Below are 56,907 nucleotides of genomic sequence, written 5' to 3'. Positions count from 1 at the left end.
CCTGGTTTACGTTCTGTTTCAAATCTTTACACGAAGTTCTTATTAATGACCAACAGTATGCATGAATTTCATCAGATCTTGCGTAATTTTCTCCTGCATATAGTATAATAAAAACAACAAATCAAGGTTAAAGGTGGGGTTAAAATGCTTAAAGTTGTGAAAAGAGATGGCAGGATCAGTGACTTTGCTCGTGACAGAATCAAGATCTCCGTTGCAAACAGCGCCAGAGATTCCCGGATTCAGGTAACAGAGAAAGAGCTTGAGCTGATTGCCGACTCCGTGGAAAAGACCATTGTCAGAGTACGTGGAGAAGAAGGCATCACATCAACCTATGAAATCCGAGGTGTGGTTGTGAGAGTCCTCAAAGAGATGGGGTACAGAAATATCGCAAAAGACTTCTATGAAGGTGAAAAAATCAGAAAAAGAGAAGAATAGAACTCCTGAACAGCGGGAGCTGAACAGGTCGGTGTAAAAATAATGGAGGTGTAAAGATGGAACTGCTTATTGTAACAGGAATGTCAGGGTCAGGTAAATCTGTAGCGATCAACGCTCTGGAAGATCTGGGCTTTTACTGTGTCGACAATCTGCCTCCTCAGTTTATATTGTCCTTTGCAAAACTGAGTATCGGGACAAAGGGTAAGGAAGACCGTCTGGCACTTGTGGTGGATGCCCGAAGCAAGAATGTGTTCAATGATCTTTATGAAGAGATCCGAATGCTTGATGAAAATAAAATCAGATATAAGCTCCTCTTTCTGGATGCATCTGATGATACTCTTCTTAACCGCTATAAGGAGACAAGAAGAAAACATCCCATGATGAGCAGCGACATCACGTCCCTTGATGTGGCCATCGATAAAGAAAGAAGCTCCTTTGAAACTATAAGGAGCCGTGCAGACTATATCCTTGATACCACATTTCTCAGCAGTGCAAATCTTAAAAAGGAAGTCATCAAGCTCTTCCAGCTTGAAGGCACACATAGCATGCAGATCAAGACAGTATCCTTCGGTTACAAGTATGGCATACCCAATGATGCCGATCTTGTCTTTGACCTGAGATATCTGCCCAATCCCTATTATGTACCTGAACTGAGAGAAAAGACGGGAGAAAATGATGAGGTCTTCAACTATGTCATGGAAACCGGACTTGCACAGACACTTTTCGATAAACTGATGGATCTCATCGAGTATCTGGTTCCCCTTTATATTGATGAAGGAAAAAGCCAGCTTGTGATTGCCTACGGATGTACAGGCGGAAAGCACCGCTCCGTTTCCTTTGCAAGAAGGACAGCGGATTTTCTGACATCAAAGAACTGCAGTGTTGTTACCCAGCATCGTGATATCGATAGGATTTAGAAATAATGAACGAAAGAAGTAGGGTTGTTCCATGAAGAGAAAACAGAGTATATCGGTCATTTTGTTCCTTTTCCTCTTTGTCATGAGTGTTGCAGGCTGCGGGTCCGATAAAAGAGAAGAGCTGAACCGGAAACTTGAGGAAGGTGAGGTTCTGCTTTCACAGGAGAAGTATGATGAAGCTGTGATTTTTTTTGAAGGTCTTTTCAATGCGCATCAGGACAGTATCAGCATCATGGAAAAACTGGACTATTCAAGAGTCATGTCCGCTTCAAGGCAGCATCTTGATGAGGCACTTCGGCTTCTTGAAGAAGAGCACTACCAGGAAGTCTATGAAGCTTTAAGCGGAGTGTCCAGCATCGATGAAAAGGGTCAGCTCGAGAAAGATAAAATATTTTCTGAAATACGATCGGTCTATGTGGATCGGGCAGAAAAACTGAGCGACGCACGGCTCTTTAAGACTGCCATGAAAGAGCTGGATGAATACCTCGCATTTGTAACGACGGATTTTGAAGTGGAAGAGATGAAGACAGATATCCTTGCGAAAAGTATGATTCCACTAGAACCTGTGGTTGAAGAAGTGAAGAAGATCATCGTCATAAACCCTGGACATCAGGCTGTGCAGGATAAGGAAAAGGAACCTCTGGGACCGGATTCCACAAAGCTCAAGAATCGTGTATCTTCAGGGACAAGAGGCGTAGCTTCAGGTGTCTATGAATATGTGCTGAATCTTCAGGTTTCACTTAAGCTGAGAGATGAGCTCGTAAAAGCCGGATATGAGGTCATCATGACAAGAACCACCCATGAGGTTTCCATCAGCAACAGAGAAAGAGCTGAGATGGCCAATGAAAAAGGTGCAGATCTCTTTATCTCCATTCATGCCAACGGCAGTGAAAACAGAAATAAAAAGGGGATCATGACCATCTATCCTTCAAAGGAAAATCCCTATGTCAGTCATCTGAGTGATGAGTTTCTGAAACTTTCGACTGTTCTCCATGAAGAGATGATTAAAGCCTCCGGTGCAGAGAGTGCCGGTGTCCAGGCTATGGATAACATGGTCACTTTAAACTGGTCTAAAGTTCCTGCGACCATCGTAGAGCTTGGCTATATGTCCAATAATGAGGAGGATCTACTCCTTAATACTGAAGAATATCAGGATAAGCTCGTCGTGGGCCTTGTCAATGGAATAAACAGATATCTGGATGAAAAAACACCATAATAGACAGAAACGATCATCTCATGAAGATGGTCGTTCATTTTTCCTGAAATCCGTAGGATTCTGGAAGCTCTCTTTCTGAAAATGCTGATCATCAAATGTAAACAATCAATATTATCCTATGTTATGGCGCGAAAAATCGGTATAATTTACCTAATATGATAAACAAAAAAAGAGAAATCATATATGAAGCTATGGTTTGAAACGAAAGAATGGTGAAGAAATGAAATTATGGGGCGATAAAAGTTATCATAGCTTGAACTACTTCCTGAGAGAGAAATTTCAGGACAAGGTCTATAAAATCAGCCTGGATGCGGGTTTTTCCTGCCCCAACCGGGATGGGACGAAAAATGGAACAGGGTGCATTTTCTGCAGTGAAAGAGGATCCGGAGATTTTGCAGGAAATCGGGATTTCAGCATACAGAAACAGTTTGACGACATCAGCTGCAAGATGGAAAAGAAATGGCACAGCGGGAAGTATATCGCATATTTCCAGGCGTATACCAATACTTATGCCGAGCCGGATGTCTTAAGGGGAAAATATGAGGAAGCGATTTCTCAGGAGGGTGTTGTGGCGCTTTCCATAGCAACAAGGCCAGACTGTCTTGGAGATGAAGTGCTTTCTGTCCTTTCCGAGTTCAGCGGCAGGGTATATACCTTCGTGGAGCTTGGCCTACAGACCGTAAGCGATTCAACCGGCAGGGCCATCAACAGAGGATATGATCTTCCGGTTTTTGAAAAAGCGGTGGAAGATCTTAGAAAACTCGGAATCGATGTGGTCGTTCATGTGATTTTCGGTCTGCCGGGTGAAGAAACGAAGGATATGCTCGATACCGTACGATATCTGGCTGGAATGGATGTCCAGGGTGTGAAGTTTCATCTCCTTCATCTCATGAAGGATACACCCATGGTTCACCTCTATGAAAGAGGAAAACTGAAGTTCATGGAAATGGACGAGTATGTTTCGCTCGTAGCTGAGTCAATCGCTCTACTGCCTGAGAACATCGTGATTCACAGGACCACGGGAGATGCACCAAGGGATCTTCTCATCGGACCCATGTGGTCTCTTAAAAAATGGGAGGTTCTCAATGCCATTGACGACTATTTCAGAAAGAACGATCTGTATCAGGGAAAGAATTGCAGTAGACAAAAGAAAAGTGACCATTACACTACACAAGGAGTAAATATAGAATGAAGATTGATATTATAACCGCGGGAAGCCAGGTGATACCGGAGCTTGTCAAGAATACCACAGTAATTGTAATCGATGTGCTAAGAGCCACATCAGTCATCATCACAGCCCTGAAAAACGGTGCAAAGAGCGTTGTGCCGGTCACATCGGTGGAGGAAGCTCTGGAGACCAGAAAGAAACTTGAAAACGTCGTTCTGGGTGGAGAAAGAAAGGCGCAGAAAATCGAAGGGTTCGATCTGTCCAATTCACCTGAAGAATACACAAGTACAGCTGTATACGACAAAAATGTCATCATCACTACAACCAACGGCACGCTGGCCATATCAAGAAGCGGTGCGGCATCGAAAGTCTATATCGGAGCACTTCTTAATGCAAAGGCAGTCTCGGCAAAAGCGGTGCAGGAGAATAATGACATCGTCATCGTGAATTCAGGAACAAACGGGCATTTTTCAATGGAGGATTTCATTGCATCAGGAGCCATCATAAAGGATATCCTGGATGCTGCGGAGTATGAACTGACCGATGTGGCCAAGACCGCTCTTCTCATCTACAGTAGTCATACTGATTTAAAGAGCTACGTCCATCAGGCGGAGCATTCGAAGGTCCTCATGAACCTGGGCCTTGAAAAGGATGTCCATTATTGTCTGCAGAAGGATCTCTTTGATATTGTTCCGGAGTACAAACACGGAATCATCAAACTGGAATTTTAATATAGAAGAAAGAAGGAAGCAGTGCATTCATGATGTTACACTGCTTCCTTCCTGATTATCGCTCTATTTTTTCCATATGATCGACCGGTACCCATCCTGCATCCGCTGTTCTTTCACTTACGCAGTATGCCCAGCTGTTCACTGTTTTTTTGACCTGAACGACTTCACCTACGGTGATTTCCAGTTCTCTGGAAGAATAGTCTTCAAGCAGGATGGATTCCTCATCCACATCCCTCAGATATTCTCTTGGAATCCAGCCTTCCTTCAGCGTGTCGCGTGCGATGCAGTAGACCCAGTTCTTCCAGATGGGATTGCCGATGTATTCTTCGAGGCGCAGGACACGGTCGTTTTTCTTCACTTCGATAAGATTGGCCTGGTTGACGATGTGGTTTCTGATGATCACATGTCTCATCTTCATATTCTCAGTGTTTCTGCAATATCTGAAATGATGAGATCCATCTCTTCAGATGTCAGATTCTCCCTGATTTCGTAATAGGGTGTCAGCATACAGTTTCGGTCGAACAGTCTGAAAAGCTCGATCATAATCGGACTGCTTTTCGGTTCTACGCGCTGTGACTCATCTGCTCCATAGGATAGTACACCGAGAAAGGTACTGCCTGCGCGAACCCTTTCCATAACTTCATTGACCAGCGGAACCAGATGGGACTTGATATACTGTGCATAGATGTCTTCTTTTAGACCGTCTGACTCCGATTTTTTCATCCGGTAAAGCGCATAATGCTTTTCGATGTTCGGCAGGGCAATGAGATTGATGTTAAGATCGATGAGATCCTTCACAACGGGTAAGGGTCCTTGAAATGTCTGTTTTTCCTGAGGCAGGACGCCCTGGTCCAGTATGCTGCTTGTGACAACAAGTATTTTGTCTACCATGGTAAGACCTCCTTGAAGTGAACTTAGTTTAATTATGACATTATTCTGAAAGAAACTCAATGAACGGATATGGAACAAGCGTTACAGTAAGGTGAACATTATATGATTTACTGTCAATACAAAGATGATTTAGGTATAATTCAAGGTAAGGAGTGATATTATGGACAATCAGATTGATCCCAGAATCATGGACAACATAACAAAAATCTGCATCTGCAGAGCCATACCCAGAAGCAAAATCAAGGATGCTATCCGAAAGGGTGCGGACAGTGTCATAAAAGTCAACGAAGTGACCGGATCAGGTTCGGGTGAATGCAGGGGAAGACGCTGCGGGCTCAAGATAAAAGGGCTCATCGACGGATACAGAAACGGAGAGTGGGAATAATGAAGAAAATATTCCGGAAAAGCCTGGGACTTCTTCTGCTTCTATCCGTTTTTTTCACCATTACAGGATGTGAAGTTCTGTCTGAGGACGATATGGGCACGGTTAATACCGAGGTGGAGTCTCCTATAGGAGAGCCGGATCAAGGCGAAGAATCATCCGCAGTAAAGAAAGACGGGTATTATACAGGAAAGGAAGAAGTTGCGGAATACATCCATATCTATGGGAGACTTCCGGATAACTACATCACTAAAAATGAAGCCATGGATCTTGGATGGGATGCAGATAGAGGAAATCTCTGGGACGTCACAGACGAGATGAGCATCGGCGGAGACAGATTCGGAAACAGAGAAGGGCTTCTGCCCGATGCATCAGGACGAAAATGGTATGAAGCGGATATCGACTATGATGGTGGAAGACGTAATGCTAAAAGGATAGTCTTTTCAAATGATGGACTGATCTACTATACGGATGACCACTATGAGTCCTTTGAACAGCTCTACTGACAGAGGGGGAGAAAGAATGAACAGGATCATACTGAACGGAAAAAGAATGATTACAAAGGAAGTCACCCATGCCTACCTTAAAAGAAAATTCTGTTTCCCGGATTACTACGGCAGAAACCTTGATGCGCTCTGGGACCTCTTAAGCACAAGAGCAAAAGATACAGAGATTGTCATAGTGAACGCCTCTGAGATTACCGCGCATCTCGGAAAGTATGGCAGGTCACTTCTAAGGGTATTTGATGATCTCAATGAGGAAGCGAGGCATGTCAGGGTGACCTACCTCAACTGAAAAATAAGGAAACAAAAAAATCACGGCATTAGTCGTGATTTTTTCTTGTATAGATTTATCTACTGTTAAGAGGATGATCTGTCTTTATCCGTTCTTCTTCTGAGTTTTTTCGATGGTTTCGTTACTTTCAGCAGTTTTACGGGTTTCGTCATTGAACGCTTTTCAGCGGTGAATATATAGTATCCTTCAGTTTCGGTGACACGGACCCCGCCAAAGACTGAAATTAGTCTGTTTTTATACCATTTCAGTCTTTTTGTGACCATGATCATTTTTCCGCCTATGCTCAGTTTCAGAAAACCTTCTTCGATGAAGCTTTTCGCTACCGAAAAATCGGTGTGATAGGGTGGGTTGGAAAGGATCAGCGTGAAATCGGAATCCGGAAGATTTCTGAAGCCATTACTTTGAATCACTCTGATTCCCGGCAATCCGTTTAAAGCGGCATTTTCCTGTGCAAGCTTTACAGCATCTTCAGAGATGTCGCACATGACAATCCGGTCTTCTCCGATCATCTTTCCGAGATATATTCCCGCTGCACCATATCCGCAGCCTAAATCAAGCACTTTATCTTTAGTGCATACAGATGTCTCTTTAAGCATGGCAATTGTTCCTCTGTCTATGAATTCCGGTGAGAACGTGCTGCTCGAGGTGTGGAACTGAAGTTTCTGGTCTATGATGGTCTCTTCTATCATATGTCTATTCCTCCCTCATTTGTAAGAGAACCAGTATACCACAGAAAGTCATGCATGTTTTCCCGCAGCAGAAGGGCTGAAAGAGAAGCCTTTTCATGAACGGGACACAGCAGGCACCTTGAGATGCTTTTGTTTCAGGATATTTTTCTTTGTATTCATAGAATGTTCGGCTTTGACTGGTTAAATAGGATATAATAGATAGAAGCGAGGCAGCGGATTACAGATGAAGATATGCCTCATAAGGAGAGAAATATGGAATATAAATATCTAAAGATGAGAGAAATTATCGAAAAATACGAAGAAGAAGAAATTCAGAACACTTTAGATCTCATGAATGCCGACTATGAAGAAGATGCGGAAAAGGAAGAGCTGATCAATCTTCTGGAAAAAGCGCTGACAGACTATGTCATTGAAGTCTACTACATGCTTTCCCATGAAGACCTTGTTCTCCTCAACAAAATGAAGGAAAATCACGGAGAATATACATTCCGGGACGATAATGATAATGAGGGGCCTGCAGCCGAGCTTGAATCTCTCAGCAGTCTTCTTGATTTGTGCCTCGTCCATCCGGACTTTGACATGGAGGATATCGGACAGATTCATGCTCATGTCAGCCAGGAGTTTATCGATCTTTTTGAAGTGTACCTTGTACCCGAGAGGCTCAGCATGGCAGCGTATCTTGATGAAGCGGCTAAGATCATAAAGGGTGCACTGTATTACTACGGTGCGGTTGAAATCGACAGGCTCTATGAAATTGTGAGCAGGAATCACGGCAATATGGACAGCAAGTTCTTTAACCGTGTTCTATCCTATAAATACTCCCTTCACGATGCTTACGCCTCCATTATGTATGAGGACAAGGAATATATCGTAGACATCGATTTTGAAATCTTCTATGATATCTCAGAAATCAGAAGATGGAACAAGGGGCAGGGATACAAGGCATATGAGCGATTGGATTTTCTGGATGCCTCAGATCCTTCATACATCGAGCAGGAAGAAGAGTACGAGAAGCTCTTTAGCTATTTCCAGGAGCACTTCACCCCTGATGAGGAGTTTATTACCCTATATCCTCATATCCCGGAAGAATTCTATTTCGGATTCTATCTGGACAGAACCATTGAGATCGCAAGAAAAACCCGTGAAACCGATGAGGTGATCAATGAGTTCCTGGCAGATATGAATTTCGACCAGGAAGAAGACATCAAGAGCGGGAAGAAAATGCTCAGGGATTATTTAAACCGCATCAGCAGATGGGACAATCTCGGCTTCGCAGATGACGAGATGCCGAAGCTGAAGCTGGACAGGAATGTGGTCCATATGAAGGCCTATGTGAGCAAAAAAGATAAGTAGCCGTCTTTCTCCTTACAGCAGTTTCAGGGCTATAGCGCTCTGTTTACTTGTTTGACAAGGGATTATGCATATAATATAATGATTAGGTCAAACACTGTGAAAAGGACAAGTACCTTCTGTAAAAGGCTTTCAGAGAGAGGTTGCATGCTGAAAAACCTTAGCCTCAAGAAGAGAAGATCACCTGGGAGTGGATATGCTGAAATGATTTAAGCATATACGTGATTTCGCGTTACGAAATAGGATATTAAGAAGAGTGTTCTTCGCGTATCTGAAATGAATTAATTAGGTGGTATAGCGAGACCTCGTCCTATTTTGGACGGGTCTTTTTTATATATTTTATTTTTGAAAATAAGGAGTTGTAGTGTGATGTATAAGAAAGTTGATGCGGGAAAATCCTTTGTATCAATGGAAGATGAGATCAGAGCGCTTTGGGCGGATAAAAACATCGTTGACAAGAGTTATAAACTGAACCAGGATGGGGAGGTTTTTACATTCTTTGATGGTCCTCCAACAGCCAACGGTATGCCTCACGTCGGACATGTTCTGACAAGAGTCATCAAGGACCTCATTCCAAGATACAAGGTTATGAAAGGCTATAAAGTGCTGAGAAAGGCCGGATGGGATACCCATGGACTTCCAGTTGAGCTTGAGATCGAAAAGAAACTAGGGATCAACGGAAAAGAAGGCATCGAAGAGTACGGCGTAGAGAACTTTATCAATGAGTGTAAGGAAAGTGTATTCAAGTACACCAGCATGTGGAAGGAAATGTCCGAGAAGATCGGTTTCTGGGTAGACATGGAAGATCCTTACATCACCTACAAGAATGATTATATCGAATCAGAATGGTGGGCACTGAAGACCATGTGGGAGTCTGATCTCCTTTATAAGGGCTTCAAGGTCATGCCTTACTGTCCACGCTGTGGAACAGGACTTTCCTCTCATGAAGTGGCTCAAGGATATAAGGATGTCACAGACAGCACAGCCATTGCAAAGTTCAAGGTTGCAGGTACAGAAAACAAGTATATCCTCGCCTGGACCACAACGCCATGGACACTTCCTTCCAATGCTGCTTTAGCGGTCAATCAAAACTTCACCTACGTGGAAGCGAAGGTCGGGGACGAGATTCTGATCCTTGCCAAGGAGCTTTGCGAGAAGGTTCTTAACGGACTGGAATATGAGATTGTACGTGAATTCAAGGGTCAGGAGCTGGTCAATACAGACTACGAGCAGCTGATGCCTTTCCATACCCCTGAAAAGAGAGCATTTTTTGTCATCCACGGAGACTTTGTCACCCTGTCCGATGGTACAGGAGTCGTTCATACAGCACCTGCCTATGGTGAGGATGACTACATGGTGGGTATGCAGAACAACATCCCGTTCATCCATCTGGTCAACGAAGAAGGTAAGTTCGTGGACGAAGTGGAACCTTTCAAGGGAATGGATGTCCGTAAAGCGGACAAGGCGATCCTAAGCTGGCTGGAAAACGAGAACAAGCTTTTCAGCACAGAGAAGTACATGCACTCCTATCCACACTGCTGGAGATGCGATACGCCACTGCTTTACTATCCAAAGGACAGCTGGTTCGTCAGAATGAGCTCACTGCGAGATGAACTTCTGGAAAACTCAAACAGCGTAAACTGGTATCCTGACAATGTAAGAACAGGCAGAATGGGTAAGTTCCTTGAAAATGTCATCGACTGGGGAATCTCAAGAGACAGATACTGGGGAACACCACTTCCGATCTGGGAATGTGAATGCGGTCACAGAGAGTGTATCGGATCCATTGCAGAGCTTAAGGAAAAGGGAATCGATGTTCCTGAGAACATCGAACTCCATAAACCATATATCGATAAGGTGCACCTGACCTGCGAAAAGTGCGGAAACACAATGACCAGAACAAACGAAGTGATCGATGCCTGGTTCGATTCAGGATCAATGCCTTTTGCACAGTGGCACTATCCATTTGAAAACAAGGAAATGTTTGAAGAGAACTTCCCTGCACAGTTCATTTCGGAAGCTGTTGACCAGACAAGAGGATGGTTCTATACCCTTCTTGCCATTTCAACTGCAATCTTCAAGAAGAGTCCGTTTGAAAATGTCATCGTTATGGGACATGTTCTGGATAAGAAGGGCATCAAGATGTCCAAGCATAAGGGCAACGTCGTTGAGCCGATGAAGGTCATCAACGAACAGGGAGCAGATGCTACAAGATGGCATTTCTATACTGCATCCATGCCATGGCTGCCAACCAGATTCTCCCAGGATGATGTGGCTGAAAGCCAGAGAAAGTTCCTTCTGACCCTATACAATGTCTACTCCTTCTATGTACTCTATGCTGAGATTGACCAGTTCAATCCTATGGACTACAAGGATCACAAGTCAGACAATGTCATGGACAAGTGGGTGCTTTCAAAGCTGAACAGTCTGGTGAAGAGAGTGACAGAAGATCTTGACGGATACAGAATCACTCAGGCGGCACTTGCCATTGAGGAGTTTACGGAGGATCTGTCCAACTGGTATGTCAGAAGAAACAGAGCAAGATTCTGGTCAGATGAACTGACAGAGGATAAGATCAGTGCCTACACGACACTTTACAATGTCCTTGTGACACTGGTGAAGACCGCTGCTCCATTTGTTCCATATCTTTCCGAGACCATCTACCAGAACCTCATTGTAGGGCTTAAGAATGATGAGAAGGAATCTGTACACTTCACGAAGTATCCTGAAGCGGATGAATCACTCATCAACACAAAGCTCGAGGAAGAGATGGGCCTTGCCTACAACCTGGTCACACTGGGAAGAAGCGCAAGAAATACATCCAACATGAAAAACAGACAGCCTCTTTCAAAGATGCTGATTTCCGAAAAAGAGCTTCCTGAGTATTATGGAGACATCATCAAGGAAGAGCTGAACATCAAGGAAGTTGTACTGGCTGCAGATCTTTCAAAATATGTCAATTATGAAATCAAACCTAACCTGCCTGTTCTAGGAAAAACCTACGGCAAAATGATTCCTAAGATCAAAGCTGCCATAGACGGAATGGACCAGATGGATCTTGCAAAGAAAGTCAACCGCGGAGATGACGTGACAGTATCTATAGATGGACAGGACATTATCCTGAATCAGGAGAATCTTCTGGTCACCATGCAGGGCCTTGCGGGATATGCTTTTGCCGGTGAAGGTGAACTCGGTGTCATCCTGGATACCAACGTCACGCCTGAGCTTAAGGAAGAAGGGGATGTGCGTGAGCTGATCTCCAAGATTCAGAACCTCAGAAAGGAAACTGGATTTGAAGTTGCCGATAAGATCATGCTTTATGTTTCCGGAAACGACAGACTGATGGACATCATGAGAAATCATGAGGATCATCTGAAGAAGGAAACCCTGACTGCGGATATCAGATATGGTGAAGACCATGCTGCCGAAGAGTTCAACATCAATGGTGAAAGCATAAACATCGGTGTCGAAGTCGTTAAGTAGGAGAAAGATAAGATCATGGAGAGGGAGAGCGCATCTGCTCAGTAAGCAGGTGCACTCTCCCTCTGTTTCTTTCTCACTGGACATAGAAAAAAACGACCATTTCCAATTTGAGGGGACTGGTCGTTTTTTCTTCACGTCTCTGACTGGAGTATCCCGTAATAGAGAAGATTCTCATAACGGCCATCCTTCATGATGTGATCACGAAGGAAACCTTCCTTTGTCATTCCGATTTTCTCCATGACTCTACCTGATGAAGGATTGGAACCGAAATGCCTTGCGTAGACTTTATTAAAATTCTTCTCCTTGAAAGCAAACGCCAAGAGGGCTTTCGCGGCCTCAGTCGCGAAGCCTTTCCCCCAGAATTCCTCTCCGATCCAGTATCCGAGTTCTCCGTTATGATGGCGGGAGTCATGGGTAAGACCGATGGCGCCATAAAGCTGTCCTGTGGCCCTATCTGTAATGGCAAACTCATAACCCTTATCTTCATCAAAGTGCTCCCGATGGTTCTTCATCCAGATGAGGGCATGTTCGATGGTGTAGGGATAGGGTATGAAGAGAGTATTCTTGTAGATGCTGTAGTTGTTGCACAGCGACTGAACCGTTTCTGCATCACTTTTCACGAAAAGTCTCAGCTTCAGTCTTTCTGTTGTGATCGTCTGGGTTGCCTGATCATAATTCATTGGGCCACCTTCTGTAATGAGCTCAAGTCATGCTGAGCTCATTATCCCCTTTCTGATTGTAATTGATTCATAATAGCTCAAAATAATGATTCTAGTATAATATATCTGTAATATAATCACAAGACATCTGACTGCCGGATCCAGCTACATTGTGATGAAGAGATAAACATTAATAATGAGCACCGATACCTTTTCGGACAGGATTTCATTGTGATACCTAAATATACAGAAAAAATACTATGAAACAATTTCATTTTGTGTCGGAAGGTGATATTATTAATAGAGAGATTAAAATGTAAAAGAGCGTATCACTTTACATTTTAATGAAAAGTTTAAACTATTTTCATGAAATATATATTACAATGGATATGATAAGGTTTTCTGAGAAATGTTCAGCAGTTTTTATCGGTGAATATTCGTGTATATAGTGATAGAATAATGCAAAATATTAAACAAAATAAATAATGAATAAATATGAGGAGTGGATACCATGGCAGCTTCAATCAAAGACGTTGCAAGAGAAGCGGGCGTATCAATCGCAACCGTATCTCGAGTATTAAACAATGTAGATGTAGTAAATGAGGATACAAAGAAAAAGGTTCAGGACGCGATCAAAAAGTTAAGCTATAGACCGAATATCGTGGCAAGAAGTCTTAAGACTCAGAGAACCAAGACGATAGGCATACTGGTTCCGGATATTTCCAATCAGTTCTATCCTGAAGTTGTAAGAGGCGCAGAGGATGTGGCTAATATCTATGATTACAACATCATTCTATGCAACTCTGATTCCGATCTGGAAAAAGAGAAAGAGTATATCCGCGTGCTGAAGGAAAAGATGGTAGACGGTATGCTTTATATGAGCTCATCCCTTGAAGGCGAGATCATTGATCTCATAGATGAACTTGAGCTGAAGACTGTTCTTGTGGAAACCAAGGTTTCAGGAGGCAGAATGCCAAGCGTGACCATCGACAACAAGAAAGCGGCTTATGATGCGACAAAGTATCTCCTTGATAAGGGGAACAAGAAGGTTGCCTATATCGGTCTCAAGAAAGACAGAAACAATGCGGTATCCAAGAGATACAACGGATATGAGAAGGCACTCAAAGATCATGGTATGGAAGTTGACCACAGTCTTCTGTATTTTGGAGATCTTAAAGCTGCTGATGGATATAACGGCATCAACGTTATTCTTGAAAATGCAGAGATCGATGCTGTATTCTGCGCATCTGACGAGGTTGCCATGGGTGCAATCAATGCGCTGAGAGACAAGGGCATCAGCTGTCCGGAAGATGTGGATGTCATGGGATTCAATGACAACAGCATGGCGGCAGTGTTCTATCCAAAAATCTCGACCGTTGCACAGCCGATGTATGACATGGGTTCTGTGGGTATGAGAATGCTCATCAAGATCGTGAACAACAAGCCTCTTGATGATGATCAGTATGTTCTGCAGTACTTCCTGGTTGAGAGAGATTCAGTCAAGAAATAAGGAGAATATTATGGCGTATAAGTATAATATGGATGAACTCCACAAGATGACCATCGAAACGCTGGAAAGAAGAGGCGTGACCCTTGATGATATCGCAGAACTTGTTATGATTCTGCAGCAGAAATATTTTGAAGGGCTTACCCATGAATACTGTGTGGAGAACATCATTGCGGTACTGAAAAAAAGAGAAATCATCCATGCGGTCCTTACCGGAATCGCCATAGATGAGATCGCAGAGAAGAAACTTCTACCTGAACCTCTACAGGAAATTGTAGAGAATGATGAAGGGCTGTATGGGATAGACGAGATTCTGCCCTTGTCAATCGTCAATGTTTATGGTAGTATTGGTCTGACCAACTTCGGTTATCTGGACAAGGAAAAAATTGGTATCATCAAAAAGTTAGACCAGGAAAAACATGGCATTCATGTCAATACATTCCTTGACGACATCGTTGCAGCTCTAGCAGCAGCAGCGGCTAGCCGAATAGCTCACTCAGATAGACCATAAAGATCCTAACGAAAGTAAATTCGAAGAAAGATGCACTGAATGTGTGTCTTTCTTTTTTGAGTGCAGTACAGATTTTTATGAAGGCGTTCTGCTTCGTCTATCCATTGCGTACACAATATGCTAATATATTCCTATTATTATGGATGCATTAAAACTGATGCGCAATGATTCAAGCTGATGTACAAAATAACATGACAATAAAAATTAAGGGATGTCCTAGAGGGACTTAGGAGGAATTGTTTTGGGAGATAGAGCAAAATTAATGAGGGAGGAGAATGTCTTCAAGTTATTCTTGAGATTCTCCATTCCGGCAATACTGGGTATGATCGTACAGTCGTTATACAATATCGTGGATAGAATATTCATCGGCAATATTCCGGGAACAGGAGGACTTGCCATCAGCGGGGTGGGCGTTATTCTGCCGATCACGTTCATCATCATGGGCTTTGCCATGCTTTTTGGTATCGGTTCAGGTGCGAATATTTCCATCAAGCTCGGACAGAACAAGAAAGATGATGCAGAGAGGATCTTCGGTTCAGGATTCTTCATGCTTGTCGCTGCAGGTATTCTGGTGACCATAATTGGTCTGCTTTTCCTTGACCAGATCGTCAATCTCTACGGAGCGGACGATGAGATAAGATCTTATGCTACCGGTTATTTCAGAATCATCCTTTACGGTAATGTATTCAACACCATCGCTTTTGGTCTGAACAACATCATCAGAGCGGAAGGCAATCCGAAAATAGCCATGTACACTATGCTTATCGGTGCCATCATCAATACGATCCTTGACCCGATTCTGATCTACGGATTCAACATGGGTGTTGAAGGAGCGGCGTATGCCACGATTTTTGCACAGTTTGTGAGCTTCTTGTGGAGCATGAGCTATTTCCTGTCCGGAAAGAGCATGCTCAAACTGAGAAAATCTTATGTCAGATTCAGCAGAGCTTTAGTGCTTGAAATCATGTCCATCGGTGCTTCACCTTTTGCCATGCAGGTTGCAGGAAGTGTCATCGGTATCTTCATGAATCAGAATCTCTCCACATATGGAGGGTCTCTTGCAATCGGCGCATATGCGGCCATAAACTCGGTTGTCACACTTTTCTTTATGCCGATATTCGGTATGAATCAGGGGCTTCAGCCAATCATAGGATTCAATTATGGTGCGAAGAACTATAAGAGAGTGAAGGAAGCACTTAAAGTAGGCATCATATCTGCAACTGTAGTCTGTATCATCGGGTTCATCCTGATTCAGACGATTCCACATGTGTTCATCAATTTCATCACAAAGGATCCGGATATCCGTGAAATGGGTACAGTGGGCATCAGACGATTCATGCTGATGATGCCGGTAATCGGTATGCAGATCATCAGTGCGAACTTCTTCCAGGCCATCGGACAGGCGAAGAAAGCCTTTATTCTCTCCATGCTGAGACAGGTCATTCTCCTCATTCCGCTGATCATCATCCTTCCTAAGATATATGGGCTCATCGGACTATGGACAGCAGTGCCGATAGCAGATGGTATGGCTACACTTCTTACGATTCTTGTACTTTATTATCAGATCAGAGCCCTCAATAAGGCTGAAGAAAACTACAGAGAAGAAAGAAAAGACGAGATCGAAGAGCACGTGGAAAGTAAACTGGGCATCAATATCTAAGTGTTTGATAAGACAGATCACATATAAATAATAAACTGCATGTTAAAAGGTGTATCAGGCGCTTAGCGCGCCGGATACACCTTTAATGTTTTTGTTTATGCTTCAAACTGTGAGTTATACAGCTTCTCATAGAAGCCCTTCTTCTTTATGAGCTCATCATGTGTTCCTGTTTCCACGATATCTCCTTCGTCCATGACGAGGATCATATCCGCATTGCGGATGGTGGACAGTCTGTGAGCGATGATGAAGCTTGTTCTGCCCTTCATCAGTTTCTCCATACTTTCCTGTATAAGGACTTCCGTTCTGGTGTCCACAGAGCTTGTGGCTTCATCCAGAATCAGTATGGAAGGATCTTTCAGAAAGACTCTTGCAATGGTCAGGAGCTGTTTCTGACCCTGACTGATGTTTGTGGCTTCTTCGTTGATTTCCATGTCATAGCCATGGGGAAGGGTCTTTACAAAGTGGTGTACATAGGATGCTTTTGATGCCTTTATCACTTCATCATCAGATGCGCTCAGTTTACCGTATCTGATATTGTCCATGATGCTGCCGTGGAAGAGCCAGGTGTCCTGAAGAACCATACCGATGGATTCGCGAAGATCTTTTCTGTTCATCTTCACGATATCTGTACCATCAACCATGATGCTTCCGTTATTCAGCTCATAGTATCTCATAAGAAGCTTCACAAGAGTCGTTTTACCGGCACCTGTTGGGCCTACAATGGCGATTCTTTGTCCGGGCTGAACATCCAGGCTGAAGTTCTTGATGATCAGCTCGTTATCATTATATCCGAACTGAACATTTTTGAATGTGACCTCGCCTTTTATGTCGGAAGGATTGACTCTTATGCCGCCTTCTTCGGTAATTTCGTCTTCTTCCAGGAACTCGAAGATTCTTTCTGATGCGGCGACGGTGGACTGAAGGACATTAGAGATCTGAGCCACCTGACCGATAGGCTGTGTGAATCTGCTGATGTACTGGATGAAAGCTAGAATATCTCCGACTGAAATGGCGTTTCTGATTGCCAGATAACCACCGAATATCGATACGAATACATAGCCAAGATTACCGACAAAGCCCATAAGCGGCTGAGTCAGTCCTGAGAAGAACTGCGATTTCCATGCTGAGCCTCTCAGGTTCTCGTTGATGACACTGAATTCCTCAACGGCTGCCTCTTCACGGTTGAAGGCTTTCATGATGACATGTCCGCCGAAGGCTTCCTCCACATAACCGTTGGCCTTTCCGAGGAATTCCTGCTGCTGCTTGAAGAACTTCTGCGAACGCTTGATGATGGTGATCATCAGTCCCATGCTGAGTGGGAGAATGAGGATCGCAATAAGGGTCATGGGCAGACTGATGGAAATCATCATGATCAGGATACCGATGATGGTGGTCACTGAAGTGATGATCTGCGATAGGGACTGGTTAAGACTCTGTGATACGGTATCCACATCGTTGGTCATTCTGGAAAGGACATCACCATGTGAATTTTTGTCGAAATACTTCAGTGGAAGTGCATTGATTTTCTCTGCGATCTGCGTCCTAAGGTTGTAGGAAACCTTCTGCGCGACACCTGCTACGATGTAGCTCTGGATGAATCCGAGAAGAGCCGATATTCCATAAAGGCCAAGGAGAAGCAGCAGTGTACGCTGTATGCTTTCAAAGTTGATTCCTTCACCTTTGCCTGAAATTTTCTCTACGAGACCCTTAAAGATCTCTGTGGTGACATTTCCGAGAATCTTTGGTCCTGCAATGGCAAAAATGGTGCTGCTGATGGCAAAGATGAGCACAAAGACAAGGGGAATAAGATATGGTTTCAGAAAATCTCTGAGTTTCTTGAATGTCTTTTTAAAGTTCTTAGGCTTATCGCCCATTGTAGCTGCGCCTGGATGGCCACCGCCGAAGCCAGGTCCGCCAGCTCTTCCGGTGCTTTTCGGTTTCTGTTCACTCATTATGCTAATTCCTCCTTTGAAAGCTGTGATGAGGCGATTTCTCTATACACAGAGCAGGTGTTCATGAGTTCCTCATGAGTTCCCTGACCTACGATTCTGCCTTCATCAAGAACGATGATCCGCTCAGCTGTCTTTATTGTACTGATTCTCTGGGCGACGATGATTACCGTGTTGTCCACTTCTTTTTTCAGTGTGGCTCTTAGAGCTGAATCCGTTTTATAGTCAAGTGCCGAGAAGCTGTCATCGAATATGATGGCTTCGGCATCTGTAGCAAGGGCTCTTGCAATGGAAAGTCTCTGCCTCTGACCACCGGATACGTTGCTTCCGCCCTGGGCGATACTGAAATCATACTTTGATTCCTTTTCTTCGATAAAGCCATCCGCCTGAGCGATTCTTGCGGCGCGTTTCATTTTCTCGTCGCTCATGTTCTCGTTCGCATACTTGATATTGCTTTCTGCTGTACCTGAGAAAAGAATTCCTTTCTGAGGCACATAGGCAATCCTTTTTCTGAGTTCCTGAAGAGGAAGATCTTTCACGTTCACTCCATTAAGAAGGATTTCGCCTTCGGTAACATCATAGAACCTTGGGATGAGATTGACTAAAGTGGACTTACCGGAACCTGTAGAACCGATGAATGCTGTTGTCTGACCTGTCAGTGCTTTGAAGGAGATGTCCGTAAGAACATTGTCTTCCGCACCGGGATATCTGAAGGAGACGTTTTTGAATTCAATTTCACCTTTGATGTTCTCTGGCAGTTTTTTCGGATTCTTCGGATCGGTAATGGTGATGTCCTTATCAAGGACCTCGGAAATTCTGTTCATGGAAACAGTCGCTCTAGGCAGAATGATGGAAACCATGGACAGCATGAGGAAGGACATCATGATCTGCATGGTGTACTGGATATAAGCCATCATATCGCCAACCTGAAGATTTCCTTTATTGACTTCATATGAGCCCACCCAGATGATGAGAATGGTAAGCCCATTCATGATCAGCATCATAATCGGCTGCATGAGTGACATCATTCTGGAGATGAAAAGATTGGTTTTTGTGAGGTCTTTATTCGCCTCATCGAACTTCGTCTCTTCATGCTTCTGTGTATTGAAGGCTCTGATGACCAGAAGACCCACAAGGGAATCTCTGACGACCATGTTGACCTTATCGACGAGTTTCTGGAGTGCCTTGAACTTCGGCATGGCGATACTGAACATGATGATCACGACGGTTAAAATCGCCATGACACCAACTGCGATGACCCATGCCATGGATTTATTGGTATTCAGGGCTTTGATGATACCGCCTATACCAAGGATCGGTGCAAAGAATACCATACGAAGGAGAAGAACCGTGAACATCTGCACCTGCTGGATGTCATTGGTACTTCTCGTAATGAGCGATGCGGTGGAAAATTCATTGTATTCCTCATTGCTGAAGGAAGACACTTTTCTGAACAGGGAAAGTCTCAGGTCGCTTCCCAGGAATGCGGAGACTCTGCTTGCGATAAAACTGACGGAAACGGCAACCAGCATAGCAAGAAGTGCGATACCGATCATCTGGAATCCGACTTTGAGAACGTAACTGGTCTGAATGTCGCCTAGATCCGCACCCAGTGCTTCATATTCACCTCGGGTATAGAGTGTAGCGGTCTGGACGATACTGCTTTTGGGCATGACCGAAAGCTGAGTCAGTACTTCATCGATGACCGCTCTTTTCTGCTCCTCGGGCATCATTGTAATGGCATCAAGAGGGGATACGCCTTCAGGAAGATCTGAGAAGTCTCCTTGAGGGACGACCTGAGTCGCTGTATCCTCTGTTCTCAGTCCATACATCATAAGAAGATAGGGATCGAGAAAATCCAAAGATGACAGTTCATCTTCTGTACTCTTCAGTACATAGGAAGATTCTTCCTCCGCTTTAGGATAGCGTTTCAGAAGATCCTGATCGCCTGATGTGTAAAGACTGTAGTGGGCGTCAAAAACAGCTATTTCCTCTTCCGTCATCAGGTTTTTGAGTATATTTACCTCACTTTCTCTAATGACCTTAGGATAAGGGCTGTCTATACCACCCTGCTGAATTCCGACATTTACGATCTTGGACATGTAGTCAGGAAGGGATAGTTCAAGTGATGCCTGCGCAAACAGCAGTACAATCACGATCAGGATATGCAGGGAATATTTTTTCAGAAATTTTATGATTTTAAGCATTTACTGGTCTCTCCTTTGCAGTTTTTCTTATGTTTGGTATTAATATCCTACTCATTATATTTTAGAGAAGGTTATAAGTCAATAATTATTATGAAATCATAAATAATTCTTGCAAGAAAAGAAAATCTTCTTTATAATGATGATGAGGAATTGTAATGATAGAACACTAGGAGGTTCATATTGAGTAACATAGATAAAATCCATGAGACAGGTGAGAATATTTTTCATGCCACCCTGGTTATGCATAATAAGATTGTGAACTTCCATACCATATCCAAAAACTGTGAAGTTCCGCAAAGCCACATGAGGGTACTCTTCCTGCTGAAGAAATATAAAGAAAAGACCATGTCGGATATGGCTAAGGAAATGGAAATTTCAAGACCTAATCTTACACCCATCATAGATCGTCTTCTTGAAGACGGATACCTTGAAAGAAAAGAAGGGCAGAAAGACAGAAGAAAACTTCTGATTTCACTTACGGCAAAGGGCTGGCAGTATCTTGGCGGGATGGAAGACCATGTCAAAGAACAGACCCGGCACAAGCTGGAGAGTCTGTCCGATGAAGAGCTCGATATCCTGAATGAGTCTTCTATGAGAATACTTGAGGTGCTGAAAAACCTCTAACATCATAAAAGTGATGTAAAAGAGAAGATGAATCCATATGCGGAATCATCTTCTCTTTAATTTCGATCATTTGTTTTTCGGTATTCAAAGCGGTATAGTAGCATTATGGATAACTTCAGTCTGATAGGGGAAATCAGATGCCCAGGGCATCAAGAAAAGGACCGATATCGATGAATCCCTGAAGATCGAGATAATAGGCCACAAAAGCCAGAATCAGAATGGTCAGCACAAATTTGAATGCTGATTTCATGATTTTCAGTACGATGATCACGGCTAAAAAGGCCAGAGCAATGATGATAAAATCCAAGGTGGGACCTCCTTTAAGAATGGTTTAACCATAAAATATTATAATCATTATAGCACAAGGTTAATGGATATCAGTAGATATTATAAAGCGTTGTGTCTGATTTTTTAGAGGTGAAATAAACGATGAAAATGCTGATAATAGAGGATGACAAGCTCCTTGCAGAATCCATTGCCGATTATCTTAAAGACAACTTCTCTGTGGACCTTGCCCGAGATGGGGAAGAAGGTCTTTATGAAGCGGAGAAGGATATTTACGATCTCATTCTTCTGGATATCATGATGCCTGAGATGAACGGATACGAAGTTCTTGAACATCTCCGTAAGCAAGGCATCACGACGCCTGTAATTATGATTACCGCAAAGGATGGTCTCGAGGACAAAATTAAAGGACTTAAACTGGGCGCTGACGACTATATCGTCAAGCCTTTTTTCAGGGAAGAACTTCTTGCGAGAATTGAGGCGGTCCTAAGAAGAAGCGGAAGACTCATGGATATCGCAACCATCAAGTACAAAGAACTCACCCTTGAACGTAAATCCAAGCGTGTTTTCCTGAGGGATAAAGAAATTTTTCTCCAGGGTAAACAGTATGATCTACTTGAATATCTCATATCCAATAAAGATACCATTCTCACAAAGGAACAGATTTTTGACAGGATCTGGGGATTCGATTCCGACACCATGGTGAGCGTTGTGGAAGTATATGTCTCAAATCTGAGAAAAGCGCTGAAGAATTACGGATACACGCTGCCCATAAAAACTGTACGAGGATTAGGATATATGTTCTCTGTGGAGGAAGAATCGGATGAAGAAGAAAAAGATTAGGATAATCATCAGTTATGCATCCATATTCTTTGTGATTATCTGTCTTTTCGCCGTGAGCATCTTCATGTTCGTCTCCACCAACCAGATGAAGAATGTCGACTCCGATCTGATGCTGTTTAAATCCGCTGTTCAGAGGGTCCACGACAGAGAACTTAAGGTTGCTCTGCCGCTGAATCCGAAAACAGTGACCATAGTGAAGAATGCCAACGGAACACTTGATCCTGATTTTCCGGTAACAGAATTCTATCGGGACAGTCTTTCTAAGTTCAATGATATTCCTCTGGAAGAGATCCGGACTGTAGCATTCAAAGGCGGATATTACCGGACCATAAAGTTCAATCATTTTCTGGAAGGGCAGCCTAAAGAAGTTCAGGTGCTCTACAACATCGACTCGGACATCCGTGTGATGAACAGTCTTAAAAAGATTCTCATCAATGGAACCATCCTCATCATCATTGCCTGCATCATGATCAGCTATGTACTGGCCAGTGCATCCATAAGACCGATGAAGGAATCCATAGAGAAGGAAAGAGCTTTTCTGCAGGATGCTTCCCATGAACTGAGGACTCCGATTGCAGTCATCCAGAGCAGACTTGAAGGGCTTCTTCGAAACCCTGAAGAGAAGATCATCGACAAATACGAGTATATCGAACCTGCACTTCGGGAGAGCAGAAGAATCTCCCGTATGGTGTCGAACCTCATGATTCTGACAAGAGCTGATGCAGGCGCAAGTCTCGATAAGCTGGAGAGCTTTGATCTTAGAAAGCTGGGAGACGATATTGCCATCATCTACGGTGAGTTTGCCATGATCCAGAACAAGAAGCTGGTCTATAATCCCACCGAAGAGGTGGTCATTGAAGGAAACTATGAAAAGCTCCATCAGCTGCTCATCATCCTTATGGACAATGCGCTGAAGTATACAAAAGATCAGGGGGTTATCGAACTTTCCATATGTTCATCCAAGGATAAGGGAATCATCAGGGTTTCCGATAACGGTGTGGGCATCAAGGAAGAGAACCTTGACAAGGTCTTTACAAGATTCTTCAGAGAGGATAAAGCCAGAAACAGGAACAACGGCGGCACAGGGCTTGGACTTTCCATAGCCAGATGGATCGCTGAGAGTCATGGCGGTACAATCACCGCGAAAAACAGAAAAGAAGGCGGAACGGTCATTGAAGTGCAGCTTCCAAAAGAGCATAAAAACAGGCCGTTGAAATCTCAGGAAATATAGAGCTTAAAAGTCCCATTAACCATGGGGCTTTTCTAATGTAAAGTTTTATGTGAATGAGAATGGAATTCATTGGCAATCTTTGGTAAAAAGGTTATAATATTAACGTTGCAAATTTTTAGAAAAGATAAAAATGAGTGTTTCCGGAAAAGTGCCGGATAAACGGGGAGATTGATTTTGGATAAATATAAGATTGGACTGGTAAGCCTTGGCTGTGACAAGAATCGCATCGATTCTGAAATCATGCTGGGCATGATGAAAAATAAATATGAACTGACCGATGATTCCAGAGAAGCGGATATGATCATCGTAAATACCTGCGGCTTTATTGAAAGCTCAAAGCAGGAATCCATTGATACGATTCTTGAAATGGCCGAATACAAGAAAAGTCATAAATGCAGACTGCTTATGGCTACAGGCTGCCTGACTCAGAGATATGGGGAAGAGCTGCTGACTCTAATGCCTGAACTGGATATCATTCTCGGGGTAAACAACTATGGTTTCCTGGACCAGTACGTGGAGAAATTCATCAGCACCAAGGAAAGAATCATGGCCCTTGATTACCTGGATGAAGGAATCAACGAAGGAGAAAGAATCATCACAACCGGTCTTGGCCAGACAGCTTATCTCAGAATATCCGAAGGATGCAGCAATCACTGCACCTACTGCATCATTCCGAAGATCCGTGGAAGCTACAGAAGCAGACAGATGGACCATATCCTTTCGGAAGCGAAGAAACTTGCGGATTCAGGCGTGACTGAAATCATCGTGGTTGCTCAGGACACAACGAGATACGGAACAGATATCTACGGAAAGAAAAGTCTTCCTGAGCTACTTCAGAGACTGAAGGAAATCGAAGGCATCAGATGGATCAGAGTGCTCTATCTTTATCCTGAGGAATTTGATGATGAGCTGATCCGTGAAATCAGAGACAACGAGAAGGTCGTCAAGTATCTGGATCTTCCCATCCAGCATATCAGTGACACTGTTCTCAAAAGAATGGCAAGAAGGACAAAGAAAGAAGACATTCTTTCACTTATCGAGAAGCTGAGAAAAGAAATTCCGGACATTGTCCTTAGAACATCACTCATCGTAGGCTTCCCGCAGGAAACCGAGGAAGAGTTTAATGAGCTCTATGATTTTGTCGGAGACATCAGATTTGATAAGCTTGGCGTGTTCACCTATTCAAAGGAAGAGGGGACAGCTGCAGCGCTCATGAAAGGGCAGGTCAAGAAAGCCGATAAGGATAAGAGACTGGACCTCATCATGACCCGTCAGCAGGAAGTAAGCAGAAACGTCAATGAAAAGAAGATCGGCAGAACTTATGAAGTGCTCGTTGAAGGGCTCGGAGAGGAAGGCTACTATGGCAGAAGCTATGAGATGGCACCTGAGATCGACGGACTTGTTTTCATCGATACAGACAAAGATCTTGTCGTGGGATCCTATGTCAACGTGAAAATCACTGAAGCTGCTGAATACGATCTTAAGGCGGAGCTTGCTTAAGCCGGCTGATCTTTAAGAATCAGATAATGAATGGTAAAGATGGCATCATGATGATGGTGATCTTCTGACAAGGGGCAATGACGTGCTTATGGGCATGGCATTGCCTCTTTTTGAAATTTCCACCATATCAAAAATGGGGTTGAAGGCAAAACAAAAGGGATTCGACTGAATCCCCGGTGCATGATTTGTGCTGAAAATGAACAGTTTTTACTAGATGATGTTCTCTCTTCTGGCTTCTTTGATTGCGTTTTTGACGCCTAAGATCCTCTGCCATTCTTGTCCTTCTTACCTGAACCTTGGCATTACTATGTTTCAGCTGTTTTGTTGTTTGTTGCATTTAAATTTGACATTAGGCGCTGGAAAAAAATAAAAAACCTCAAGAATCGATTTCTGAAGAAGTCAATAACGGAGATTTCGTAAAAACGACTATTCAAAGAGTAGTAGACGGAGATACTTTTGAATTAACGACAGGAGAGAAGGTGAGGATCATAGGAGTAAACACTCCAGAAGCCACAATCACAACAGAACTCTATGGAAAAGAAGCCAGCAACTATACAAAGGAGAAACTGACAGGAAAAACCATCTATTTGCAAAAGGATGTTTCCGATACCGATAAGTATGGAAGGCTACTTCGATATGCATGGCTGGAAGTACCAAATGAAATCACGAAGGAAACCATCGCTAAGCATATGTTCAATGCTCATCTGCTCCTGGAAGGTTATGGCCAGCCTTATACACTTCAACCGGACTCAAAGCATGCTGATATATTTGTGGAATTTGCCAGAGGGGCAAGGGAAGAAGAGAAGGGACTTTGGAAAATTAACCAGGAAGGGACAACAAAAGGAACTGATTTCTAAAAATACGCAAACATCCAAGAAGAACCTAAGGGTGCGAATCTTAGGTTCTTCTTTTGGAGGCTAATGGATATCATCTAAATTATTCTTTAAACTTAGTCAAGTATTTTCTTTCAGCCATTAATCATTATTATAAGGAAGTTTATGATTAAAATCTATCAATTCTCGACTTAATAGAGAATCTGATTTATCAGAAAATTCGCTGTAAATACGCTCTATTTGATCGTAGGCATAATCAGATTCTTCGGAGCTACGAGTCGTTTCATCTGGAAATAAATCACTAATTATTTGAATGTACTCGGATGCCAATTTTTTATTGAATTCTAATACTTTCTGTAGATATTCTTGTTCTTCGACGGAAATGCTTCCATCTGAATAGATGTAATCAAACTTTTCTTCTAGATTAGAGTAAATTTTTTCATACGCATGGACACTCTCCGAATCAATAATGAAACTAGAGAGTAATTTTGACTGTATAAAGTTCTGAAACGTTACCTGACTGAAGTCTATTAAAGCATTATGATGTGTTCCCACCTTAACACTTTCTTCTAATACTTCATCTAATAGAATTAATTGATCCCCAAAATCTTCAAAATCACGTAGTAATCGGGCCTTCATGCTCATTATATAATATCTGTCATTGGTAGTCATTTTATTTCTATTTATACTAGCAACACCCATGATTAGAACAAGAATAAATAAAATTATACATGTAATTTTATAATTTATTTTCACAATATTCCTCCAAAATAGATACAAAAATCTTATTTGTATAAATATAATTGCTTGTTAGGAACTCTGTAATTAACAACTGTCCCCTTATTCAACTTATTCGTAGTAATATTTGAAGGATTGTTATTAAGATATCTCGTTAAAGTTGGAAAATAATATTCCTGCCTTAAATTAAGCACATTATACTGGTTATCATTCATCTTAAATATCTGTTGGGTAAGATCTTCTATGACCACTGCACTTCCCCCTGCCCCAGCTAAACTAAAAGTAGTTGCTAGAACAAATGTCACCACTCCACTTCCAGGTACGATCAACCCCAAAACACTCAATGGTGTCGATAAAACCCACGCCGGCCAAGTACTAGGCATATTATTTTTTAGATTATTTCTAAAGGTTATTAACTGAGCTTTACTAAGGCAAAAAATGTTTTGCCTGATTTCGCTTACAGATGTAGCAGAAAAAGGTTCAATACTCGTCCTTGTTTCTTTGTTGCTGAACGTTAAATCACCATTATCTACTTTATTATTCAATTGTTTCAATACTTCTTCAATCTTTATTCGAGAACTAGTATTCGTTACTTTTTCTTTTAAAGCATTTTGATTAATATGGATATGTCCATTATCTATATACATATCCGCTTCCAAATTTTCTATTAGTTCTAACGTATCTTCATCCGCAATCCTAAAAGGATCAGCTACTAGTGAATTGCTTTCTTCAAAGGAACTTGCTAAAACAGAAATTCTTGAGAACGTAATTAAAATGATTAGAAATGAAATAGTTTTGAATAATTTTTTCAAATAATTCTCCTTTGGTCTTCAAAATTGATGTTGAATCACCCTAAAGAATACCATCTTTTACATCACAAATAGCTGCGGGATAAAACTGTGCCATAATGTCTAACGCAGTAAATCGCAAATAACTCCATGAACAAAACGAATAACTACTCCACATGCACCAAATAAGGAGAAAAACCCGATAAATCAGACGCATAAAATATAAATATATAATTGAAGATTAATTAACCAAATGATAACATAGGTATTATAAATTTTCAATTACTAAGTTGTATCTTGTAAAGAATATAAGTATAATTATTATATATCATTACTCAATTCAAATAAATGATGAATAAGGGAGTTATCGTATGAACAGGAAGGGAATTCTACTTTTGTCCGCTGCTGCTGGAATTTTGATTATGGGGCTTCTCTTCAGAGAATTCAAACCGGAATATATTATAGGAAATCCTGAGAAAGTGAGTCTTGAATGGTTTGTCTATGAAGGCGAGGAGATTGCTGCAGATGAAAAGAGGGTTCTTGAGATCGTAAAGAAGTATGAGGCCAGAAGATCCTTAAAGGATTTCTTTCCGACCAGGCCAGAAGATGCGAAAATCCAGATGATTCTGGAAGACGGCAGCAAAGTTAAACACATCATACTTGGAGATCCTGACATCTGGTATCAGGCGGAGGACAGAACGGGGTATGAAATTCAGAATGCTGATAAGCTTTTAAGTGAGCTGGAGTCCCTTTTCGAAAACTAGATGAGTGCCTAGGTCTGGTCATGAGCTTAACGGACGTGTATTGAAATAACATAAGAAAATTTATGAAGGAAAGTGTCTGTCTTCATATCAGCGAATAAGATAGTATCTTTAGGAGGAATTATCGATGTTTCAACCCCTATGGTTTTATATGGTCGTTTTTTTGTCCAATCCAGTCATAATCCTTTTACAGTTGTATGGTGATATAAAGCACGGAAGAAAGATTATGGACCGCTCTCCGGTTGTTGGAGTATTCTACTTCTGTTGGATCTATTATGAAATATCTACAGGAAGGCTTCCAAAGGAAGGACTCCTGAATATGATCATGATTATGGGGGGAATATATATGGCAACAGTCTTCATATACTTATACGTTGAGAAGCATTATGGCAGGAAAGAAAAAACTCCTGTAGAGAAGTAAGTCTCAGAGATCAGAAAAGAATATTTTAAAGATCCTCTATAGGATAAGACAATGAATGAGACTCTGCCTATTAAGTTGAGAAAGGAGTGATGGAAGATGAGTGATTTCTGGATATCCCCATATGCGATATTCTTCTTTATTACTCTTGCCACATCATTGAACCTTTATATTCTACAAGGGAAAGTGGAAAGAAAAACGTATATGCTGGTGAACAGTATCGCAATACTGCCGGTCATACCGGTTTTCTGGGCGATGACTGCTGACTTTGGCGGGATAGGGGATAGGTTCACGCTGATTTATGAGCCCTGGTTAATTACCTTGTTTTCCATTGCCATGCTTATAGTGAGAATTGTACAGTTCAGGAAAAAATAATGAACGTACTGTAAGATCATTTTCGAACATGATGCTTTGAGTGACTCCAGTCCCATAAAAACTCTCTCCCAGAATAGAATTTAAGGAACCGATATCGATTCGGAATAACTTCGGGATCGATATCGGTTCCTTTATTATTGATTTCTTCCTCTACCTAAACTAATATTTTCACCGAGGCGTAATTAAGATTGGTCACGCATTGCACGATATTTTAAAAGTAAATTCCCGAAGCTATATATTTAGATAATAAGTTCCCAGGTAGCGAACAAAGTTGATTTATGCACAAGATCTGAGAGAAGATGAGCATGAAGTCAATTTATTGGAATTGATCAACGCACGGGGTAATCAACATATCAAAACTTTAACATCAAAACATTAATTTGCTCAAAAAATTTTGGTAAAATCAAAATATAGGTATCAAAATAAAGTTTTGCTGATAATATTTTGTGGAGGTGATGATATGAAAAAAGAAAATATGACTGCAGACGAGAAGTTTCTCAGGAAGCTTTCAAATCATATGAATAATAGTGATGAATTAAGTCTCAAAATGATATATTCCTTATTCCCAGAAATGAATCGGAACACTATTTCATGGAGGCTTTATTCATTAGTTCAGCAGGGAAAGATTTATAGGACTGGGCATGGTATTTATTCTCGAAGTAGAAACAATGAGAATAATGTATCAGCCGGATATGAATATTTGCAAAGAAAATCTAAAGAAATCTATGACATTTTAACAGGGTATGGATATGATTTTTACATTACGGGACTGGATTCCTTGGTAGGAGAAATCCTACATATGCCAGAGAATTACCCAGTACTCATAATTATTGAAGAATCAGGCATAAAGGAAATTCAAGAAGTATTAAATGAGAAGGCTATGTTTGTTATTACAGAAAAAGATCGTGAGATATTTGAAAAAACAATTCTGAGAAATAAAGTAGATGTGATTTTGCTGAGAGGAAAAGATTTGTCTTTGGCAACGGATAATATATCACAGAAAGAAAAAGGCTTCATTGATTTGTATTACGCGGTTACAAGATTAGAGTATGGCATTTCCATACCTGAATTGTCTCGAATATATCAGAACTTGCAAAGAAATAACTCTATTGCAAAGGCAAAAATGAAAGCAGCAGCTAAAGACAGAGGCATATCTATCGAGATAAACTGGCTTCTTGAAATGAACAAAGCATCGGAAAAAACTATAGAATTTATGAGTTATCTGCTAAGGAGGTAAGATGGAGTTAATTAACAAAGATCATATAATTCTAGAAAAAGAGGTCTTCTTAAGAAGCAAAATTGAAAAAAACATGACTCATGGTGGGTTTAACTCCCTATCTAAATTTGAACTTTTCATATGGGATTTAGAGATGTTCCTACAATTACAAAAGAAACTTGGTGATAAAATCATCTTGAAAGGTGGAGCTGCGACACAGTTTTATGTACCAGTAACGTCGCAAAGAACTAGTATTGATATAGATATGATATGTTTGGCAACTCCTGAAGAAGTACATCAAATAATTTCGGAAATTGAAAATGAATTAGCTGGAGTTGAGGATTATTGTAAATTTAGATTATATGCTCCGAAAAATCCTAAGCTCGGCTTAGATGCTTTAGAGACATATTTTCGACAGTTCCAAGTATATGCAATGAGCAAGAACTGTTTGCAACTAAAGGAAGACAGGAAGTAAAAATTGAATTTATTTTTTCAGAAGATGAGTATGAAATAAATAAGATAAAACAGCCAGAGCTATTTGCGTTAGAAACCGAGAGAGAATTCAATATATTAGCATTTGAAAGCTTATTTGGTGATAAGTTGACCACACTTGGTCCAAATACAATAGGGATTTCTGACGAACGATCTGATGAACAAGTGAAGCAAATCTATGATGTCATTACATTTTTTCCTTCCAATCTGGATCAGATACTAAAGAACAAACAGCTAATCAAAGAAAATTACGAAAAAGTAGCACATCTTGAATGTCGGATTCACAATATAAGATATGACAAGGACTTACTTTTAGAAGATATGAAAGCATTGATTCGTAGATTGAAGAATATTGAAAGTGATGGGAAGCTTCTTCAAAGAGCGAATGATTTTCAAGCATTATATTTAAGAAAATCTGTAAATCGAGATAAAGCCGAATGGGCAATAGTAGGATATCAACTTGAATTATTAATAGATTATATTTTTACAGATGACTTGAGAATTGTTCGATATAGAGAAATTGAAGAGTATATTGGCAAGCTTAAATTTGAAGATATTAGAGGTCCTGAACGAGGAAAACTTAATAGAGAAATACGATCCATATTAGAAGCGAGCTTCGGGACTATCGCTGGGTTGAGTGTAGACCTCTTCAAAAAAAGAATTGATCGAATAATATGGGAGTTGGTCACATTTGTTGATTTAGAAAAGATACAAGGTGTACTCAGCGGAATAGTATAAGAAGATCAATGAGTAAAACTCGTAGATCAAGGGGTGGATGAATTTAAGTTAAACGTTGAATTTCATAATAAATCCAACCAGGTGGTATCTAACTTATTGAGGACAGCAGGAAACTATCTATATACAGACATAAACTCATGTTTAATCAAGCCAGATTATAGGTTTTACCATAGACCTGATAAAATAACCGCTGCAGTGTCAGAAAAATCATATGGCACTACAGCGGTTATTTAATATTCCTATTCTGGCAGTCTTCGTATTCGGTTTCCGGGAACCATCAGTTCTCCAGGATTTCTGAAAGCCTGGTTTCATCCAGGATCTCAATGTTTCTTTGTCCTGTCAGGGCAATAATGCCTTCTTCCTGCAAGGAGGAAAGCTTTCTGCTTAAAGTCTCCTGAGAAGTGCCGATGATGCTTGCAAGTGTTCCTTTACTGAAAGGAAGCCTGAAGGATTTCATTGAAAACTCCCGGGAAAGATCCAGAAGATATTTTGCGATTCTCTGCTCCACATCGTAAAGACCTATGGATTCCACAATATCAAGAATCTGGACATTCTTCTTCGCATACTGTTCCAGGATCTTCAGTCCCATTTCGGGATGCTGAAGGATGAGATCTCTGATGTCGGAGCCTTTCAGAACGCATATGTTGGTCTTTTTCATGGCTTCTGCAGAGTTCATAATGGGTTTTGATTCGAAAAGTGCATGCTCGCCAAGGAAATCCTTGGGTCCTAGCACATGAAGCGTCTGCTGCTTCCCCTGACTGGAAAGCTTATATATTTTAACCTCACCGCTGTTGATGATATAGAGATTATCGCCAGGATCTCCAGGCGAGAAAATGATCTCGCCCTTTTCATAATTCTTGTGTATGGACTTTGATAGGATCAGGTTTTTCTGATCAAGGGTAAGGGAGTCGAATAAACTGATTTTGTCTACACATGTGACACCGTTTTTCTTACAATTGTCGCAACCACAGTCGCAGCCTGTTTCTAATAGCATGGGTTTCACCTGTCTTTCATTTTTGCTTTTCTTTCTATACATTCAGTAAACCATGTCTGATACTAATTATCAATTGAAAAAAACAGAATGCCATGATATGCATCCTGTTTTCGGAATTACAGTATTCCTTCTTTGATCAGAAGAGATTCCAGACTGGTGACTTTCTCTGAGAGCATTTTGAATTTTTCCTTGATTTTTTCTTCAGATGCTTCTTCTCCTAAAATTGTCTCCATATCTGTAACATCGGTTAATGCTGCTTCTATATCCTGGTTGATGGCATCAATGACTTCCTTTTTCATCTTTCACCTCTAATTTAATTCTTCTGTACTGACTTCTGCATTCATTGTATTTATGAAAGGTGCTCTGAAAGAAAATTCTCTTTCATGTCCGCAGTTTTCACAGACGCACTGTGTTATATTTTCCGCTTTACCGCTGTCAAAGCTCAGTCCTACAGACTCTGTGAGGAAATTCCCTCCGCAAAGCTCGCATGGCGTATTGTTTATCACGATATATTCACTTTCCACAAACTTCATTACTTCGTTTAAATTCACTAGTCGTCCTCCCTTAGGAATAATTCTTAATCATGGTAGCACTAAGAATAATAATATGCAACAAAGAAAACAGGGCTAACAAAAAAAGATTTATCTATGGTGGAGAAAAGGCCTGAGATAACATATAATAGTTAATATACAGAATTTTATATGCAAATGTCTGAAAGGTATGAAGAAAACACATGAAGGAAGAGAGTCAACTGGCCCGGTGTGTGTACCTGCCTGAAGAACGTATCGATGTAAAAAGAGATAGAGCATATTTCGTGTCCATAGAGTTTTTGATATCTGGGCTAAATAATGAGAGAGGTGGTGAGGGATTATGGAAAAGAGTATCCATTCATTTGAAATTGTTGATGACAATATCATCGTAAAAAGAATAGATAAATCTCTTCTCACTTATGGAGAAATCAGAATCCCCAATTACCTCAGGGACTTTTTTCATTTCCATGAGATGGAGAAGCATGACCGCTGGGACATCAGAATCACCTACAACAAGATCGACTATTATGGCGTCCTATATCTGGATGACTATAAAAGATTAAGAGGCAAGCTGAGATGGGGAAAAGATTTAACGAGGGAGCTCAGCAACGTCACGTCGAAGTACGTTTTTGAAAGCTACGGCTATGATATAAAAGAAGAAAATGTTCCCCTTTTAAGGCTGGAGAAGATCGACCGGCAGACCTTCGTTGCCGATGTCATATTCCCGGAGGATGTAGAAAGAGATGCCAAGGAGTATATGCTCCATGCGGATAAATTCATCTACGGCATCAAGGCGAGATTTGAGAATGATCCTGAAATCAGGATGAAGGTTCTTAAGCAGCAGGGTATGAGCTGCGCCATCTGCGGATTCAACTACGAGAATTTCTATGGCAATGTGGGCAGAGGGTATATCCAGATTCATCAGATTATAGAAGATGAGATGAAGATGGACGAGTTCGATGTGGAAAAAGATTTTATTCCCATCTGCGAGAACTGTCATGGTCTTATTCATAGAAACAAGGAAGAGGACCTATCGGTATCGGAACTGAAACAGATCATCCATATCCGGCACGAACTGAGGAAAACAGAGAAAGAGTAAGGTGTATCACATTTGCTGATATCGCTTTACTCTTTTATCATTTTGGCGATGTATGTAAAGGATTTCCAATAAAATAATCAAATTCATCATTAGGGTTTTACAAGGATAATTCCTCTGCTATAATGGAGTATACGGACAAATAAAACTATTTGTAAATACTACGGCTACACAGGAGGTTAAAATGAGTAAAGCATTGGACAATTTCCTTACTGAAAATCTTCATGATCTAAAGAGTAAAGGTCTATACAATGAGATCGACATTTTAGAAGGCAGCAATGGACCAAAGATCACAATCAGAGGAAGAGAACTGATCAACCTGTCCTCAAACAACTATCTGGGACTGGCTACTGACGAAAGACTGAAGAAAGCTGCTAAAGATGCTACAGACAAGTATGGTGTAGGTGCAGGCGCAGTGAGAACGATAAATGGAACAATGGACATCCATGATGAGCTTGAGAAGAAACTGGCGAAGTTCAAGGGTACAGAAGCCGCAATCGCATTCCAGTCAGGATTCAACTGCAATATGGGTGCAATATCAGCAGTTATGACAAAGAATGATGCCATTTTATCCGATGAACTCAATCATGCTTCAATCATTGACGGATGCAGACTTTCCGGTGCAAAAATCATCAGAGTCAAGCATCAGGATATGGACGATCTTAGAGCAAAGGCAAAAGAAGCCATTGCATCAGGTGCTTATGGAAAGATCATGTACATCAGTGACGGCGTATTTTCGATGGATGGAGACGTAGCCGATATCAACGGTATCGTTGAAGTCTGCAAGGAGCTTGATATCATCTCCTATATCGATGACGCACACGGTTCAGGCGTAATGGGCAAGGGAGCCGGAACGGTAAAACATTTCGGTCATGCCAAGAACATCGATTTCCAGATGGGTACACTTTCAAAAGCCATCGGCGTCGTCGGTGGATATGTTGCAGGAACCAGGGATCTTATCGACTGGCTGAAAGTCAGAGCAAGGCCATTCCTCTTCTCCACTTCACTGACTCCAGCCAATGCGGCAGCATGTATTGAAGCGATAAGGATTATGGAAGAAGATCCGAAGCTGAATGAAAAGCTCTGGGAGAACGGCGATTTCCTGAAAAAGGAACTTAAGGCTCTAGGGTTCAATATCGGTCACTCCGATACACCGATCACTCCAGTAATCATCGGCGATGAAACCCTCACTCAGAAGTTTTCAAAGAAACTCATCGAAGAAGGCGTTTACGCAAAATCCATCGTCTTCCCGACTGTTCCGCTGGGTACAGGAAGGGTAAGAAACATGCCGACAGCAGAGCATACAAAAGAGATGCTTGAAGAAGCGGTCAGGATATATGAAAAGGTCGGAAAAGAATTAGGGGTAATTTAAGGGAGAAAAGCATGAAGAAAATATTAATCACAGGAGCCATGGGACAACTTGGCTCAGAGCTGACCACAGCACTTAGAGCGCAGTACGGAACAGATAACGTCATCGGTACAGACATCAGAAGACCAGATGAGAGCTCACCTCTTCTGGCAGGACCCTTTGAGATACTGGATGTTCTTGATGGAAAAACCATGGGTGAGATCGTCAAGAAGGAAAAGGTAGACACCATCATCCATCTGGCGGCTCTTTTATCTGCAACAGCGGAAAGAAATCCGAAGTTTGCTTGGGACATCAATATGGGGGGCCTTGTCAATGCACTGGAAGTGGCAAGGGAGTTCAACACTCAGTTCTTTACACCAAGCTCCATTGGGGCTTTCGGTCCAAGCACACCGAAGAAAAACACACCACAGGATACCATCCAGAGACCTACGACCATCTACGGCGTGACAAAGGTTGCAGGAGAGCTTCTATGTGATTACTATTTCGAAAAGTTCGGCGTAGACACAAGAGGAGTAAGATTCCCGGGTCTTATCGGCTATGTTACCCCTCCAGGCGGCGGAACAACAGATTATGCAGTGGATATCTACTATGATGCCCTCAAGAAGGGTTCCTACGAATCCTATATCGATAAGGGAACCTTTATGGATATGATGTACATGCCTGATGCCCTTGATGCGATCATTCAGCTTATGGAAGCTGATCCTTCAAAGCTTATCCATAGAAATGCATTCAATATTTCAGCTATGTCCTTCGACCCTGAAATGATTGCTGCCGAGATCGGAAAGCACATTCCAGGATTCAAGATGAGTTACAATGTGGATCCTGTAAGGCAGGGTATTGCAAACAACTGGCCCGACAATATCGACTACTCTGCCGCGATTGCAGAATGGGGCTTCAAAACGAACTACAACCTTGAAACCATGACAGCTGATATGCTTGAGAAACTCAGAATTAAGCTTGGTATCACTGATCGTTAAAGATGGATTAGATAAAAAGGAAGGTGATTATATGAGCGAAGAACTCTATGTTGTAAACAGCAGAATCTTACCTGAGATATTCTCGAAAGTACTGGAAGTAAAGACGCTGATTCATACTGGAAAAGTCAAGGACATCAGCGAAGGGGTCAAAGCGGTTGGGATTTCAAGAAGTGCTTACTATAAGTACAAAGACCATGTTTTTCTTCTGTCAGAGGGAAGCAAGGGAAGAAAAGCGACACTTTCTTTTCTGGTCAGCCATGAAGCGGGAGCACTGGCGAAGATACTCGAGAAACTGAGATTGACCAATGCCAACATCATTACCATCAATCAGGATATCCCGATAAATAATGCCGCAAGCGTCAATCTGACGATTGATACTTCTCAGATGAACATCAGTGTCAAGGAACTTCTGGACAGTTTCGACAATGAGCAGTACATCATCAGCGTTCAGCTGGTAGCTGTAGAATAATCCGAGAGATAAATAATCAGAACAATAATATAGATGAGCTTCTTTCAAGCTATGAACTGAAATCACTGTATTTCAGAAGTGCCTGAAAGGAGCTTTTTCTTATGAGGAAAATTAAAGATAGTAGAAGTCCGCAAAAAACGATTGCTATGAATATCCACAACTGAAGAATATCCCGAAGAAGTTCGGGGTATGAAAAGGTAAAAATGATGTATACTTATCATATGAGATAAATTATACAGGGTATATTCGTTCAGGAATAGTATCGACATAGAAAAATGCTCTCTGATGACGATCATCTGAGACAAAGGTGGAGAAAAATGAAACGAAGAAATAAGATTGTCATTGCAGCAGCGCTGCTTATTCTCGGGTCAGCAGTCAGCATAGGATGCAAAAGTGAAGAAGTGACTCCCTATACTCAAAATATCGTTGTGGATGGTCAGGCTCTGCCCTTTCATATGAGCTCATTTGAATACAATAATGAAGAGGATGCTGATATTGAGCTTAAACTGCATCAGATCTTCGGAACCAGCCTAGGTAAACAGATGAGGGAGGGAAACTACATCATTGTCAATCATGACGGCGATGATCTTACAGAGGAGTTTATAGGTGAGCAAATGCCATCTTCCGAAGATATTGCCAAAATCACTCGGGAAATCAAGGAGAGCGGGTATCTTGTGGTCAATCCGGAGCGGTATAGGGTCACAACCATTGAAAAAGAGATAAAAGCTTTGTTCAATAATGAAAGAAGAATTCATCCCCAGGAGAAGCTGAAAGAAGTACTTGAAGCCAACAGAGAGTCTTTTGAAGAGAAAGACTATGAGAGCATAAATCTCTATCTCTTAAGAAATCGTATTATAGTCTTCAGTACATCGGAGGAGAAAAAATGAAACGCAGTCTGATTTGTGTATGTCTATTGTCCCTTATGATCATCAGCGGCTGTTCACCGGAGTCCGAACAGCCTGCGGACGAAACACCAGAGACTTCGACGGGAGCTGTAGCTGTATCAGGTGAGGGATCCAGTGCTCTTGAAGAGAAGATAAAGGAGCAGAAGCAGATGATAAAGACGCTTGAAGCTGCCAATAAGGAATATCTCAATCTGCTGGAAGCGGCAATCAGCCATCTCGATGAAGAGAATCTGAGCGCATTTGCACAGAAGCAGTTCAGCTATACCCTTAAGGTCAATGATGAGGCTGTACCTCCTGAAGGTATCGTAGAAATCGATGAACTGCCTGTAGCTGTGACTCTGGTTTCAGAGATGGGTACTAGCATCTTACTGCCTCAAAAGATTTACGAGCAGGGAATGCTCTCTTCTGATGATCCGCTTGAGCATTTGAACTTCATGAAAGAGGAGCCTGAAGATGTTGTGGTCAGAGACGGGACATCTGTCCAGTCATTCACCTACATTTTCGGGGAAGAGAGTCCATTGGAAGAGATGGAATTCATGATCTCAGATGAGCTGAAAGGCAGACTTGGATTAGATACCAATGTGGTTAAAATCATAAAAGGACAATGATCATTTCAGATAATGCTCTTCGTTACAGAAGTGGAGAAGTGGGTTATTGTGCTGTATTTCATCGTGGAACCTGCAGTTAATTCAAAGGTCTATCAACAAAGTATTTAGCCAATTATCTGTACTGGTTTAAATGGCTGGAGTTTTTTACAAGCGAAAAGAGAGATTTGAAAAGTAAACAGCTTTTATACATGCACCCTCATCGAACTGCAATATCAGAATCAAAGATTTTCAAGGAAGGGGCCAGTATTTATATAAATCAAAGCAATCCTAAATAACAGTCATACAATATGATATATCAGGAGGTAAAATGAAGAAATATTTAGCCGTTATCCTAACAATTCTCACCCTTCAAATATTTGCTGGATGTGAGAAAGAACAAGAGACACCCAAAAGAATCGTAGAACATATCAACATACTTGAGGAAGAACTACCTAATGAAGATAAGGAGTATCTTGCGAAAAATCTGCTTGATATTAAAACTGGAGAGGTTCCATTACTTGAAAATGGAGAACTTCCAACAAGTCCAGCAGGCTATGCATTTTGGTATAATCGTGACGGTAAACTTGATGATTCCCATGAATTCAATTCACAACAGTATCTCTTTCTCTCAAGAGAACTGGTCATGAAACATACAGACGGAAAACTCATAGGACTGTATTTTGTGGACGAGAATTTCAATGTCTATTATTTTGGTGGAAGAGGCAGGGAGAATTAACTTTCTTTGTCACTATTCAAACAGGGATTCTTGCGAATCCTTTTTTTTTTTCATTGTTTTCAACACTATTTACAAACAGAGCCTAAAATAAAGAGGCGGTAAGCAAAAAGGTATGCTTACAGCCTCTCGGTATTAATATTTAAATCTTTCTCTTAGCTTCTCGGTAAGCTTCAGCACCATAAAGAGGAGTGACGCGTAGACCGGGAATTCTATGAGGTTTTTGACGAGTCTTGTGCCGATAAGAACGATGAAAGCATCGCCATACATCATACTGAGCCAGAGTGTAGTGAGACCCAGATTGATGACCAATGTATTGAAGACTGAGCTCATGAGCACATTTGCTGCAGTGACTTTCTTCTTATACAGGAAGAAGCCGAAGAAGATACCGATAAGGATGGCATTCAGTGTAAATCCCGGAAAGAAAAATCCGTTTGGACGGACAACATAACCGAGAATATCACTGGCGAATCCGATGATTCCACCTACAAATGGACCAAAGAGCATCCCGCCTGCAGCGATGGGCAGTGAAGCGAAGCTGATCTGAAGGGTCGGTCCGAGGGGGACTTTGAATAATGAGAGAACGACACTGAATGCGATGAACATACCGCTCAGTGCGATGACTCTTGTCTTTCTCATCTCCCGGACAGATGTTTTGAATAATTCAATCATTTTTTCCATAAAAAAATGACCTCCCTTTTATTGTGAATAACCACACAAAGAGAAGGACTCTTCTGTGGCAACGGAATGCGGAGTAAGCACCGTAAATCAGAAGAGATGATCTTCAGATTTTTCGTCCAGCGGCAACTTCCCGTCCTACTGGCACTTGACGCACTTATTCCTACTTTGCCTGACTTAATTGTAATCAATTGAAGAAGGGTTTTCAATCCTGCACGTAAATATATGTCTTTTGAGATTAAGCTCATGTCTTACAAACGATATGACATTAAAAAGGGGATTTTCAGTAGGACCTTGATAATCGTATTTCTCGTACAGAATGAAGATAAAGAAAACAGAAAGTAAGAATCCTCTATGCAGCATAATGCTTTCCTATGTTACAATCTAAACAGTTAGAATATATCTGCCGGGAGGAAATGATGAAAGAATTTCATATCAGTAACAGAAAAAGAATTGCCGAAAAGATGAAGGATAACTCCATGCTCATCCTATTTGCAGGATCTGCACCGAAGAAGTCTGCAGATGAAGCATACAAGTTCACACCCAACCGTAATTTTCTCTACATGACCGGAATCGATGAAGAAAACATTATTCTTGTCATGAGAAAAGCGGAAGGCAAGATCATGGAAAGCCTTTTTATCAAAGAAAGAGATGCTGTCATGGTGAAATGGGTCGGAGAGACCATATCATCAGAAAGAGCTGAAGAAGCATCAGGAATCAGTGACATCAGGTTCCTGCAGACATTTGAAAATTTCATGAATCTGGCCATCGGAAAAGAAGACCTCTATAGAGTGTATCTGGATCTTGAGAAAGACAGTTATGATTCACTCGATACCAGAGGTGTATCATTTGCCAAGGAAATCGTGAGCAGGTATCCTCAGGTAAAAGTCAGGAACATTTATAATGAAATATCCGCACTGCGTGTGTTTAAGACTCCTGAAGAAATCGAAAAAATAAAGAAAGCCATCGACATTACAGGTAAGGGCATCATGAACATCATGAAAAACGCCAAAGCCGGTATGAAGGAGAATCAGCTGGAAGCCCATTTTGATTTCACGTTGAAATCTGAAGGTGTAAAAGATTTCGCTTTCACAACCATATGTGCTGCCGGGCATAATGCTACAGTACTCCACTATGTGGAAAATAATCATGAAGTGAAAGAAAATGACATGGTGCTTCTTGATCTTGGTGCTCAGTTTGAGTACTACAGCGGAGATATCTCAAGAACATTCCCTGTAAGCGGAAAGTTTACAGACAGGCAGAGAGTATTCTATGATCTGGTCCTGAAAGCTCACGATGAGGTCATAAAAATGCTGAAGCCTGGTGTGCCTTATGCAAGAATCAATGAACTTGTCCAGGAAATCTATGCAAAGGAGCTTAAAGCTCTTGGCCTAATCGAGAAGGATGAGGAAGTCAGAAGATACTACTACCATAATACTTCCCATTACCTGGGCATGGATACACATGATGTGGGCAGAAGAGATGTGATCCTTGAAGAAGGAATGGTTCTTACTGTGGAACCAGGATTATATATTGAAGAGGAAAGCATCGGTATCCGTCTGGAAGACGATATACTGATCACAAAAGACGGATGTGAAAATCTGTCCAAGGACATCATCATTACAGCAGATGATGTGGAAAAATTTCTGGCATCAAGATAGACTGAATAAGCCGGAAATAAGCAGTCAATAAGTGAAAATCTCCAGATAAGGATCGGAAATCCCTATCTGGAGATTTTTTTATAAACGCAAAGAAAAAGAGACTTCAAATCACTGAAGTCTCATGATGGTGCAGATAACAGGAGTTGAACCTGCACGAAGTTACCTCCACTAGCACCTGAAGCTAGCGCGTCTGCCAATTCCGCCATATCTGCATATTCTGTTCGGCCCTTAAGTCTTATGACCACGACCTCACTTTTATGATTCTACCACGTTTCACCATATTTAATCAAGTACCCAGAACCCTGGTTTTGCATGTTTTTTTATAATTAATGCAATCGTGCAACTGATTTTTGTCTGCAGGCACTGTGTGATATTAAGCGTGAAAGTTTCATTTCTGATGAGCTGCAATGAAATATGAAACCAATGATCATCCTGAATGGACAGGGTCTATCACTAAATTCTTCAAACTTCGTAGACATTAAAAAAACGTCACAAAATATGACGAAAATGTAAATTCTATCAATTATCTATAGACACTATAACACAAATCACTGTAATAGTCAAGTCTGGTACTTTATCTTATAAAGGTGTATTAAGTATATAGAGGTGATAAAATGGAACAGAAAAGTATGACGGCGTTGATTAGTGCATTTGCAAGAGCGTATCATGCAGAGAACAGCAATGTTAAAATTATCAATGACAGCGTTGCAAGACTGCTCTTTACAGCATGGAATTCAACCAGATAGCCAAAAACATGACGGATGGAATCGGGTTTTTTGATCCCTCCTTCGCCGGTACAGAAAGGGAAGCTCTTAGATGGATTACAGACAATCATTTATCCCCGTCTCCCCTTGGACGAGCAGCATTCGCAGAAGCATCTCTTAGGACCGCAGTACGTATTGGTGCATCGCAGTATTTAATCTTAGGGGCGGGATACGACACTTTCGCTTACCGCCAGCCTGACTGGGCGAGAAACCTTGAGATTTTTGAAGTTGACCTTCCATCAACGGCAGAAGACAAGAAACTCCGTCTTAAGGATAGACAGAATGAAGTTAAAGACAATACACATTATGTTGCTGCGGATTTGACGAAGGATGAATGGTGTAGGATCTTAACTCAGAATCCCGCATTCAAAAAAGATAGAATCACCTTCACCAGTATTTTAGGTCTTAGCTACTATCTAGCCAGGCAGGATTTTGAATATCTTATCTCCATGCTTAGTACGATTCTGTCTGAGGGGAGCACCATTGTCTTTGATTATCCTGATGAATACAGCAATACGGATAAAGCAGGTCACCGTGCCCAGAAACAGGCGGTTTTAGCTAAGGGTGCAAATGAGGAAATGCTGGCCTGCTATTCCCTTAAGGAAATTGAAAAACTTCTTTCTGACTTCGGATTTCTGGTCTATGAGCATTTAACTCCAGTGCAGATAACTGCTCAGTACTTTCAGGAATATAACAATGCTCATCCTTTACACCCTATCACTGCGTTAGAGAACGTAAATTACTGCCTCGCAGTAAAAAAGTGAATACTCTTTTGCATATATTCACCAGAGTTTTTGCCAAGGCTCTTAAGGGTATGCTTTTCGCCTGCCTGTCTTCTTCTCGTCAATATCCAGACGAGTGTACACATTGAAGCTTCAGATACAGACCGTAAGATAAAAACCTGCTGGTCCGCTACACCCTCTGGTACTGAATACCCAGGAACCGATTCTGATTTTGGCGTAAAGTTGTATTCGGCCAAAAAGAGAAGCATCCCGCTTTTGAAGAAAAAGCGAGATCCTTCAAATAGAAAACGAGGGTTTTTGAATTTACATTCTAAACCCTCGTCAGGCCACAAAACAATAAGTTTCAGGCTCTTCATCTTTTATGGTGGAGACGATGGGACTCGAACCCACGACTTCCACACTGCCAGTGTGGCACTCTCCCAGCTGAGCTACGCCCCCATACAAAGAGTATTATATAACAATGCTCAGTAAAATTCCATAGGCTTTGACAGTAATTTATTTCTTCGTGACATCAGGTAGAGAAAGAGACTGAATACCACGGGTTAAGGCATTGCATAAAAATGATTTCTTTGCTAGAATGAAATACGATATCAATTAAGACGAAGAGAAGAAGAGTACAGAATGGAATCTTTACAGAGAGCCTACATTTGCTGAAAGAGAGGCAGGAAAGAAATTCTGGAATATGGCCTTTGAGTCTGCATCTGAATAGTCAGGGTGCACGGGTGCGACCGTTATATGGCGAAGGTGACAGAGTCACCTTACAAGGCATCTTTGCTGCGAAGCTGATGCGAACTAGAGTGGTAACACGTTAAATGCGTCTCTATGGCTATGGCCATAGGGACTTTTATAATTTGAGGAGGAAAATGAGATGAAAAAAACTTACTATATCACAACCCCCATCTACTATCCATCAGCAAATCTTCATATCGGGAATACTTATACAACAGTTGCAGCAGATGCTCTGGCACGTTATAAGAGAAAGGACGGGTATGATGTCATGTTCCTTACAGGAAGTGACGAACATGGACAGAAGATCCAGAGACTTGCTGAAGAGAAGGATGTCACACCAAAAGCGTATGTGGACAATATTGTAGCGGGCATCAAGGATCTGTGGAAGCTCATGGACATCAGCTATGACAAGTTCATAAGAACCACAGATGATTATCATATCAAGGTTGTTCAGGATATCTTCAAGAAGCTCTATGATCAGGGAGACATCTACAAGAGCGTCTATGAAGGATGGTACTGTACACCGGATGAATCCTTCTGGACAGATTCACAGCTTAAGGACGGAAAATGTCCGGACTGCGGACGTGCGGTTGAAAAAGCCAAGGAAGAAGCCTACTTCTTCAAGATGAGCAAATATGCTGACCGTCTCATTAAGCACATCGAAGACAATCCTCATTTTATACAGCCTGAATCAAGAAAGAACGAGATGCTCAATAACTTTTTAAGACCGGGTCTTACCGACCTTTGCGTATCCAGAACAAGTTTTGACTGGGGAATACCGGTGACATTTGATGAGGGACATGTGGTCTATGTATGGATCGATGCTCTTTCAAACTATATCACGGCTCTTGGATACGGCACAGAGGATGATGAATTCTACAAGAAATACTGGCCTGCTGATGTTCACCTCATCGGTAAGGATATCCTGAGATTCCATACCATTTACTGGCCGATCATGCTGATGGCTCTCGATATTGAGCTGCCTAAGCAGGTGTTCGGTCATGGATGGCTGCTCGTGGACGGCGGAAAAATGTCCAAGTCCAAGGGAAATGTCGTGGATCCTGTGGTTCTTGTAGAGCACTTTGGAGTGGACGCCGTGAGATATTTCCTCCTGCGTGAAATCCCATTCGGCAGCGACGGACTGTTCAATAACGAAACCTTCATCAAGAAAATCAATTCGGATCTGGCGAATGATCTGGGTAACCTGCTTTCCCGTTCCGTATCCATGGTGGACAAGTACTTCGACGGCATCATTCCTGAGAAGATGATCGAAGGAGAATTTGACGAAGACCTCATCGCTCTGTGCGAGAAGACACCAAAGCTAGCACGTGACGCCATAGATGGTCTGAAGCTTCCAGAAGCCCTCAGTCATATCTGGACACTCATCGGCCGTGCAAACAAGTACATCGATGAGACAACACCTTGGATTCTTGCTAGAGACGAAAATCAGAAGCCAAGACTCGGCGGAGTCATGTATAACCTGATCGAGACTTTAAGAATCGTTGCAGCACTCGTTGAACCATTCCTGCCTACTACAGCAGAAAAGATCAAAGAACAGATCAGTGCTGACGATATTTCCTTTGAGAGCCTTGCAGGTTTTGGTGGAACCAAGTCCGGCACTAAGGTGAATAAAGGGGAAATCATCTTCCCTAGAATCGATGTGGCGAAGAAACTGGAAGAGCTCGATGCCCTTCAGGTAACAGTGAAACCGAAAAAAGACATCAAACCGTTAAAAGAAGAAATCACCATCGAGGACTTCTCTAAGATCGATCTTAGAGTGGTGAAGGTTCTTGAATGTGAACCGGTAAAGGGTGCAAAGAAGCTGCTTAAGCTGAAAGTGGACTTAGGCAATGAAATCAGACAGGTGGTTTCAGGCATCGCAGAACACTATGATCCTAAGGATATCGTCGGCAAGAAAGTGATTCTTGTTGCAAACCTCAAGAGCGTCAAGCTAAGAGGCGAACTGTCACAGGGCATGATCCTTGCTGCGGCAGATGACGAGATGCTATCCATAGCCGGTACAGACAAGGATATGGATGAAGGAACAGTTGTAAGCTAAATACAGAGAAAAAGAGATGAAGTCAAGCAGGCGCTTTTCTTCATCTCATTTTTTTATACTATATAAGGAAGTTATTCTCTGATTTCATTTTTGAGTTTTCGGTTGAACTTCTGAAGCTGCGCAATCATGTACACATAGATGGCGATCAGCACAGCGTAAATCCATGTGAGCCACAGAAAACGGTGATCCTGAAACAGCAGCATGATGATGAAGATAATAATCAGCATGACAAAAAGTGGAGTGAGAAGTTTGAGAAGTCTGTTGTTCCGCTCTATGAGCGAGCTTGACTCTGTGAATATTTCCGGCCTTTCGCTTACATAGGGCTTTCTCCAGAGATACCAGCCTCCTGCACCTGTCCACTTCATCTTCCAGCCGTCTTCGTCAAAAAGAGTAAGATAGTCTTCATCCGCTGCAGGCTGGTAATCCACAGAATATCTCACCTTTTCTTCCTCTCCTCTGGTGAATCTGAACCGGATTCCCCACCAGTCCACCTGAAAGAGTTTCCAGCCCGACGCCTCCATTCTCTCCAGCATATTTTCCATATTGTCAGGGCTCCAGCCCCACCACCAGAACCAGACCGTTTCGATCGTTTTCATATTACACCTCTCATTTCTTTCATTCCGTTATCAAACAGTTCCTTAAGTCTTATAAGTTCAAGTTCTATGACTTTCTTTCCGACTTCGCTCAGTCTGAAGATTTTCTTTCGGTCAATCTCCTGATCCTGAATGATGAGCTTTTCATTTTCAAGTTTAGACAACGTGCCATATATGGTTCCTGGACCGATTTTTATTCTTCCATTTGTAATTTCCTCCACATGCTGCATGATGCCATAACCATGTCTTGGCTCATTAAGACTGAGCAGGATGTAGTAGGCGCTTTCCGTCATGGGCAGGTATTTCTTCCTTAATAGTTCTTTTTCCATAAATTCCTCCTATATCAGAGTACGGTATATCAAGATTCGATATAATTCACTATATCACGATGTGATACATCACGTCAAGATGTAGATGGACAATTTCCGGTCTTTCTATTCCTCAGGTTTGAGATGCTTTGATATGTTCCGTGTAAGGGATAAAGTGAAGAATCACGATAAGAAAAAGATGATGAGTTGGAAGTGTTTCGGATTTCATGTTACACTAACATAAGATTAAAAACAGGATAGAATCCGCGATGAAATCCTTAAGCAGATGCTAAAATTTTGTGGATAAAATCCTTTCAATATGACAAAATCCTTACAGAAAACCCTGAAATCAGAAAGTTAATAGCTGTGAAGACGGCTTCACAACTGCGGGAACCGTTGCTATCACTAGATCAGATATAATTATGTATAAATAGTGAACATTCGCTTGATATGTTTACAGTTTGTACATCACTGTAAATTTTACTCTTCACATTTGTGAAAATCTGTACAAGAAAGGTTGTGCATTATGGCACTGATTTTTGATTCACATGCGCATTATGATGATCAGCAGTTTGATGAAGATCGCGAGGAGCTGCTCAGAACATTAAAGGAAAATGGAGTAGGTGCGATACTCAATATGAGTTCGGATTACGCTTCCATTAAAAAGACAGTAGACCTGGTTGAAAAATATGATTTCATTTATGGTGCGGTGGGTATCCATCCGGAAAATGCAGACGAATATAATGAAGAAGTCAGAAATGAAATCATCGAAATTCTAAAGGGTGATAAATTCAAAGCGGTCGGAGAAGTAGGACTGGATTACTACTGGGAATCAAATCCTCCAAAAGAGGTTCAGATCGGAGTTCTGAGAGATCAGTATGAAATTGCGAAAAGTCTTGGTATGCCGATAATTCTGCATGATCGTGAATCCCATGAGGACATCCTCAGGATTGCGAAAGAGTATGAAGGCGTTGTGTCGGTATTTCACTCCTATTCCGGTAGCGTCGAGATGGCAAGGGAGATCATGAAAATCGGAGGATATATCGGTGTATCCGGTGTACTTACTTTCAAGAATGCCCGTAAGTTGCCTGAGGTGGTCAAGGAAGTTCCACTGGAGCGCCTTCTCATAGAAACCGATGCACCTTATATGGCACCCGTTCCTTATAGAGGGAAGAGAAACCGGTCTGATTATCTCATGGGAGTTGCTGAAAAAATAGCAGAAATAAAAGAAATCACAGTAGAAGAAGTTCTTCATGCCACTGCGGAGAACATGACACGTTTACTTTCTTTATAAAATCTATACACTTGTGAAGAATCTTGTTAACAATTTATTCATATTTAAAATGAAAAATCAGTATAGTTGTTGAGTTTCAATGATTATGCTGATTTTTTGACACCGATTTTGCGCCCGGATATAATACGTCTGTAGCTCAAAGGAGGGTAATATGAAAAGATTTTTTTCAAAGAGTGTTTTCATTTCACTGTTTGCAGCAATGGTCATACTAACAGTAGTACTGACAGTAAACAGCATGAAGAAACACATCACAATTGTTATCGATGGAAAAGAGCAAGTAGTACAGACATTTAAAGACACCGTTGATGAAGTTCTGCAGGAAAATAACATCAGCGTGGCGAAGAAAGATAAGGTTGATCGTAATACAACTGACGTTCTGGCAAAAGAGGACAAGATTGAAATTGTTCGAGCAGTACAGGTAGAGCTCATCGCAGATGGTGCGCTGCAGTCCTACTTGACACCGGAAAAAACAGTACGAGCATTTTTCGAAGCAGAGAATGTGCAGCTATATGAGAAAGATAAGTTATCTGTTGATATAGATGCAGCAATCGTAAGCGGAATGAAGATGTCTATCGATCGTGCTGTTCCAGTAGAAATTACTGCTGATGGTGCAACAACAACATATCTGACACCGGAAAAGACAGTAAAAGCGTTTTTCGAAACGGAAAACATCGTTCTTAACGAAAAAGATAAGCTTTCACTGAGCGTCGATGATGCCATCCAGAGTGGGATGAAGATGACAATCGTAAGAGTGACATCTGAGATCATCGAAGAGAAGGAGAGCATTGCATTTGCGGTTCAGGAAAAGAAAGACAGCACACTGCTGAGAGGCAAGAGTGTGGTCAAGCAGGAAGGTACTCAGGGTGAGAAGAAAATCACCAAGGAAGTCACCTATGAAGACGGCGTGGAAGTCGCAAGAGTAGAGCTTTCCACTGAAGTGGTAAAAGCACCTGTAGACAAGATCGTTGCAGTAGGAACCAAAGTACCGCCAGCACCGAAACCTGCCGTACAGACTGCCAAAAAGCCATCATCTTCATCAATCGTGGCATCAAGAGGTGGGTCAGTTCCAAGCAACCTGAATTATTCAAAATCATTCCGAGTGGAAGCAACAGCATATGCGCTTGATGGAATCACTGCCACAGGAACCAAGCCCGTAAGAGTAGAAGGCGGCTGGTCAACCATAGCAGTAGACCCAAGAGTCATTCCACTAGGCACCAAGGTCTATATTGAAAACTACGGTTATGCTGTAGCTGAAGATACAGGCGGAGCAATTAAGGGAAATAAGATAGACGTTTATATGAACTCAAACAGTGCAGCATTAAGCTGGGGCAGAAGAACTGTCACAATCTATATCCTGAATTAAAGAGAAATATGAAGTTCAAGGAACAGCCAAGTTAGACGCTTGTCTGTTCCTTTTTTCGTTTCTTGGGTTTTTCTGTTATAATAAGGGGTAGAAATTTTGAAGGTGGTAATATGATTAAAGAAGTAATAGTAGTTGAAGGCAAAGATGATATCGCTGCAGTGAAAAAAGCGGTGGAAGCAGAAGTCATAGCCGTCAATGGTTATGGAATCAACAAGGATTCCATGGAAAAGATCAAAGAGGCGGCAAAGAGGACTGGAGTGATCATACTCACGGATCCCGATCATGCCGGAGAAAGAATTAGAAGAATGATTTCGAAAAGAGTACCGGATGCAAAGCATGCTTATATCATGCGAGAAGAAGGCACAAAGAACGGGAATATCGGTGTTGAAAATGCGAATCCCGAGGCGATCCTTCGGGCGCTGAATTCTGCTAAAGCGGCATTTGAAGAGAAGTCTGTAGTCTTCAGTGCAAGAGACATGATGTTTTTTAAGCTCACAGGTGCAGGTGATTCAAAAATGAGAAGACAGATCATGGGAAAAGCTTTGGGGATCGGATACGGTAATTCCTCTTCATTCCTTTCAAAGCTGAATTCCTTTAAAATATCCAGAGAAGAGTTTGAAGAAGCTCTCGTGAGAAACTTCAAGGAGTATGCCAATGAATAATACAACAAAAGATATTGTCGCGAAATATGGGTTCAGATTTACAAAAAGTCTGGGACAGAACTTCCTTGTGGACATGAATATCGTTTCAGACATCGTAGCAGGGGCAGGCATCACAAAGGATGACCATGTCATAGAAATCGGTCCTGGTGTGGGCACGCTTACCGAGGCGCTTCTTCAGGCGGCCGGTAAAGTCACAGCTATAGAGCTGGATTCGAAGCTTATTCCTATTCTGGAGGAAGAGCTGAAGGGTTATGACAACTTCACGCTCATCCATGGCGATGCCACTAAAGTGGATCTGGAGGCGATTGCTAAGGGAGACAACATAAAGCTTGTAGCAAATCTGCCTTATTATGTGACCACTCCGATCATCACGAAGCTTCTTAATGATCAGGTGAAGTTCCATTCCCTGACCATTATGATTCAGAAAGAAGTAGCCGACAGAATGAATGCAGGTCCTGGTACCAAGGATTACGGTTCTCTTTCGGTTCTGGTACAGTACTACTGTGACAGCAGAATCATAAGAAGTGTACCCCCGGAATCATTCATTCCGAGACCTAAGGTTGATTCAACTGTAATCAGGCTGACGAAGCTTGACACACCAAGGGCCTTTGTCAAGGATGAGGAGCTGTTTTTCAAGCTCGTGAGGCAGGTGTTCAATATGAGAAGAAAGACTCTTGCGAATAACCTCAAGGCCATGGGCTACTCCAAGGAGTTCATAGAAGAAGCTCTTACCAAAGCAGGCATAGACATCAAGGCAAGAGGAGAAACCTTAACGGTTGAAAGATTTGCCGATCTTGCAAATACCATCAAGGAGTTGGGAAAAGGTGAAGACAAATAAAAAGAGCATCATTCTTCTTCTGATTGCGGCACTTCTTCTTATCGGCGGATGCTCAAGGCTGGATGATCTTAAGGTGAAATATGGATTCAGGAATACGGACTTCGAATTCCTCAACTCTCAGGACATCGATTCCATCATCATCCAGAGCACAAGAGACAAAGGATTCCGGTTCATCGTTACAGATAAAAGCACCATAAGTGCTCTTTATGAGAGTCTGTCCTCTGCAAAGAAAACCGAGGAAGTCATCGGGCATGACCCGGATTATATTTTTGAGATTCATGATATGGACGGACATATTGTAAGGTACAACTACGTTGCAGGCGTATCGGACCAGAAGCGGGCCAACTTCTACAATGATGAGGGCAGCTACATCGTGACGGACAGAATCGACAACAATCTGATCCAGAATCTATATAGCATCCGAAAGCCAAAGTTCTTCGAGGACATTTACTATGGCTCTTTACTGGACCTTATCAAAACGGTCAAAGAAGAGTATAATGATAAAGGTATTGGCATAAAATTCTATGATGATGTGGAAACGCTCAAATATCAGCTTTCCCGTGACATTGAAGAGTTCAGGACAGAAGCACTGAAGGAAGGCGCGATTATTCTTTCCCATGGAGAGAAGGCGGAAGCGGTACTCGAGGTGAAGACTCAAGGATATACGACACTTGTATTCAAGGCTGTCGTGAATCTTAGGATCGAATCTGATTTCGTCAACAGAAATTACTATATCATCGGAAGGTATGTCAATGACATCACAGGATGGGAAACCATCATAACTGATACGAAGCCGGAGAACGAAGGATTCTAGGAGGTACAGATAAAATGGTAAAATGTGCAACATGCGCAGTTAAAAATAAATGCCGAAAAGATATGAAGTGCGAACTGATCAAACCGAAATACGGCAAGATCAAGCACGTGGTCGGCGTAATCAGCGGTAAAGGTGGCGTAGGTAAATCTACTGTCACTGGAGTACTGGCTGTTCAGCTGAGAAAGCTCGGCTATAAAGTAGGTGTTCTGGACGGAGACATTACAGGTCCTTCCATGCCGAGATTCTTCGGTCTTGAAAAGGAAAGAACAGGATATGCACCTACAGAGGTAGAAGAAGTCTACAAATTCATCCCTGTAGAAACAGGACTTGGCATCAAATCCATCTCCATGAACTTCATGATCGATGAAGAAGAGCCTCTTCTGTGGAAAGGTCCCGTCATCGGGAATGTTCTGGTTCAGCTCTTTACGGATACAGACTGGGGCGAGCTTGACTATCTCCTGATTGATATGCCACCAGGTACAGGTGATGTCGCCATGACCATCATGGAACAGTTCCCTGTGGATTATCTGGTTGTTGTTTCCACCCCTCAGAGCATGGTCTCCATGATCGTGCAGAAGGTCGTCAACATGGCTGAGAAGCTGGAGATTCCGATAAAGGGCGTCATCCAGAATATGTCCTACATCAAGTGCAATACCTGCGGAGATCGCATGAATGTGTTCTCGAACAATACAGCGGAAAGTCAGGCTGAAAAGATGGGTCTGCCCCTTATCGCCGAGCTTCCGATCAATCCGAATTTTGCCGAGCATCTTGAAGCCGGACAGGCAGAAAGATTTGCTGCAACAAATCCGGAATACGACATCATACTTGATGCTTTCAAAGATGATGATGCAGAAATCTTCGCAAGAAACAAGTCAGTCAAGAAAAAGATGATTCCTTTTCTTTAAATCATAAGGAGAATCTGCTGATTCCTATACATAAAAATACAGAGGCTCAACCAGCATGGTACTGGTCAGCCTCTGTATTTTTATGTCTTCATTTAGCCTGGTCTGTTTTACCCGGAACGGTTCTTGTTCGCGTACTGTTTAGCGTCTTCATGAATCTGTCCCATGGAATGACCACAAGGATGACAAGAAGAATGGCAAGTTCCACTGCAACAAAGGATCCGTTATACCCGATAGAGTAGAGCCACAGACCTAGTCCTTCCTGCTGACCCACTGGAGCATAGGAAGAGAAGAAGATGACTCCGGACAGAACATGCATAAACAGGCGCAGAGCCTGACCGATAATGCTGCCGAGATATCTGTTCCTGAAGTATCCTGATGCACCGACAAGCATGAACGGTAGAGGATAGTCAAGCAGTGTCTGCAGGGGGTGTATGATGTAAGGCCCGAGGAAAAGGTTGACCACACCAAAGAGGAATCCTGTAAGCATTCCGACTTCAGGACCGTAGGCAAACGCCATGATCACGATGGGTAGTGTGGAAGCAAGGGTAACGCTTCCTCCCTGGGGCATACGAAACAGCGGGAATGAGTTAAGGACTGCACAGATGGCAACCGATATACTGATCTGAGCCATCAGAAGTGGTGTCAGCCTGATCTTTCTTGTCACCATGATGAAGATGATCATGACAAGAACAATCACCAGGGCAGCAAGAGACAGCGGCTGCTGAATGAGTGTGCTTAGCGCTTCTTTAGCGCTGCTTAGAAATTGGGTCATTTTTTATACCTCCTTTTGTTAAAAGGCCAGGATAAAATAAAAAAACTGTCTTACCGAGGTAAGACAGTTTAAACTTTCGTTCATCCGCTTCCCTACGCTGGTATTAGCCAGATCAGGTAACAGGGTTGACAGTTAAGTCTCTCAGCTTTTTAAAGCACCCCTAGCCATGGGTTTATTGTAATATAGGCTGACATTTACGTCAAGTTCCTACTTTCCTGTAATTCTCTCCACGCAGATTCCAAGAAGTCCTTTTCCTGTATGAACGCCTAGAGCCGGGCTGATCTGTCCGTATTCAAGGGAGAGGATTCCTGGAAGGTCTTTGATTCTTTCTACCATGGCTACCGCTTCTTTCTTCGCGCCGCCATGCATGACCCATACTTTACATTTGGTCTTTTCCAGATTTTCCTGCAGGATGCTGATCAGTTTGTTGTAAGCCTGCTTTGCACCTCTTGCCTTATCTACGGTATAGTATACGCCCTCTTCATTAACGGAGATGATCGGCTTGATGTTGAGCATTTCTCCGATTGTTCCTGCGACCTTACCGATTCTTCCCCCTTTGATGAGGTACTCTAGTGTTGCGACATAGTAGTACGTATCAACGTTTTTCTTAAGAGCTGGAAGGATCTCCTTGATTTCGCCGAAGGATTTGCCTTCTTTGACCAGCTGAGCTGCCCTTTTGGCCTGAATACCTTCAGCCATGGAAAGATTGAGTGTATCGAAAACGAATGTTTCAATTTCAGGATATTCTGCCGCCAAGAGCGAAACGGAGTTTGCTGTTCCGGAAAGACCGCTTGAAATCATGACGCCGATGGCGTGGGTATAGCCTTCTCTGATCAGATTTTTGAAAAGCTCATCAATATCCTCACCTTTAGGCAGGCTGGTCTTTGGCACTTCTTTATCGAAGTTTTCATAGACTTCATCAGGACTGATTTCGACTCTGTCACGATAGGTTCTATCTTCATATATAATCTGTAAAGGGAGTATTTTTATGCCGTATTCCTGAATATCTTCTTCTGTAAGATCACAGGCACTATCGGTAAAAACTGCTATTTTTTCCATTTATCTTTCCTCCGAACGATTTTTCTTTACTCAAGTATAACATCTGGAAAGAAGTCGGGCAATGAAGATAGTGTGAATAACTTGAGTGCGTAAGGAGTACAGAGATTTACTCTATGCATTATAGATTAGAATGAGACCACCTTATATTTTCAATTCGCTTATAGTAGAATGAAAGTTAGATATTTAATGAAAGGGCGGTTTAACAGTATGAAGATAACAATAGGACAGAAGTATGATGCGGAAATGATTCTCGTGTTCAAAGGAAAAGGCTCTGAGGATCACGAAAATATCCTCAGCCGTCTCTCCGAAAAGAACCTATTCAAGGGTGAAGAAGGAGAAGTGTTCAGTCTGGTGAATATGGAAACCGGACGTTCACAGATTTTCCTGGGAATCGGAGAAGAAGATCAGGCTGACGAGGAAATATTAAGACTTGCGGCATTTAAAGGGGCTAAGGAACTTTCCAGACTGAAAATCAGTGAAGCCTCAGTAAAGCTTACAAAGCTGCCAAATCTCTGCTACAGGAAATCGACCAAAGCATTTGCAGAAGGTCTATATCATGCGGAGTACAGATTCGATCAGTACCTTTCCAAGAAGCAGGAATTCAGCCTTGCTGAAGTTTCATTTGATCTTCTGCCAGGAAAGGAAGAAAAGGTGCTTCCAGGGCTTAAGGAAATTGAGCATCTGATGGATGGTATATTCCTCACCCGTAACCTCATCAACGAGCCGGCGATTTCTCTGACACCAGAAGTGCTTGCACAGGCAGCTAAATCGGAACTTGAGCCTCTTGGCATTGAAGTTGAGATTCTTGACCGTGCTGAGTGTGAAGCCCTGGGTATGAAGGCATTTCTTGCCGTCGCCAAGGGATCGACCAATGAACCTCGTGGAATCATCATGAGATACAGAGGAGGAAATGATGAAGCTCCGGTAGGGCTTGTGGGCAAGGGTGTCACCTTTGATACAGGCGGATACTCCATAAAGCCAGGACCATCCATGATCACCATGAACGGGGATATGGGCGGATCAGGTGCAGTGATCGGAGCCATGAAGGCTATCGCACTGAATAAGCTTGAAAAGAACGTGACCGCTGTAGTGCTTGCAACGGATAATATGATTTCAGGTGACGCTTTCGTACCTGGAGACATCATAGGATCCATGGCAGGAAAGACCATTGAGATTCATACAACAGATGCTGAAGGAAGACTGACGCTTGCTGATGCGGTCTACTACATCATAAAGAAGGAAGGCGTAAAAGAAGTTGTCGATGTGGCGACGCTTACAGGTGCATGCGTAGTGGCTCTAGGAGAGTTCAATACCGGTGCGTTCACAAACAATGAAGAACTGTTAGGAAAAATCAGAGCTGCGGCAAAAGAGGCTGGAGAGCCTGTATGGCAGCTGCCGCTTTCAAAGGAATACCATAAACTGATCAAGGGAGATCGTGGAGATCTGAAGAATTCAGGTGGAAGATGGGGCGGTGCCAGCACAGCTGCAGCATTTATCGAAGCATTCGTGGAGGACACACCATGGGTACATCTTGATATCGCCGGAACTTCCGATATCGCAGGAGCCAGAGGATACCTGCCTAAGGGTGCTACAGGCATGCCGGTCAAGACACTCTACTACTATGTCAAAGGCGAGAACAAAGGCGGATGCTGATTATCTGCTCCTAGTATATGAGGATGTGATTTATATGTTTGATCAAAGAATCGAAAAACTGAGAGAAATCATGAAGGATAACAGCCTGAAACAGATTCTGGTCACCGATGCTCCTTCGATCTTTTACCTGACAGGGAGATGGATCGATGCCGGAGAGAGACTTCTTGTTCTCCTGGTCAAAGAATCAGGCACACCTTTACTTTTCATCAATGAGCTGTTTCCGGAGAAGGTCTCTTCCGATCTGCAGTTTGTCTGGACAAAAGACACCACGGATTCCATCGGGCTCCTTGCAGAACATATTGAGGAGGATGTAGTCCTCGGTATCGATAAAAACTGGCCATCAGGATTTCTTCTGAAGCTTATGGGCACTCTCGGCACAGCAAACTTCGTCAATTCTTCGCTGCTTCTGGACAGAATCAGGGCACAGAAGGATGAGGAGGAGATCGAATTCATGAGGGCTGCATCAAAACTCAATGACGACGCCATGATGATGCTCATCGATTCCCTCGATGAGGATATGACGGAAAAAGAGATGGAAGATACGCTCAAAGTGATCTATGACAACCTTGGCGCTGACGGGTTCTCCTTTATGCCGATCATCGCCTACGGTAAAAACGGTGCCAATCCCCACCATGAAAACAGTCACCGTCTGTTGAAGAAAGGTGACTCCATCATTCTCGACATCGGATGCAGAAAAGACAACTACTGCGCCGATATGACAAGAACCGTCTTTTTCGGTGAAGTCAGCGAGAAGGCCAGAGAAGTCTATGAGACAGTTCTTGAAGCCAATATGAAGGCGATAGAAAAGGTCAGACCAGGTGTAAAATTCAGTGAAGTCGATGCCGCTGCACGAAATGTCATTGAAGAGAAGGGTTATGGAAAATTCTTCAACCACAGGACAGGCCACTCCATCGGAATTGAAGTTCATGAATACGGTGATGTTTCCTCGGCAAATGATGA

Annotated in this window: 60 protein-coding genes, 2 tRNA genes, 2 riboswitches and 2 other annotated features (1 of these 66 running past the window's edge); of the genes, 43 read left to right on the top strand and 19 right to left on the bottom strand. The window is 42.1% G+C overall.

The features are described 5' to 3' along the window. Positions 1-144 precede the first annotated feature (144 nt). The 5 genes from RTX25_RS01860 to RTX25_RS01840 all read left to right on the top strand — a co-directional run bounded on the left by RTX25_RS01860 (position 145) and on the right by RTX25_RS01840 (position 4,467). Positions 145-435, top strand: coding sequence for an ATP cone domain-containing protein (locus tag RTX25_RS01860; RefSeq protein WP_312649764.1), 291 nt, complete (start codon positions 145-147; stop codon positions 433-435). Between the two features lie 56 nt (positions 436-491). Further along, on the top strand, positions 492-1,352 hold the full coding sequence (rapZ, locus tag RTX25_RS01855) for an RNase adapter RapZ (RefSeq protein WP_312649761.1): 861 nt from the start codon (positions 492-494) through the stop codon (positions 1,350-1,352). Positions 1,353-1,383: 31 nt separating this feature from the next. Further along, on the top strand, positions 1,384-2,568 hold the full coding sequence (locus tag RTX25_RS01850; RefSeq protein WP_312649758.1) for an N-acetylmuramoyl-L-alanine amidase: 1,185 nt from the start codon (positions 1,384-1,386) through the stop codon (positions 2,566-2,568). 220 nt (positions 2,569-2,788) lie between these two features. Beyond that, a complete protein-coding gene (locus tag RTX25_RS01845; protein WP_312649819.1) occupies positions 2,789-3,760 on the top strand; it encodes a TIGR01212 family radical SAM protein in 972 nt (323 codons plus the stop codon). Beyond that, a complete protein-coding gene (locus RTX25_RS01840) occupies positions 3,757-4,467 on the top strand; it encodes a 2-phosphosulfolactate phosphatase (RefSeq protein ID WP_312649756.1) in 711 nt (236 codons plus the stop codon). Before RTX25_RS01845 ends, RTX25_RS01840 begins: the two co-directional genes overlap by 4 nt. Positions 4,468-4,522: 55 nt before the next feature. On the opposite strand, the gene RTX25_RS01835 is transcribed toward RTX25_RS01840, so the two are convergent. After that, positions 4,523-4,879: a hypothetical protein gene (locus RTX25_RS01835; protein WP_312649753.1), complete on the bottom strand. Its 357-nt coding sequence runs from the start codon at positions 4,877-4,879 to the stop codon at positions 4,523-4,525. Between the two features lie 2 nt (positions 4,880-4,881). Next, positions 4,882-5,358: a hypothetical protein gene (locus RTX25_RS01830; RefSeq protein WP_312649750.1), complete on the bottom strand. Its 477-nt coding sequence runs from the start codon at positions 5,356-5,358 to the stop codon at positions 4,882-4,884. 160 nt (positions 5,359-5,518) lie between these two features. On the opposite strand from RTX25_RS01830, the gene RTX25_RS01825 reads away from it, so the two are divergent. Genes RTX25_RS01825 through RTX25_RS01815 form a run of 3 tightly spaced genes read left to right on the top strand, consistent with a single transcriptional unit; the run spans position 5,519 to position 6,535 of the window. Then, entirely contained in the window at positions 5,519-5,743 is a 225-nt protein-coding gene (locus tag RTX25_RS01825; protein WP_312649747.1) for a (2Fe-2S)-binding protein, read from the top strand. Then, on the top strand, positions 5,743-6,246 hold the full coding sequence (locus tag RTX25_RS01820; protein ID WP_312649745.1) for a ribonuclease domain-containing protein: 504 nt from the start codon (positions 5,743-5,745) through the stop codon (positions 6,244-6,246). Before RTX25_RS01825 ends, RTX25_RS01820 begins: the two co-directional genes overlap by 1 nt. 16 nt (positions 6,247-6,262) lie before the next feature. Next, a complete protein-coding gene (locus tag RTX25_RS01815) occupies positions 6,263-6,535 on the top strand; it encodes a barstar family protein (RefSeq protein ID WP_312649744.1) in 273 nt (90 codons plus the stop codon). Between the two features lie 65 nt (positions 6,536-6,600). Here the strand turns inward: RTX25_RS01815 and RTX25_RS01810 are convergent, their stop codons facing one another. Further along, on the bottom strand, positions 6,601-7,224 hold the full coding sequence (locus RTX25_RS01810; protein WP_312649742.1) for a methyltransferase: 624 nt from the start codon (positions 7,222-7,224) through the stop codon (positions 6,601-6,603). 252 nt (positions 7,225-7,476) lie between these two features. Between RTX25_RS01810 and RTX25_RS01805 the strand changes: the two genes are divergently transcribed. Continuing rightward, positions 7,477-8,577: a hypothetical protein gene (locus RTX25_RS01805; protein WP_312649739.1), complete on the top strand. Its 1,101-nt coding sequence runs from the start codon at positions 7,477-7,479 to the stop codon at positions 8,575-8,577. An 87-nt stretch (positions 8,578-8,664) separates the two neighbouring features. Continuing rightward, positions 8,665-8,890, top strand: a binding site (T-box leader). Positions 8,891-8,943: 53 nt separating this feature from the next. Next, positions 8,944-12,057 (top strand): isoleucine--tRNA ligase, encoded by a 3,114-nt coding sequence (ileS, locus tag RTX25_RS01800; protein ID WP_312649737.1) that lies wholly within the window; start codon positions 8,944-8,946, stop codon positions 12,055-12,057. A gap of 131 nt (positions 12,058-12,188) precedes the next feature. On the opposite strand, the gene RTX25_RS01795 is transcribed toward ileS, so the two are convergent. Next, on the bottom strand, positions 12,189-12,737 hold the full coding sequence (locus RTX25_RS01795; protein ID WP_312649736.1) for a GNAT family N-acetyltransferase: 549 nt from the start codon (positions 12,735-12,737) through the stop codon (positions 12,189-12,191). Positions 12,738-13,227: 490 nt separating this feature from the next. On the opposite strand from RTX25_RS01795, the gene RTX25_RS01790 reads away from it, so the two are divergent. The 3 genes from RTX25_RS01790 (at position 13,228) to RTX25_RS01780 (ending at position 16,394) form a co-directional block, all read left to right on the top strand. Next, a complete protein-coding gene (locus RTX25_RS01790; protein WP_312649734.1) occupies positions 13,228-14,226 on the top strand; it encodes a LacI family DNA-binding transcriptional regulator in 999 nt (332 codons plus the stop codon). A gap of 10 nt (positions 14,227-14,236) precedes the next feature. Beyond that, on the top strand, positions 14,237-14,734 hold the full coding sequence (locus tag RTX25_RS01785; RefSeq protein ID WP_312649732.1) for a phosphatidylglycerophosphatase A: 498 nt from the start codon (positions 14,237-14,239) through the stop codon (positions 14,732-14,734). A gap of 241 nt (positions 14,735-14,975) precedes the next feature. After that, on the top strand, positions 14,976-16,394 hold the full coding sequence (locus RTX25_RS01780; RefSeq protein WP_312649729.1) for an MATE family efflux transporter: 1,419 nt from the start codon (positions 14,976-14,978) through the stop codon (positions 16,392-16,394). Between the two features lie 95 nt (positions 16,395-16,489). Here RTX25_RS01780 and RTX25_RS01775 read toward each other — a convergent pair whose 3' ends face one another. Both RTX25_RS01775 and RTX25_RS01770 read right to left on the bottom strand, forming a co-directional pair. Then, a complete protein-coding gene (locus tag RTX25_RS01775) occupies positions 16,490-18,346 on the bottom strand; it encodes an ABC transporter ATP-binding protein (protein WP_312649728.1) in 1,857 nt (618 codons plus the stop codon). Further along, complete coding sequence (locus tag RTX25_RS01770) at positions 18,346-20,550, bottom strand: ABC transporter ATP-binding protein (RefSeq protein WP_312649725.1); 2,205 nt, start codon at positions 20,548-20,550, stop codon at positions 18,346-18,348. Before RTX25_RS01770 ends, RTX25_RS01775 begins: the two co-directional genes overlap by 1 nt. A gap of 180 nt (positions 20,551-20,730) precedes the next feature. Between RTX25_RS01770 and RTX25_RS01765 the strand changes: the two genes are divergently transcribed. Then, entirely contained in the window at positions 20,731-21,174 is a 444-nt protein-coding gene (locus tag RTX25_RS01765) for a MarR family transcriptional regulator (RefSeq protein WP_312649723.1), read from the top strand. Positions 21,175-21,307: 133 nt separating this feature from the next. Here RTX25_RS01765 and RTX25_RS01760 read toward each other — a convergent pair whose 3' ends face one another. Further along, positions 21,308-21,481, bottom strand: a complete 174-nt coding sequence (locus tag RTX25_RS01760) for a hypothetical protein (protein WP_312649721.1) — start codon at positions 21,479-21,481, stop codon at positions 21,308-21,310. A gap of 122 nt (positions 21,482-21,603) precedes the next feature. Here RTX25_RS01760 and RTX25_RS01755 point away from each other — a divergent pair, with 122 nt between their 5' ends. The 4 genes from RTX25_RS01755 (at position 21,604) to RTX25_RS01740 (ending at position 25,890) form a co-directional block, all read left to right on the top strand. Then, positions 21,604-22,302: a response regulator transcription factor gene (locus RTX25_RS01755; protein WP_312649719.1), complete on the top strand. Its 699-nt coding sequence runs from the start codon at positions 21,604-21,606 to the stop codon at positions 22,300-22,302. Then, a complete protein-coding gene (locus RTX25_RS01750; protein ID WP_312649717.1) occupies positions 22,283-23,533 on the top strand; it encodes a HAMP domain-containing sensor histidine kinase in 1,251 nt (416 codons plus the stop codon). The genes RTX25_RS01755 and RTX25_RS01750 overlap by 20 nt, the downstream gene beginning before the upstream one ends. A gap of 174 nt (positions 23,534-23,707) precedes the next feature. Then, on the top strand, positions 23,708-25,033 hold the full coding sequence (gene rimO / locus RTX25_RS01745; protein WP_312649715.1) for a 30S ribosomal protein S12 methylthiotransferase RimO: 1,326 nt from the start codon (positions 23,708-23,710) through the stop codon (positions 25,031-25,033). Between the two features lie 479 nt (positions 25,034-25,512). Further along, the gene (locus tag RTX25_RS01740; protein ID WP_312649713.1) at positions 25,513-25,890 is read left to right on the top strand and encodes a thermonuclease family protein; all 378 of its coding nucleotides are present in this window, start codon (positions 25,513-25,515) and stop codon (positions 25,888-25,890) included. Between the two features lie 117 nt (positions 25,891-26,007). On the opposite strand, the gene RTX25_RS01735 is transcribed toward RTX25_RS01740, so the two are convergent. Both RTX25_RS01735 and RTX25_RS01730 read right to left on the bottom strand, forming a co-directional pair. Further along, positions 26,008-26,622 carry a hypothetical protein gene (locus tag RTX25_RS01735; protein WP_312649712.1) on the bottom strand — a complete coding sequence of 205 codons (615 nt, stop codon included), beginning with the start codon at positions 26,620-26,622 and terminating at the stop codon, positions 26,008-26,010. A 29-nt stretch (positions 26,623-26,651) separates the two neighbouring features. Next, positions 26,652-27,416, bottom strand: a complete 765-nt coding sequence (locus tag RTX25_RS01730; protein WP_312649711.1) for a hypothetical protein — start codon at positions 27,414-27,416, stop codon at positions 26,652-26,654. A gap of 347 nt (positions 27,417-27,763) precedes the next feature. Here RTX25_RS01730 and RTX25_RS01725 point away from each other — a divergent pair, with 347 nt between their 5' ends. From RTX25_RS01725 to RTX25_RS01700, 6 genes are all read left to right on the top strand, one after another. After that, positions 27,764-28,156: a hypothetical protein gene (locus RTX25_RS01725; protein ID WP_312649710.1), complete on the top strand. Its 393-nt coding sequence runs from the start codon at positions 27,764-27,766 to the stop codon at positions 28,154-28,156. Between the two features lie 124 nt (positions 28,157-28,280). After that, on the top strand, positions 28,281-28,574 hold the full coding sequence (locus RTX25_RS01720) for a hypothetical protein (RefSeq protein WP_312649709.1): 294 nt from the start codon (positions 28,281-28,283) through the stop codon (positions 28,572-28,574). Positions 28,575-28,670: 96 nt separating this feature from the next. Next, on the top strand, positions 28,671-28,946 hold the full coding sequence (locus RTX25_RS01715) for a hypothetical protein (protein ID WP_312649708.1): 276 nt from the start codon (positions 28,671-28,673) through the stop codon (positions 28,944-28,946). Between the two features lie 460 nt (positions 28,947-29,406). Then, positions 29,407-30,183 (top strand): DUF6577 family protein, encoded by a 777-nt coding sequence (locus RTX25_RS01710; RefSeq protein ID WP_312649707.1) that lies wholly within the window; start codon positions 29,407-29,409, stop codon positions 30,181-30,183. Between the two features lies 1 nt (position 30,184). Beyond that, positions 30,185-30,637, top strand: a complete 453-nt coding sequence (locus RTX25_RS01705; RefSeq protein ID WP_312649706.1) for a hypothetical protein — start codon at positions 30,185-30,187, stop codon at positions 30,635-30,637. Further along, the gene (locus RTX25_RS01700; RefSeq protein ID WP_312649817.1) at positions 30,568-31,392 is read left to right on the top strand and encodes a nucleotidyl transferase AbiEii/AbiGii toxin family protein; all 825 of its coding nucleotides are present in this window, start codon (positions 30,568-30,570) and stop codon (positions 31,390-31,392) included. The genes RTX25_RS01705 and RTX25_RS01700 overlap by 70 nt, the downstream gene beginning before the upstream one ends. 277 nt (positions 31,393-31,669) lie before the next feature. On the opposite strand, the gene RTX25_RS01695 is transcribed toward RTX25_RS01700, so the two are convergent. The 3 genes from RTX25_RS01695 to RTX25_RS01685 all read right to left on the bottom strand — a co-directional run bounded on the left by RTX25_RS01695 (position 31,670) and on the right by RTX25_RS01685 (position 32,937). Then, positions 31,670-32,386: a Crp/Fnr family transcriptional regulator gene (locus RTX25_RS01695; protein WP_312649704.1), complete on the bottom strand. Its 717-nt coding sequence runs from the start codon at positions 32,384-32,386 to the stop codon at positions 31,670-31,672. Positions 32,387-32,502: 116 nt separating this feature from the next. Further along, positions 32,503-32,685 carry a hypothetical protein gene (locus RTX25_RS01690; protein WP_312649702.1) on the bottom strand — a complete coding sequence of 61 codons (183 nt, stop codon included), beginning with the start codon at positions 32,683-32,685 and terminating at the stop codon, positions 32,503-32,505. 9 nt (positions 32,686-32,694) lie between these two features. After that, positions 32,695-32,937 carry a metal-binding protein gene (locus tag RTX25_RS01685; protein ID WP_312649701.1) on the bottom strand — a complete coding sequence of 81 codons (243 nt, stop codon included), beginning with the start codon at positions 32,935-32,937 and terminating at the stop codon, positions 32,695-32,697. 319 nt (positions 32,938-33,256) lie between these two features. On the opposite strand from RTX25_RS01685, the gene RTX25_RS01680 reads away from it, so the two are divergent. The 7 genes from RTX25_RS01680 to RTX25_RS01650 all read left to right on the top strand — a co-directional run bounded on the left by RTX25_RS01680 (position 33,257) and on the right by RTX25_RS01650 (position 39,055). Then, positions 33,257-34,015, top strand: coding sequence for a hypothetical protein (locus tag RTX25_RS01680; RefSeq protein WP_312649700.1), 759 nt, complete (start codon positions 33,257-33,259; stop codon positions 34,013-34,015). Positions 34,016-34,196: 181 nt separating this feature from the next. Further along, the gene (locus tag RTX25_RS01675; RefSeq protein ID WP_312649699.1) at positions 34,197-35,384 is read left to right on the top strand and encodes a glycine C-acetyltransferase; all 1,188 of its coding nucleotides are present in this window, start codon (positions 34,197-34,199) and stop codon (positions 35,382-35,384) included. 11 nt (positions 35,385-35,395) lie between these two features. Next, a complete protein-coding gene (locus RTX25_RS01670; protein WP_312649698.1) occupies positions 35,396-36,358 on the top strand; it encodes an L-threonine 3-dehydrogenase in 963 nt (320 codons plus the stop codon). Between the two features lie 31 nt (positions 36,359-36,389). Next, on the top strand, positions 36,390-36,827 hold the full coding sequence (locus RTX25_RS01665) for an ACT domain-containing protein (protein ID WP_312649697.1): 438 nt from the start codon (positions 36,390-36,392) through the stop codon (positions 36,825-36,827). 317 nt (positions 36,828-37,144) lie between these two features. Then, complete coding sequence (locus RTX25_RS01660; protein ID WP_312649696.1) at positions 37,145-37,714, top strand: hypothetical protein; 570 nt, start codon at positions 37,145-37,147, stop codon at positions 37,712-37,714. Further along, positions 37,711-38,340 (top strand): hypothetical protein, encoded by a 630-nt coding sequence (locus RTX25_RS01655; protein WP_312649694.1) that lies wholly within the window; start codon positions 37,711-37,713, stop codon positions 38,338-38,340. The genes RTX25_RS01660 and RTX25_RS01655 overlap by 4 nt, the downstream gene beginning before the upstream one ends. 307 nt (positions 38,341-38,647) lie before the next feature. Further along, complete coding sequence (locus tag RTX25_RS01650; protein WP_312649693.1) at positions 38,648-39,055, top strand: hypothetical protein; 408 nt, start codon at positions 38,648-38,650, stop codon at positions 39,053-39,055. A gap of 132 nt (positions 39,056-39,187) precedes the next feature. Here the strand turns inward: RTX25_RS01650 and RTX25_RS01645 are convergent, their stop codons facing one another. Continuing rightward, positions 39,188-39,733 carry a folate family ECF transporter S component gene (locus RTX25_RS01645; protein ID WP_312649692.1) on the bottom strand — a complete coding sequence of 182 codons (546 nt, stop codon included), beginning with the start codon at positions 39,731-39,733 and terminating at the stop codon, positions 39,188-39,190. Between the two features lie 57 nt (positions 39,734-39,790). After that, positions 39,791-39,903: riboswitch (THF riboswitch) on the bottom strand. Positions 39,904-40,146: 243 nt separating this feature from the next. Between RTX25_RS01645 and RTX25_RS01640 the strand changes: the two genes are divergently transcribed. Beyond that, positions 40,147-41,391, top strand: coding sequence for an aminopeptidase P family protein (locus tag RTX25_RS01640; RefSeq protein WP_312649691.1), 1,245 nt, complete (start codon positions 40,147-40,149; stop codon positions 41,389-41,391). Between the two features lie 125 nt (positions 41,392-41,516). Here RTX25_RS01640 and RTX25_RS01635 read toward each other — a convergent pair. Then, positions 41,517-41,603, bottom strand: a tRNA-Leu gene (locus RTX25_RS01635). 402 nt (positions 41,604-42,005) lie between these two features. On the opposite strand from RTX25_RS01635, the gene RTX25_RS01630 reads away from it, so the two are divergent. Together RTX25_RS01630 and RTX25_RS01625 are read left to right on the top strand one after the other, a co-directional pair. Continuing rightward, a complete protein-coding gene (locus RTX25_RS01630) occupies positions 42,006-42,137 on the top strand; it encodes a hypothetical protein (protein ID WP_312649690.1) in 132 nt (43 codons plus the stop codon). Continuing rightward, entirely contained in the window at positions 42,119-42,919 is an 801-nt protein-coding gene (locus tag RTX25_RS01625; protein WP_312649689.1) for a class I SAM-dependent methyltransferase, read from the top strand. Before RTX25_RS01630 ends, RTX25_RS01625 begins: the two co-directional genes overlap by 19 nt. A 341-nt stretch (positions 42,920-43,260) precedes the next feature. Here RTX25_RS01625 and RTX25_RS01620 read toward each other — a convergent pair. Further along, positions 43,261-43,336 (bottom strand) — tRNA-Ala (locus RTX25_RS01620). A 155-nt stretch (positions 43,337-43,491) separates the two neighbouring features. Continuing rightward, positions 43,492-43,723 (top strand) — a binding site (T-box leader). Positions 43,724-43,766: 43 nt separating this feature from the next. On the opposite strand from RTX25_RS01620, the gene metG reads away from it, so the two are divergent. After that, on the top strand, positions 43,767-45,686 hold the full coding sequence (gene metG / locus RTX25_RS01615) for a methionine--tRNA ligase (protein ID WP_312649688.1): 1,920 nt from the start codon (positions 43,767-43,769) through the stop codon (positions 45,684-45,686). Between the two features lie 71 nt (positions 45,687-45,757). Here the strand turns inward: metG and RTX25_RS01610 are convergent, their stop codons facing one another. Continuing rightward, on the bottom strand, positions 45,758-46,282 hold the full coding sequence (locus RTX25_RS01610) for a DUF2812 domain-containing protein (RefSeq protein ID WP_312649687.1): 525 nt from the start codon (positions 46,280-46,282) through the stop codon (positions 45,758-45,760). Next, positions 46,279-46,608: a PadR family transcriptional regulator gene (locus RTX25_RS01605; RefSeq protein ID WP_312649686.1), complete on the bottom strand. Its 330-nt coding sequence runs from the start codon at positions 46,606-46,608 to the stop codon at positions 46,279-46,281. The genes RTX25_RS01610 and RTX25_RS01605 overlap by 4 nt, the downstream gene beginning before the upstream one ends. A gap of 505 nt (positions 46,609-47,113) precedes the next feature. Here RTX25_RS01605 and RTX25_RS01600 point away from each other — a divergent pair. The 6 genes from RTX25_RS01600 to RTX25_RS01575 all read left to right on the top strand — a co-directional run bounded on the left by RTX25_RS01600 (position 47,114) and on the right by RTX25_RS01575 (position 52,463). Then, positions 47,114-47,881: a TatD family hydrolase gene (locus RTX25_RS01600; RefSeq protein ID WP_397428507.1), complete on the top strand. Its 768-nt coding sequence runs from the start codon at positions 47,114-47,116 to the stop codon at positions 47,879-47,881. Between the two features lie 151 nt (positions 47,882-48,032). Next, positions 48,033-49,244 carry a ubiquitin-like domain-containing protein gene (locus RTX25_RS01595; RefSeq protein ID WP_312649684.1) on the top strand — a complete coding sequence of 404 codons (1,212 nt, stop codon included), beginning with the start codon at positions 48,033-48,035 and terminating at the stop codon, positions 49,242-49,244. Between the two features lie 110 nt (positions 49,245-49,354). Next, positions 49,355-49,906, top strand: coding sequence for a ribonuclease M5 (rnmV, locus tag RTX25_RS01590; RefSeq protein ID WP_312649683.1), 552 nt, complete (start codon positions 49,355-49,357; stop codon positions 49,904-49,906). Next, a complete protein-coding gene (gene rsmA / locus RTX25_RS01585; RefSeq protein WP_312649681.1) occupies positions 49,899-50,744 on the top strand; it encodes a 16S rRNA (adenine(1518)-N(6)/adenine(1519)-N(6))-dimethyltransferase RsmA in 846 nt (281 codons plus the stop codon). The genes rnmV and rsmA overlap by 8 nt, the downstream gene beginning before the upstream one ends. Further along, positions 50,731-51,558: a hypothetical protein gene (locus tag RTX25_RS01580; protein ID WP_312649679.1), complete on the top strand. Its 828-nt coding sequence runs from the start codon at positions 50,731-50,733 to the stop codon at positions 51,556-51,558. The genes rsmA and RTX25_RS01580 overlap by 14 nt, the downstream gene beginning before the upstream one ends. 14 nt (positions 51,559-51,572) lie before the next feature. Beyond that, positions 51,573-52,463: an Mrp/NBP35 family ATP-binding protein gene (locus RTX25_RS01575; protein ID WP_312649678.1), complete on the top strand. Its 891-nt coding sequence runs from the start codon at positions 51,573-51,575 to the stop codon at positions 52,461-52,463. Between the two features lie 88 nt (positions 52,464-52,551). Here RTX25_RS01575 and thiT read toward each other — a convergent pair whose 3' ends face one another. Both thiT and RTX25_RS01565 read right to left on the bottom strand, forming a co-directional pair. Next, positions 52,552-53,235 carry an energy-coupled thiamine transporter ThiT gene (gene thiT, locus RTX25_RS01570; RefSeq protein ID WP_312649676.1) on the bottom strand — a complete coding sequence of 228 codons (684 nt, stop codon included), beginning with the start codon at positions 53,233-53,235 and terminating at the stop codon, positions 52,552-52,554. A gap of 72 nt (positions 53,236-53,307) precedes the next feature. Beyond that, a riboswitch (TPP riboswitch) is annotated at positions 53,308-53,407 on the bottom strand. A gap of 35 nt (positions 53,408-53,442) precedes the next feature. Then, complete coding sequence (locus RTX25_RS01565; protein ID WP_312649674.1) at positions 53,443-54,294, bottom strand: DegV family protein; 852 nt, start codon at positions 54,292-54,294, stop codon at positions 53,443-53,445. Between the two features lie 207 nt (positions 54,295-54,501). Here RTX25_RS01565 and RTX25_RS01560 point away from each other — a divergent pair, with 207 nt between their 5' ends. Continuing rightward, the gene (locus RTX25_RS01560) at positions 54,502-55,947 is read left to right on the top strand and encodes a leucyl aminopeptidase (protein WP_312649672.1); all 1,446 of its coding nucleotides are present in this window, start codon (positions 54,502-54,504) and stop codon (positions 55,945-55,947) included. Between the two features lie 34 nt (positions 55,948-55,981). Next, a protein-coding gene (locus RTX25_RS01555) for a Xaa-Pro peptidase family protein (protein WP_312649670.1) crosses the window boundary here: on the top strand, positions 55,982-56,907 show its 5' portion. It continues 151 nt past the right edge of the window; 926 of the gene's 1,077 nt are visible here — the first part of the coding sequence; the start codon lies at positions 55,982-55,984; its stop codon lies beyond the right edge, outside the window.

The organism is Proteiniclasticum sp. (assembly GCF_032054185.1).
Classification (GTDB): domain Bacteria; phylum Bacillota; class Clostridia; order Clostridiales; family Clostridiaceae; genus Proteiniclasticum.
Note: the sequence above shows the minus strand (reverse complement) of the source record. Positions and strands in the feature narration are given on the sequence as shown.

Excerpts from the sequence above, each read along its gene's own strand:
- RTX25_RS01860 (WP_312649764.1), top strand. The coding sequence starts at position 145 with ATGCTTAAAGTTGTGAAAAGAGATGGCAGGATCAGTGACTTTGCTCGT.
- rapZ (WP_312649761.1), top strand. The coding sequence starts at position 492 with ATGGAACTGCTTATTGTAACAGGAATGTCAGGGTCAGGTAAATCTGTA.
- RTX25_RS01850 (WP_312649758.1), top strand. The coding sequence starts at position 1,384 with ATGAAGAGAAAACAGAGTATATCGGTCATTTTGTTCCTTTTCCTCTTT.
- RTX25_RS01845 (WP_312649819.1), top strand. The coding sequence starts at position 2,789 with ATGAAATTATGGGGCGATAAAAGTTATCATAGCTTGAACTACTTCCTG.
- RTX25_RS01840 (WP_312649756.1), top strand. The coding sequence starts at position 3,757 with ATGAAGATTGATATTATAACCGCGGGAAGCCAGGTGATACCGGAGCTT.
- RTX25_RS01835 (WP_312649753.1), bottom strand. The coding sequence starts at position 4,879 with ATGAGACATGTGATCATCAGAAACCACATCGTCAACCAGGCCAATCTT.
- RTX25_RS01830 (WP_312649750.1), bottom strand. The coding sequence starts at position 5,358 with ATGGTAGACAAAATACTTGTTGTCACAAGCAGCATACTGGACCAGGGC.
- RTX25_RS01825 (WP_312649747.1), top strand. The coding sequence starts at position 5,519 with ATGGACAATCAGATTGATCCCAGAATCATGGACAACATAACAAAAATC.
- RTX25_RS01820 (WP_312649745.1), top strand. The coding sequence starts at position 5,743 with ATGAAGAAAATATTCCGGAAAAGCCTGGGACTTCTTCTGCTTCTATCC.
- RTX25_RS01815 (WP_312649744.1), top strand. The coding sequence starts at position 6,263 with ATGAACAGGATCATACTGAACGGAAAAAGAATGATTACAAAGGAAGTC.
- RTX25_RS01810 (WP_312649742.1), bottom strand. The coding sequence starts at position 7,224 with ATGATAGAAGAGACCATCATAGACCAGAAACTTCAGTTCCACACCTCG.
- RTX25_RS01805 (WP_312649739.1), top strand. The coding sequence starts at position 7,477 with ATGGAATATAAATATCTAAAGATGAGAGAAATTATCGAAAAATACGAA.
- ileS (WP_312649737.1), top strand. The coding sequence starts at position 8,944 with ATGTATAAGAAAGTTGATGCGGGAAAATCCTTTGTATCAATGGAAGAT.
- RTX25_RS01795 (WP_312649736.1), bottom strand. The coding sequence starts at position 12,737 with ATGAATTATGATCAGGCAACCCAGACGATCACAACAGAAAGACTGAAG.
- RTX25_RS01790 (WP_312649734.1), top strand. The coding sequence starts at position 13,228 with ATGGCAGCTTCAATCAAAGACGTTGCAAGAGAAGCGGGCGTATCAATC.
- RTX25_RS01785 (WP_312649732.1), top strand. The coding sequence starts at position 14,237 with ATGGCGTATAAGTATAATATGGATGAACTCCACAAGATGACCATCGAA.
- RTX25_RS01775 (WP_312649728.1), bottom strand. The coding sequence starts at position 18,346 with ATGAGTGAACAGAAACCGAAAAGCACCGGAAGAGCTGGCGGACCTGGC.
- RTX25_RS01770 (WP_312649725.1), bottom strand. The coding sequence starts at position 20,550 with ATGCTTAAAATCATAAAATTTCTGAAAAAATATTCCCTGCATATCCTG.
- RTX25_RS01755 (WP_312649719.1), top strand. The coding sequence starts at position 21,604 with ATGAAAATGCTGATAATAGAGGATGACAAGCTCCTTGCAGAATCCATT.
- RTX25_RS01750 (WP_312649717.1), top strand. The coding sequence starts at position 22,283 with ATGAAGAAGAAAAAGATTAGGATAATCATCAGTTATGCATCCATATTC.
- RTX25_RS01725 (WP_312649710.1), top strand. The coding sequence starts at position 27,764 with ATGAACAGGAAGGGAATTCTACTTTTGTCCGCTGCTGCTGGAATTTTG.
- RTX25_RS01720 (WP_312649709.1), top strand. The coding sequence starts at position 28,281 with ATGTTTCAACCCCTATGGTTTTATATGGTCGTTTTTTTGTCCAATCCA.
- RTX25_RS01715 (WP_312649708.1), top strand. The coding sequence starts at position 28,671 with ATGAGTGATTTCTGGATATCCCCATATGCGATATTCTTCTTTATTACT.
- RTX25_RS01710 (WP_312649707.1), top strand. The coding sequence starts at position 29,407 with ATGAAAAAAGAAAATATGACTGCAGACGAGAAGTTTCTCAGGAAGCTT.
- RTX25_RS01705 (WP_312649706.1), top strand. The coding sequence starts at position 30,185 with ATGGAGTTAATTAACAAAGATCATATAATTCTAGAAAAAGAGGTCTTC.
- RTX25_RS01695 (WP_312649704.1), bottom strand. The coding sequence starts at position 32,386 with ATGCTATTAGAAACAGGCTGCGACTGTGGTTGCGACAATTGTAAGAAA.
- RTX25_RS01690 (WP_312649702.1), bottom strand. The coding sequence starts at position 32,685 with ATGAAAAAGGAAGTCATTGATGCCATCAACCAGGATATAGAAGCAGCA.
- RTX25_RS01680 (WP_312649700.1), top strand. The coding sequence starts at position 33,257 with ATGGAAAAGAGTATCCATTCATTTGAAATTGTTGATGACAATATCATC.
- RTX25_RS01675 (WP_312649699.1), top strand. The coding sequence starts at position 34,197 with ATGAGTAAAGCATTGGACAATTTCCTTACTGAAAATCTTCATGATCTA.
- RTX25_RS01670 (WP_312649698.1), top strand. The coding sequence starts at position 35,396 with ATGAAGAAAATATTAATCACAGGAGCCATGGGACAACTTGGCTCAGAG.
- RTX25_RS01665 (WP_312649697.1), top strand. The coding sequence starts at position 36,390 with ATGAGCGAAGAACTCTATGTTGTAAACAGCAGAATCTTACCTGAGATA.
- RTX25_RS01660 (WP_312649696.1), top strand. The coding sequence starts at position 37,145 with ATGAAACGAAGAAATAAGATTGTCATTGCAGCAGCGCTGCTTATTCTC.
- RTX25_RS01655 (WP_312649694.1), top strand. The coding sequence starts at position 37,711 with ATGAAACGCAGTCTGATTTGTGTATGTCTATTGTCCCTTATGATCATC.
- RTX25_RS01650 (WP_312649693.1), top strand. The coding sequence starts at position 38,648 with ATGAAGAAATATTTAGCCGTTATCCTAACAATTCTCACCCTTCAAATA.
- RTX25_RS01645 (WP_312649692.1), bottom strand. The coding sequence starts at position 39,733 with ATGGAAAAAATGATTGAATTATTCAAAACATCTGTCCGGGAGATGAGA.
- RTX25_RS01640 (WP_312649691.1), top strand. The coding sequence starts at position 40,147 with ATGATGAAAGAATTTCATATCAGTAACAGAAAAAGAATTGCCGAAAAG.
- RTX25_RS01630 (WP_312649690.1), top strand. The coding sequence starts at position 42,006 with ATGGAACAGAAAAGTATGACGGCGTTGATTAGTGCATTTGCAAGAGCG.
- RTX25_RS01625 (WP_312649689.1), top strand. The coding sequence starts at position 42,119 with ATGGAATTCAACCAGATAGCCAAAAACATGACGGATGGAATCGGGTTT.
- metG (WP_312649688.1), top strand. The coding sequence starts at position 43,767 with ATGAAAAAAACTTACTATATCACAACCCCCATCTACTATCCATCAGCA.
- RTX25_RS01610 (WP_312649687.1), bottom strand. The coding sequence starts at position 46,282 with ATGAAAACGATCGAAACGGTCTGGTTCTGGTGGTGGGGCTGGAGCCCT.
- RTX25_RS01605 (WP_312649686.1), bottom strand. The coding sequence starts at position 46,608 with ATGGAAAAAGAACTATTAAGGAAGAAATACCTGCCCATGACGGAAAGC.
- RTX25_RS01600 (WP_397428507.1), top strand. The coding sequence starts at position 47,114 with ATGGCACTGATTTTTGATTCACATGCGCATTATGATGATCAGCAGTTT.
- RTX25_RS01595 (WP_312649684.1), top strand. The coding sequence starts at position 48,033 with ATGAAAAGATTTTTTTCAAAGAGTGTTTTCATTTCACTGTTTGCAGCA.
- rnmV (WP_312649683.1), top strand. The coding sequence starts at position 49,355 with ATGATTAAAGAAGTAATAGTAGTTGAAGGCAAAGATGATATCGCTGCA.
- rsmA (WP_312649681.1), top strand. The coding sequence starts at position 49,899 with ATGAATAATACAACAAAAGATATTGTCGCGAAATATGGGTTCAGATTT.
- RTX25_RS01575 (WP_312649678.1), top strand. The coding sequence starts at position 51,573 with ATGGTAAAATGTGCAACATGCGCAGTTAAAAATAAATGCCGAAAAGAT.
- thiT (WP_312649676.1), bottom strand. The coding sequence starts at position 53,235 with ATGACCCAATTTCTAAGCAGCGCTAAAGAAGCGCTAAGCACACTCATT.
- RTX25_RS01565 (WP_312649674.1), bottom strand. The coding sequence starts at position 54,294 with ATGGAAAAAATAGCAGTTTTTACCGATAGTGCCTGTGATCTTACAGAA.
- RTX25_RS01560 (WP_312649672.1), top strand. The coding sequence starts at position 54,502 with ATGAAGATAACAATAGGACAGAAGTATGATGCGGAAATGATTCTCGTG.